The organism is Pseudoalteromonas pernae (assembly GCF_039831865.1).
GTDB classification, from domain to species: Bacteria; Pseudomonadota; Gammaproteobacteria; order Enterobacterales; family Alteromonadaceae; genus Pseudoalteromonas; species Pseudoalteromonas pernae.
Window position 1 is genome coordinate 2,501 of sequence record NZ_JBDODM010000005.1, and the last position, 57,671, is coordinate 60,171.

At 47.1% G+C, this 57,671-nt stretch carries 45 protein-coding genes; 15 read left to right on the plus strand and 30 right to left on the minus strand.

The annotated features are described in order from the left end of the window. Positions 1 to 3: 3 nt before the first annotated feature. Entirely contained in the window at positions 4 to 861 is an 858-nt protein-coding gene (locus V1358_RS12585; RefSeq protein WP_347393756.1) for a tetratricopeptide repeat protein, read from the minus strand. Positions 862 to 937: 76 nt separating this feature from the next. Here V1358_RS12585 and V1358_RS12590 point away from each other — a divergent pair, with 76 nt between their 5' ends. After that, positions 938 to 2,254, plus strand: a complete 1,317-nt coding sequence (locus tag V1358_RS12590; RefSeq protein ID WP_440589893.1) for a M20 metallopeptidase family protein — start codon at positions 938 to 940, stop codon at positions 2,252 to 2,254. Here the strand turns inward: V1358_RS12590 and V1358_RS12595 are convergent. The 3 genes from V1358_RS12595 to pomA form a co-directional block, all read right to left on the minus strand. Next, on the minus strand, positions 2,251 to 4,173 hold the full coding sequence (locus V1358_RS12595; RefSeq protein ID WP_347393757.1) for a DNA topoisomerase III: 1,923 nt from the start codon (positions 4,171 to 4,173) through the stop codon (positions 2,251 to 2,253). The two genes, V1358_RS12590 and V1358_RS12595, sit on opposite strands and share 4 nt — an antisense overlap. A gap of 111 nt (positions 4,174 to 4,284) precedes the next feature. Beyond that, positions 4,285 to 5,211: a flagellar motor protein MotB gene (locus V1358_RS12600; protein ID WP_347390691.1), complete on the minus strand. Its 927-nt coding sequence runs from the start codon at positions 5,209 to 5,211 to the stop codon at positions 4,285 to 4,287. Between the two features lie 2 nt (positions 5,212 to 5,213). Further along, positions 5,214 to 5,975, minus strand: a complete 762-nt coding sequence (pomA, locus tag V1358_RS12605; protein ID WP_347390690.1) for a flagellar motor protein PomA — start codon at positions 5,973 to 5,975, stop codon at positions 5,214 to 5,216. A 293-nt stretch (positions 5,976 to 6,268) separates the two neighbouring features. Between pomA and V1358_RS12610 the strand changes: the two genes are divergently transcribed. The 3 genes from V1358_RS12610 to dxs all read left to right on the plus strand — a co-directional run bounded on the left by V1358_RS12610 (position 6,269) and on the right by dxs (position 9,445). Beyond that, on the plus strand, positions 6,269 to 6,508 hold the full coding sequence (locus V1358_RS12610; RefSeq protein WP_347390689.1) for an exodeoxyribonuclease VII small subunit: 240 nt from the start codon (positions 6,269 to 6,271) through the stop codon (positions 6,506 to 6,508). 8 nt (positions 6,509 to 6,516) lie between these two features. Then, the gene (gene ispA, locus V1358_RS12615) at positions 6,517 to 7,404 is read left to right on the plus strand and encodes a (2E,6E)-farnesyl diphosphate synthase (protein ID WP_347393758.1); all 888 of its coding nucleotides are present in this window, start codon (positions 6,517 to 6,519) and stop codon (positions 7,402 to 7,404) included. A 175-nt stretch (positions 7,405 to 7,579) separates the two neighbouring features. After that, a complete protein-coding gene (gene dxs / locus V1358_RS12620) occupies positions 7,580 to 9,445 on the plus strand; it encodes a 1-deoxy-D-xylulose-5-phosphate synthase (RefSeq protein ID WP_347393759.1) in 1,866 nt (621 codons plus the stop codon). Positions 9,446 to 9,492: 47 nt separating this feature from the next. On the opposite strand, the gene V1358_RS12625 is transcribed toward dxs, so the two are convergent. The 14 genes from V1358_RS12625 to V1358_RS12690 all read right to left on the minus strand — a co-directional run bounded on the left by V1358_RS12625 (position 9,493) and on the right by V1358_RS12690 (position 27,196). After that, positions 9,493 to 11,166, minus strand: coding sequence for a methyl-accepting chemotaxis protein (locus tag V1358_RS12625; RefSeq protein WP_347390686.1), 1,674 nt, complete (start codon positions 11,164 to 11,166; stop codon positions 9,493 to 9,495). Between the two features lie 143 nt (positions 11,167 to 11,309). Continuing rightward, the gene (locus V1358_RS12630) at positions 11,310 to 14,423 is read right to left on the minus strand and encodes a ligand-binding sensor domain-containing diguanylate cyclase (protein ID WP_440589894.1); all 3,114 of its coding nucleotides are present in this window, start codon (positions 14,421 to 14,423) and stop codon (positions 11,310 to 11,312) included. A 9-nt stretch (positions 14,424 to 14,432) separates the two neighbouring features. Next, entirely contained in the window at positions 14,433 to 14,915 is a 483-nt protein-coding gene (locus V1358_RS12635; RefSeq protein ID WP_347393760.1) for a phosphatidylglycerophosphatase A family protein, read from the minus strand. Positions 14,916 to 14,917: 2 nt separating this feature from the next. Beyond that, on the minus strand, positions 14,918 to 15,895 hold the full coding sequence (gene thiL / locus V1358_RS12640; protein WP_347390684.1) for a thiamine-phosphate kinase: 978 nt from the start codon (positions 15,893 to 15,895) through the stop codon (positions 14,918 to 14,920). Positions 15,896 to 15,938: 43 nt separating this feature from the next. Further along, positions 15,939 to 16,349, minus strand: coding sequence for a transcription antitermination factor NusB (gene nusB, locus V1358_RS12645; RefSeq protein ID WP_347390683.1), 411 nt, complete (start codon positions 16,347 to 16,349; stop codon positions 15,939 to 15,941). Positions 16,350 to 16,358: 9 nt separating this feature from the next. Further along, complete coding sequence (gene ribH / locus V1358_RS12650) at positions 16,359 to 16,823, minus strand: 6,7-dimethyl-8-ribityllumazine synthase (protein WP_347390682.1); 465 nt, start codon at positions 16,821 to 16,823, stop codon at positions 16,359 to 16,361. Between the two features lie 132 nt (positions 16,824 to 16,955). After that, positions 16,956 to 18,062 carry a bifunctional 3,4-dihydroxy-2-butanone-4-phosphate synthase/GTP cyclohydrolase II gene (gene ribBA, locus V1358_RS12655; RefSeq protein WP_347390681.1) on the minus strand — a complete coding sequence of 369 codons (1,107 nt, stop codon included), beginning with the start codon at positions 18,060 to 18,062 and terminating at the stop codon, positions 16,956 to 16,958. 17 nt (positions 18,063 to 18,079) lie between these two features. After that, a complete protein-coding gene (locus tag V1358_RS12660) occupies positions 18,080 to 18,736 on the minus strand; it encodes a riboflavin synthase (RefSeq protein ID WP_347393761.1) in 657 nt (218 codons plus the stop codon). 2 nt (positions 18,737 to 18,738) lie between these two features. Next, positions 18,739 to 19,896 carry a bifunctional diaminohydroxyphosphoribosylaminopyrimidine deaminase/5-amino-6-(5-phosphoribosylamino)uracil reductase RibD gene (ribD, locus tag V1358_RS12665; RefSeq protein ID WP_440589899.1) on the minus strand — a complete coding sequence of 386 codons (1,158 nt, stop codon included), beginning with the start codon at positions 19,894 to 19,896 and terminating at the stop codon, positions 18,739 to 18,741. Then, the gene (nrdR, locus tag V1358_RS12670; protein ID WP_347390678.1) at positions 19,886 to 20,335 is read right to left on the minus strand and encodes a transcriptional regulator NrdR; all 450 of its coding nucleotides are present in this window, start codon (positions 20,333 to 20,335) and stop codon (positions 19,886 to 19,888) included. The genes ribD and nrdR overlap by 11 nt, the downstream gene beginning before the upstream one ends. 197 nt (positions 20,336 to 20,532) lie before the next feature. Then, positions 20,533 to 21,789, minus strand: coding sequence for a serine hydroxymethyltransferase (gene glyA, locus V1358_RS12675; RefSeq protein ID WP_347390677.1), 1,257 nt, complete (start codon positions 21,787 to 21,789; stop codon positions 20,533 to 20,535). A 195-nt stretch (positions 21,790 to 21,984) separates the two neighbouring features. Next, positions 21,985 to 25,071, minus strand: a complete 3,087-nt coding sequence (locus V1358_RS12680; RefSeq protein ID WP_347393763.1) for an error-prone DNA polymerase — start codon at positions 25,069 to 25,071, stop codon at positions 21,985 to 21,987. Then, the gene (locus V1358_RS12685; RefSeq protein ID WP_347393764.1) at positions 25,071 to 26,480 is read right to left on the minus strand and encodes a Y-family DNA polymerase; all 1,410 of its coding nucleotides are present in this window, start codon (positions 26,478 to 26,480) and stop codon (positions 25,071 to 25,073) included. The genes V1358_RS12680 and V1358_RS12685 overlap by 1 nt, the downstream gene beginning before the upstream one ends. Next, positions 26,480 to 27,196, minus strand: coding sequence for a hypothetical protein (locus V1358_RS12690; RefSeq protein ID WP_347390674.1), 717 nt, complete (start codon positions 27,194 to 27,196; stop codon positions 26,480 to 26,482). The genes V1358_RS12685 and V1358_RS12690 overlap by 1 nt, the downstream gene beginning before the upstream one ends. Positions 27,197 to 27,423: 227 nt before the next feature. Here V1358_RS12690 and V1358_RS12695 point away from each other — a divergent pair, with 227 nt between their 5' ends. Next, the gene (locus tag V1358_RS12695; protein ID WP_347390673.1) at positions 27,424 to 27,882 is read left to right on the plus strand and encodes a globin family protein; all 459 of its coding nucleotides are present in this window, start codon (positions 27,424 to 27,426) and stop codon (positions 27,880 to 27,882) included. Between the two features lie 75 nt (positions 27,883 to 27,957). Here V1358_RS12695 and V1358_RS12700 read toward each other — a convergent pair whose 3' ends face one another. The 6 genes from V1358_RS12700 to V1358_RS12725 form a co-directional block, all read right to left on the minus strand. Next, the gene (locus V1358_RS12700) at positions 27,958 to 28,413 is read right to left on the minus strand and encodes a DUF2541 family protein (RefSeq protein ID WP_347390672.1); all 456 of its coding nucleotides are present in this window, start codon (positions 28,411 to 28,413) and stop codon (positions 27,958 to 27,960) included. 87 nt (positions 28,414 to 28,500) lie between these two features. Continuing rightward, positions 28,501 to 29,295, minus strand: a complete 795-nt coding sequence (locus tag V1358_RS12705) for a PhzF family phenazine biosynthesis protein (protein ID WP_347393906.1) — start codon at positions 29,293 to 29,295, stop codon at positions 28,501 to 28,503. Between the two features lie 53 nt (positions 29,296 to 29,348). Further along, positions 29,349 to 30,029, minus strand: coding sequence for a hypothetical protein (locus V1358_RS12710; protein ID WP_347393765.1), 681 nt, complete (start codon positions 30,027 to 30,029; stop codon positions 29,349 to 29,351). Between the two features lie 92 nt (positions 30,030 to 30,121). Beyond that, positions 30,122 to 30,952, minus strand: a complete 831-nt coding sequence (locus tag V1358_RS12715) for a cobalamin-binding protein (protein ID WP_347393766.1) — start codon at positions 30,950 to 30,952, stop codon at positions 30,122 to 30,124. Then, positions 30,952 to 31,548, minus strand: a complete 597-nt coding sequence (gene cobO, locus V1358_RS12720; RefSeq protein ID WP_347393767.1) for a cob(I)yrinic acid a,c-diamide adenosyltransferase — start codon at positions 31,546 to 31,548, stop codon at positions 30,952 to 30,954. The genes V1358_RS12715 and cobO overlap by 1 nt, the downstream gene beginning before the upstream one ends. 1 nt (position 31,549) lies before the next feature. Then, positions 31,550 to 33,004, minus strand: a complete 1,455-nt coding sequence (locus tag V1358_RS12725; protein ID WP_347393907.1) for a cobyric acid synthase — start codon at positions 33,002 to 33,004, stop codon at positions 31,550 to 31,552. Positions 33,005 to 33,038: 34 nt separating this feature from the next. Between V1358_RS12725 and V1358_RS12730 the strand changes: the two genes are divergently transcribed. The 7 genes from V1358_RS12730 (at position 33,039) to V1358_RS12760 (ending at position 46,939) form a co-directional block, all read left to right on the plus strand. After that, entirely contained in the window at positions 33,039 to 34,373 is a 1,335-nt protein-coding gene (locus tag V1358_RS12730; protein WP_347393768.1) for an SAM-dependent methyltransferase, read from the plus strand. Continuing rightward, positions 34,366 to 35,334 (plus strand): methionyl-tRNA formyltransferase, encoded by a 969-nt coding sequence (locus V1358_RS12735; protein ID WP_347393769.1) that lies wholly within the window; start codon positions 34,366 to 34,368, stop codon positions 35,332 to 35,334. The genes V1358_RS12730 and V1358_RS12735 overlap by 8 nt, the downstream gene beginning before the upstream one ends. Before the next feature lie 11 nt (positions 35,335 to 35,345). Next, positions 35,346 to 35,927, plus strand: coding sequence for a phage tail protein (locus V1358_RS12740; RefSeq protein WP_347393770.1), 582 nt, complete (start codon positions 35,346 to 35,348; stop codon positions 35,925 to 35,927). Positions 35,928 to 35,997: 70 nt separating this feature from the next. After that, positions 35,998 to 36,843 (plus strand): sulfotransferase, encoded by an 846-nt coding sequence (locus V1358_RS12745; RefSeq protein ID WP_347390665.1) that lies wholly within the window; start codon positions 35,998 to 36,000, stop codon positions 36,841 to 36,843. Next, entirely contained in the window at positions 36,830 to 43,411 is a 6,582-nt protein-coding gene (locus V1358_RS12750) for a DUF4347 domain-containing protein (protein ID WP_347393771.1), read from the plus strand. Before V1358_RS12745 ends, V1358_RS12750 begins: the two co-directional genes overlap by 14 nt. A gap of 56 nt (positions 43,412 to 43,467) precedes the next feature. Further along, positions 43,468 to 46,395: an Ig-like domain-containing protein gene (locus tag V1358_RS12755; RefSeq protein WP_440589901.1), complete on the plus strand. Its 2,928-nt coding sequence runs from the start codon at positions 43,468 to 43,470 to the stop codon at positions 46,393 to 46,395. A 229-nt stretch (positions 46,396 to 46,624) separates the two neighbouring features. Then, positions 46,625 to 46,939, plus strand: coding sequence for a DUF6916 family protein (locus V1358_RS12760; protein WP_347393772.1), 315 nt, complete (start codon positions 46,625 to 46,627; stop codon positions 46,937 to 46,939). Positions 46,940 to 46,956: 17 nt separating this feature from the next. On the opposite strand, the gene V1358_RS12765 is transcribed toward V1358_RS12760, so the two are convergent. Beyond that, positions 46,957 to 47,445, minus strand: a complete 489-nt coding sequence (locus V1358_RS12765) for a GNAT family N-acetyltransferase (RefSeq protein ID WP_347393773.1) — start codon at positions 47,443 to 47,445, stop codon at positions 46,957 to 46,959. A 71-nt stretch (positions 47,446 to 47,516) separates the two neighbouring features. Between V1358_RS12765 and V1358_RS12770 the strand changes: the two genes are divergently transcribed. Genes V1358_RS12770 through V1358_RS12780 form a run of 3 tightly spaced genes read left to right on the plus strand, consistent with a single transcriptional unit; the run spans position 47,517 to position 49,148 of the window. Next, complete coding sequence (locus V1358_RS12770; RefSeq protein WP_347393774.1) at positions 47,517 to 48,047, plus strand: phage tail protein; 531 nt, start codon at positions 47,517 to 47,519, stop codon at positions 48,045 to 48,047. A 16-nt stretch (positions 48,048 to 48,063) separates the two neighbouring features. Next, positions 48,064 to 48,597 (plus strand): phage tail protein, encoded by a 534-nt coding sequence (locus V1358_RS12775; protein ID WP_347393775.1) that lies wholly within the window; start codon positions 48,064 to 48,066, stop codon positions 48,595 to 48,597. Positions 48,598 to 48,608: 11 nt separating this feature from the next. After that, complete coding sequence (locus V1358_RS12780; RefSeq protein ID WP_347393776.1) at positions 48,609 to 49,148, plus strand: phage tail protein; 540 nt, start codon at positions 48,609 to 48,611, stop codon at positions 49,146 to 49,148. 57 nt (positions 49,149 to 49,205) lie between these two features. On the opposite strand, the gene V1358_RS12785 is transcribed toward V1358_RS12780, so the two are convergent. From V1358_RS12785 to V1358_RS12805, 5 genes are all read right to left on the minus strand, one after another. Then, a complete protein-coding gene (locus V1358_RS12785) occupies positions 49,206 to 50,201 on the minus strand; it encodes a FecCD family ABC transporter permease (protein WP_347393777.1) in 996 nt (331 codons plus the stop codon). Beyond that, the gene (locus V1358_RS12790; RefSeq protein WP_347393778.1) at positions 50,201 to 51,007 is read right to left on the minus strand and encodes an ABC transporter ATP-binding protein; all 807 of its coding nucleotides are present in this window, start codon (positions 51,005 to 51,007) and stop codon (positions 50,201 to 50,203) included. The genes V1358_RS12785 and V1358_RS12790 overlap by 1 nt, the downstream gene beginning before the upstream one ends. 93 nt (positions 51,008 to 51,100) lie before the next feature. Further along, complete coding sequence (locus V1358_RS12795; protein WP_347393779.1) at positions 51,101 to 53,878, minus strand: DUF2339 domain-containing protein; 2,778 nt, start codon at positions 53,876 to 53,878, stop codon at positions 51,101 to 51,103. 90 nt (positions 53,879 to 53,968) lie between these two features. Then, entirely contained in the window at positions 53,969 to 56,386 is a 2,418-nt protein-coding gene (gene hrpB, locus V1358_RS12800) for an ATP-dependent helicase HrpB (RefSeq protein WP_347393780.1), read from the minus strand. A 121-nt stretch (positions 56,387 to 56,507) separates the two neighbouring features. After that, the gene (locus V1358_RS12805) at positions 56,508 to 57,539 is read right to left on the minus strand and encodes a GGDEF domain-containing protein (RefSeq protein WP_347393781.1); all 1,032 of its coding nucleotides are present in this window, start codon (positions 57,537 to 57,539) and stop codon (positions 56,508 to 56,510) included. Positions 57,540 to 57,671: the final 132 nt, after the last annotated feature.

Genomic DNA, 57,671 nt, shown 5'->3' on the forward strand with positions numbered 1-57,671 from the left:
CTATTAATAGAGAATGCTGTATAGTTTGCGTCGATAAGTCGCGGCTACTGCATCCCCCTCGGGTAGCGTGGCAATAATGTCTAGATAGAACTTCTTCGCTTCACCAAAGTTAAGATCTTTCGCTAATACAGTAAACAATGTTTCAAGCGCTTCTTCTTTTCTACCCGCTTCATTAAGAGCTACCGATAACTTAACTTTGTTTTCGAGGTTTGTTGGGTCTTGTTCCACGGCTTGTTGCAACGCTCTGATCTCTGGAGAGTCTTGTGCTTGCTCTGCTAGTTCCAATTTTGCTTTGATGTTGTTGAAGTATGCGTCTTGCTCCGCAAGTGCGATAGTTTCAATTAATGCTTTAGCATCTTCTAGGCGATGAATTTGAATACAGATATCCGCAAGTACAAGTTTAATGCGTGAGTTGGTCGCATCAATCTCATAAGCCTGTTTTGCATATTTAAACGCTTCATTGAGGTTTTCGGCCGCTAAGGCTTCTTTTGCCTGTTGTAATAATGCATCTTGTGGTTGTGGCAGGTGCTTTTGCAGTGCTTCTTTAATTTTTTGCTCACTTTGCGGTCCTGGTAGCATATCGACAGGCGCGCCGCCTTTGAGAATGACCAATGTAGGTAATGCTTGCAAACCAATTTGCTGAGCAAGCTGGGCGGCAAGTGCTTGTTGCTGATCGCAATCGAGCATTGCCACCACAAGATTCTGTTGATACTGCTGTGCTAAGCCATCAAGAATACGTGCCTGATCTTGGCACTCAGGGCTCTGTGCAGAGAAAAAGCTTAGGGCAACGATATTCTCTTCTGATGTTTGTCCTAATACCTGCTGGATGTTTTCAGCGGTTACTTGAATTTTGTTCGTCATGGTTAAGTTGCCATCTATTTAGAATTACGCTTTGATATGGAGGCAAAGCTAATTATTACAAGTCTTAAGGATTATTATGGGATTTCTACATAAAATGACAATGGTCGGTACCGCGATTGTGCTGGCTGCTACTGTCCCAGTCCATGCAAATATCGATGTAAAAGAAAGCCTCCCTGAACTCGAGAAAATCTACCTCGACTTACATCAATCTCCTGAGCTTTCTTTCTCTGAGAAAGAAACCGGCAAAAAAATCGCTAAACAGCTTAAAAAGCTTGGTTTTAGCGTAACGGATGAAGTCGGCGGTTACGGTGTTGTTGGTATCATGAAAAACGGCGATGGACCAACTGTGATGATCCGCACCGATACTGATGGCTTACCCATTACTGAAGAAACAGGCGTACCGTATGCGTCGAAAGTAACTGTGACTAATAAAGAAGGTGCACAAGTAGGCGTTATGCACGGCTGTGGTCATGATATTCACATGACCAGCTTTATTGGCACAGCACAACACTTAGTTGCCAACAAAGATAAATGGCAAGGTACATTGATGATGGTTGCCCAACCAGCTGAAGAAGTGGGTGCAGGTGCAAAAGCAATGCTTAAAGAAGGGCTATTCGATAAATTCGCAAAGCCTGATCACATAATCGCTCTGCATGTGAGCGCCAGTGTTCCCGCTGGCAAAGTGGCACTTAAGCCTGAATACACCATGGCGAGCGTTGATTCAGTGGATATCCATGTAAAAGGTAAAGGCGGACATGGCGCATATCCTCACACAACTATTGACCCCGTAGTCATCGCATCACGTATCGTGCTGGCATTGCAAACTATTACTAGCCGTGAGCTATCGCCACTGGAGCCCTCGGTGGTCACAGTGGGCTCTATCCACGGCGGTTCTAAACACAATGTGATTTCAAACGAAGTAAAGCTGCAACTCACATTGCGTAGCTATAACCCTGCGGTACGCGAACAGCAAATCGCTGCCATTAAGCGCATTACTGCCGGTATTGCCGCAAGTGCAGGTTTGGAAGAGTCACTTTACCCAGAGGTGGTCGTTCATGAGGGCGAGTCTATTCCCTCTACCTATAATAATCCTGAACAAACAGCGCGCGTAACCTCTGCAATTAAAGCAGCAATTGGTGAAAGTAATGTTGAGTTGACTGAGCCAGTAATGGCTGGCGAAGACTTTGGTTTGTTCGGGCGCACCGAGGACAACCTGCCTATCACCTTATTTTGGTTAGGTGGCGTTAATCCTGACACTTACAACGATGCAATGGCGAACAATACACAATTGCCTTCATTGCATTCAAGCAAGTTCGCACCTGATTACCAAAAGGCGATCCCAACCGGTGTTAGCGCAATGAGTAATGCCGCTGTCGCTTTGTTTAACGACTAAACTGACGCTTTAGTACTTTTCGGGCGCGGGCTTTTTCTTCTCGCGCCTTTAAACTTTCTCTTCACCTGACTTTTGATATGCGCAAACTGGCGACTGTCGCAGGTTTTTGCTTCTTCAATTAACGAACCTAACTGCCCCAATAATGGCTGCATAAAGTCTTCATACTTCAGCTGCTTTTCTGCTATTTGCGCCAGCGCCATTTCCCAGTGCGCGGTCATATCTGGGGTCGATAGTGTTTCTGGAAGTGCATTAATCAGCGCCACGCCCGCGTCGGTTGCAATTATCGATTTACCATTTCGCGCTAAAAAGCCACGCTTAAATAACAGCTCGATAATACTCGCGCGTGTCGCTTCGGTACCAAGGCCGTCTGTTTCGCGTAGCACTTTACGTATGTCTTTATCTTTCACATAACGACTAATTGCCGTCATTGCTGACAAAATAGTGGCATCGGTAAAATGTGCTGGAGGCGTAGTGTTTTTATCAAGTCGGCGTGCATCTTCACACAATACCTGCTCGCCAACTACCAAGGTTGGCAATGCTTGTACTTCTTTGTCTTCCTTTTTGGGCAGCAATACTTTGTAGCCAAGTTCAATTTCTTCTTTGGCTTTGGTGGTAAATTTTCCACCTGCAATATCGACTTCTACGTCGGTCTGGTTATAACGATAAGCTGGCATAAACTGCATCACATATTGGCGACAAATGAGCTCATAAATCTGACGCTCTGTGCTAGTTAATTGTGCTGAAGTCTTTTTGTTGGTCGGTACAATGGCATGGTGCGCAGCAACCTTAGTATCATTAAAACAGCGTACTTTCTTGGTGGTGTTAACCGTGCTCAGCTGTTCTTGAGTAAACACACCATTAGCAACAACACTATCAATAATGTTTTTCGCTTGGGAAAAATGGTCGTTAGGCAGGTAACGATTATCCGAGCGCGGATAGGTAATTAAGGTATGTTTCTCATACAGGCTTTGACAGGTGTCGAGCACCACTTTCGCGGCAAGCCCAAAACGTTTCGCCGCATCAATTTGCAGAGCAGACAGGTTATAAGGAAGGGCTACCTGTTCTTTTTTCTCAGCTCGCTTAACATCAGTGACCGTTCCTTGTTGACCAGTGATACGTGAAATCACGTTATCAGCAAGAGCTTTAACGAGCACTCGGCCTTGGTCATCTTGATAAGGCTGACACGCTTCACTCGGTTGCCATTTTAATGTAAAGCCTTGTTGATTTTGGGTGCGCATCAAGGCTTCAACTTCATAAAAAGGTTTGCTTACAAACTCATTTATTTCCTTATCACGCGCTACCACTAGGCCTAGCACAGGGGTTTGCACGCGTCCTACCGACAACACACCTTGATATCCCCCTTTTTGCCCCGCAAGGGTGTAAGCCCGGGTCAAATTCATACCAAATAGCCAATCTGCACGGGAGCGAGCCAACGCCGATACACTCAAAGGGATAAAATCAGCATTGGCGCGCAACTGCGATAATGCTTTTTTCACTGCCGGTAAGTTTAAATCACTGATCAGCAGTCTTTGGATACTTTGCTTTTTAGCCGCACTTATATTTGCTTGAGAAATGACTTCATCAACAAGTAGCTGCCCTTCTCTATCTGGATCACCAGCATGCACGAGTTGCGAAGCTTGCTTGATCAACTTTTTAACTAAGGAGAGTTGTTTGCGAGTTTTGCTTTTTGCTTTCAACTGCCACTGCGCAGGAATAATAGGCAGATGCTGCAATTGCCACTTTTTATAAGCTGCATCGTAATCGTCGGGTTCAGCTTGTTCGAGCAAATGGCCGATGCACCAGGTCACGCAATCGCCATTACCAAGTTCAATGTAACCCTCTTTTTTATTGTGGGGTTTTGGCAGGGCCGCGGCAATGGCACGCCCTAAAGAAGGTTTTTCTGCAATATATAGCTTCATAGCACAACAACTGTTTATCCATACAGTAACGACAGTGTAGTGTAATTTCGCGCGTGATGAAAGAAGATTAAAGCTCGGTGTACGCGAGTGCACACCGAGATGAGAACTGTATTACTGAACGACTTCAATAGGTTCAGACTCTTTGGCCTTACCCTGCATGATGGAGATCTCAACGCGACGATTGCGCTTACGATCATCGTCAGTTTCATTGGGGACGAGTGGTCGCGTATCTGCATGCCCTACGACAACCATCCTCGTTTTATCAAACCCATCTACCTTTTGCATTTCACTGGCAACCGCAACAGCACGCTTGGCACTGAGATCCCAGTTATTGGTGTAGAGCTCGTTCGATACTTGGAAATCATCGGTGTGACCGGACACAGTGATCTCACCCGGCACGTCTTTTAATAACACAGCGATTTCTTGCACGATAGGCTTAAATTTCGGCTGTAAAAACGCACTCCCTGAGGGGAAAGAGCCATTTTCGCGAATACGAATAATGATCTGTTGACCAAGTGATTCAAGTTCAATCGCGCCATCAATGATTTGTTGCTCAAGTTGCTGCGCAATTTTCTTCACGAGATCGTTTACGCGCTCTTGGTCAGCGGCGGCAATGGCTTGTTGCTGAGACTGTTCTTCTGCGGTACTGGCAGACTCACCACCACGCTGCTCGCCCCGTTGTTCTTGACGACCACCTGCAGAGTCTTCTTCCCCAGCTTGAAACTCAAGCATTTGCTGAGTCATTTCTACAGTTTGCTGTTGGATTGTTTCAATCGGCGTCGGATCAGGGCGACCCGGTTTGAATTCCATCGCAATAACGCTGGTACCTTTGGGAATGTCTTTTACTTCGAGTTTATTTTGCACACCGAATGCGAACTTCATCGAACCCGCTATTTGCTTAAACTTAAGCACATCCATCTCTGAGAAAGCCAGAAGCAGTACGAAGAAACACATCAGTAGTGACATTAAGTCAGCAAATGTCCCCATCCAAGCCGGTAGCCCGGGGGGAGGACATTTACACTTTTCCTCATCCGACATACCTACTCCTCGGTATCAACCTGGCGCTTAGACTCAGCCAGATAGTTCTTCAAGATACCTTCAATTACTTTCGGGTTTTGACCGTCTTGGATACCTAAAATAGCATCCAGAATAAGACGCTGATTCAGCTCTTCTTCGCCTTTGCGCAGTTCGAGTTTAGATTGAATTGGAATGGCAACAACGTTCGCTAAGAATGCACCATATAATGTAGTAAGAAGCGCAACCGCCATGGCTGGACCAATTGCTTTGGGGTCATCCATGTTCGAGAGCATCGCTACTAGACCGATTAGCGTACCAATCATCCCCATCGCTGGAGCAACATCGCCCAACGCTTTAAACAGGCCTGCGCCTTGTTCATGGCGAGTCGTCGTCAACGCTATGTCTTTTTGCAACGTTGCGCGCACTACGTCTGCATCGTGGCCATCAACCAACATATCGATGCCTTTGCGCATAAATTTGTTCGAGATTTCTGCTTCTTCTAAAGCAAGGAAGCCACCTTTACGAGCAGAGTCAGCCAGTTCAACTGCTTTCTCGATCAATTCATCTGGTGATTCAATTTTAAACATGAAGGCTTTTGCCGCGACTTTACCTATGGCAAAAAACTGGCCCATGGTGAAGTTGGCTAATACAACAAACAGTGAACCGGCGAAAACGATAAGTATGGACTGCGTATCAACGAAGATACTAATGTCTCCACCGAGTACCATAGCCATCACAACGAAGCCGATTGCCCCGAGAATACCTATTATGGTTGCTAAATCCACACGTCCTCCACCCACTGTCACTGCTTTAGTGCACCTCAAGACAAGCGTATGCTTTGGTGCCTAAAATTCTGTCGTTATTATAAATACTCTTAAGCTATCGGCAACTTGCTGAATTACTTGAATCATTTTTTAAAGCTTAATCTAACATTAATAGCGTTAGTAGACTTTAGTTGTTTTAATAAAATTAGCAGTCTTAAGCTGCTTTGCAGTGAAATTATCTCGTGCACTTTGACCAAAATGCACAATACCCCTAAAATTGGCGCTCTTATAAATCAGTAACGAGCGTAAAGGCAATGGCCCAAAAAAAACCAGAAAACCTCAGTTTTGAGGACGCAATCAACGAACTGAGCCAAATCGTCACCGAAATGGAACAAGGTGATATGCCTTTAGAGCACTCACTTAAGCAGTTCGAACGCGGCATATCGCTAGCCAATGTCTCTGCGCAGAAACTAGATTCTGCACAACAAAAAGTCAGCATGCTGATGAGCAATGATCTCAATGCTGAATTAACACCAATGGATGACCAAGAGTAGTGTTACCAGTGGAATTAAAAAATGCGTTAGCGCAAGCACAAGACGATGTTGTCACGACACTGGAACATTATTTTGCGACCCAAAGCGCGGCACAAGCTCGCATCCTAGCTGCAACCCAATACAGTGTTCAAAACGGCGGAAAACGACTACGTCCCTTCCTTGTATATTGCGTTGGCAATATGTTGGGTGCTAACAAAGCGGATCTCGATAAAGCCGCAGCAGCAATTGAATGTATTCACAGTTATTCCTTAGTGCATGATGATTTACCGGCCATGGATGACGACGAGCTTCGCCGGGGTCGCCCTACTTGCCACATCGCCTATGATGAGGCCCATGCAATTTTAGCCGGTGATACATTACAAACCATCGCCTTTGAACTGCTCAGTGGTGCCGAATTTAGCATCGATGCCCGCGCACAATTAAAACTAGTCAACGCATTGAGTAAAGCTTCGGGTTTGCTAGGTATGGTCGGTGGCCAAGCGCTCGACATCGAAGCCACGGGCAAAACCATATCGCTCAATGAGCTTGAACAAATACACAAAGCAAAGACAGGAGCGCTGCTTAGCTGCGCGATTGAACTGGGCTATTTATGCGCGCCGAACGTAGAACAAACAACTAAACAGGCGTTAGATAGTTACGGCAAAGCCATTGGTTTAGCGTTTCAAGTGCAAGACGACATTTTGGATATTGAAGGCGATACGCAAACATTGGGTAAGCCTCAGGGTTCTGATTTGGCGGCGAATAAAGCAACCTATCCAGCTCTGTTGGGGTTAGATGGTGCCAAACAAAAACTACAACAACTGTATGATGACGCCATCAGTGCGCTGGATGCACTGCCTTACGATACCGCCATTTTGCAACAGCTTGCACGGTACGTTATCGCTCGCGATCATTAATATATAACTGATTGCTGTAAGTACATACTCGCTCAACACATGTGAGTGCTAACAGCAAAGCTTCTCATAGCGACACAAATCGCACATGAGTGCACCCTAAGTTCTAAAAATTACTACAGATGGCCGTGCCCGATTTGTTATACTCGTGCCATCGCAGTGAAGGATAAGTAAACGCATGAATTTGGATAGTAGCAAGTATCCCCTCTTAACTCAGGTCGACGAGCCTGCACAACTACGCGATTTGGAGCAGCAAAAGCTCGGCGCGTTCAGCTATGAATTGCGGGATTACCTACTCAACTCCGTATCACAAAGCAGTGGCCACTTCGCCTCAGGTCTTGGTACTGTGGAGCTTACTGTTGCGTTGCACTACGTGTATAACACTCCTTTCGACCGTGTCGTGTGGGATGTGGGCCATCAGGCGTACCCGCACAAATTGATCACCGGTCGCCGTGACAAGATGCACACCATTCGTCAAAAAGACGGACTACACCCTTTCCCGTATCGCGGTGAAAGTGAATACGACACCTTTAGTGTTGGTCACTCAAGCACCTCTATTTCCGCAGCTTTAGGTATGGCAATTGCCGCCGAGAAAGAAGGTAAAGGACGCAAAACCGTTGCCGTTATTGGCGATGGCGCTATTACTGCTGGAATGGCATTTGAGGCAATGAACCACGCAGGTGATGTGAAATCAGACATGCTGGTTATTCTCAATGACAATGAAATGTCGATTTCGGAGAACGTCGGTGCTTTGAACAATCACTTTGCGCGTATTCTTTCTGGTAGTTTTTATACCAATATTCGCGAAGGCTCTAAGAAGTTACTTTCTGGTTTACCGCCAGTAAAAGAACTTGCCAGTCGCATGGAAGAACACCTCAAAGGTATGGTGATCCCGGGTACCTTCTTCGAAGAGCTTGGCTTTAATTACATAGGTCCAATCGACGGTCATGATGTCAACATGCTGGTCGACACATTACGCAATATGCGTAACTTAAAAGGCCCGCAGCTGTTACACATTAAAACGCAAAAAGGTAAAGGCTATAAGCCCGCTGAGGCGGACCCAATTGGCTATCATGCAGTGCCTAAGTTTGACCCAACTGAAAGTAAATTGCCTAAGTCGAAACCTGGCGCGCCAACCTTCTCTAAAGTGTTCGGTGATTGGCTATGTGATATGGCGTCACAAGACGCTGACTTAATGGCCATTACTCCTGCGATGCGAGAAGGTTCGGGCATGGTGCGCTTTTCCAAAGAGTACCCAAGCCAGTATTTTGATGTTGCTATCGCTGAGCAGCATGCGGTGACATTAGCTGCCGGTTTTGCTTGTGAAGGTCTAAACCCTGTAGTGGCAATTTACTCATCATTTTTGCAACGTGCCTATGACCAGCTTATTCATGATGTCGCCCTGCAAGAATTACCTGTGTTGTTCGCCATTGACCGTGCTGGTGTTGTCGGTGCTGACGGTGAAACACACCAAGGTACATATGATTTGAGCTTCTTACGCTGCATTCCTAATATGGTGATTATGGCGCCAGCCAATGCCAATGAATGCCGTAACATGCTCTATACAGGCCATAAACTGGATAAGCCAGCGGCGGTGAGATACCCACGTGGTAGCGCTGGCGAAGGTGCATTAGACGCGCAAATGCAGATGCTTGAAATTGGTAAAGGTCGTGTGCTGCGCCAAGGTAAAGGGACAGCCATTTTATCCTTTGGTACTTTGCTTGAGTACGCAGAACCTGCAGCTGAAGCGTTAGATGCGACCTTGGTTGACATGCGTTTTGTGAAACCTATCGATACCGCTTTGATTGAAGAGCTTATTGCGACGCACGACAACCTCGTCACCCTAGAAGATAACGTGATAGCAGGTGGTGCTGGTTCGGCAGTGACTGAATATTTAAGTCAACAAAAGCGCACAACACCTGTGCTGCATTTAGGCCTGCCAGACGTATTCATTAAACACGGTACACAACAAGAAATGCATGCAGAGCTTGGTTTAGACAGTGCCGGTATTGAACGCCAAGTGAAAGAATGGCTCGCTAAGTAAACGATTCGTTAGTTTAAAAAAAGGAGCCTTAGGCTCCTTTTTTTAATTCATAAATTAAAACGATTTACTTCACTGGTGAGCTTCGCGGCAATGCCATTGAGTTCATCAGATGAGTGCGCGACCTGTGTATTGAGTTCACTCGACTCTTGCGCATCTTGGCGAATGCTCTCTACCCGTTGCGCAATATCCTGCGAAACCTGCTCCTGCTCTTCAGCAGCGGTGGCAATGGACTGATTCATTTCATTGATATTGGTTACCAACGACTCAATTTCATGCAAGGATTCGCTCACCTGTGCAGAGCGCTCCACCGCCATGTTAGTGTCATCACTGCTGGAATTAATATCATCAGAAACTTGGCTGGTAAAGCGTTGTAATACGCTGAGTTTTTGCTGAATTTCTTCGGTAGCTTGCTGTGATCGCTTCGCCAAATTCCGCACCTCATCTGCCACCACAGCAAATCCACGCCCTTGTTCGCCTGCTCGAGCAGCTTCAATCGCCGCGTTGAGCGCAAGCAAGTTAGTTTGCTCAGCGATGCCATCAATTACTGAGAGAATATCAGTTACATCTTTTACGGAATCATGCAGTTGCGTGAGGCTTTGCGTCGCTGTATTAAGCGTGCTGGCGACATTTTGCACCGACTGCACACTAGTGGAAACGATGCTTTGCGCCGAAGCTGTGTTTTCATGGGCACCTTGCGCCGCATTAGCGGCATTCGTACAGTTCTTTGCGACCTCTTGCACGGCAAAAAGGTTTTCATGCACCGATGTCGCAATAACATCAATGGCCTCATTTTGCTTATGGCTCAACGATGAACTTTGCTGCGAAATACCATTTAGCTGCGTTGCTGCATCTGCCGCAGCACGAGATTGCGCTTGAATGTTACGCAGCAAACTCGCAAGTTTCTCTACCATCTCATCAAATGCATTGCCCAGCTGCGCCAACTCATCCTGACTTTGGGTGTTGATCCTCTGGGTTAAATCCCCAGCTGCGATACGCTGGGCTTTGGCAACAAGTTCAATAGTGACATTTATCACCCTCTTTTCGAGCCAGAAATAACACATGACCAATAGCGCTACGATGATAAATACCGCTGCGATACTCAAGACACTTTGACGGGCAACGCTCGATTGCACCTCAAGCAGTTGTTGTGTCGATAGCTCATCCAAACGTTCGATAAAGGTATTCACCGGAGCCATAATTTTCGCGACTTCACGCTCATAAGCATCATCGTGCAACATGTGAATCGCGTTCATCCAGTCTTGTTGCTCTTGTTGGGTCAGGTCTTCTATTTCCTTCCCTGCAAATGGTTTGATCAACGCAAATGCTGCCTCCTCGGTGCCTATCAAAGCGATGGAGTAATCATTGGATTGCTCGAGGTAGCGCAGTAAATCACCCGGCACATTGATCTCTTTAAGGCGGTCAAGATAAGCCATAGAACGACCATCCAACGCAGGAGCTTTTCCCGTAATTTGATCAACAATATGGTTATATTTATCAAGATACTGGCTATCAAGCGTAGCCACATATTGGCGCGCATTGATTGTTAAGTTGGTGGAGTTGGTCGCTGATAGTTTGGCTAAGTGACTTGATTGGTAGCGAAAAGAGGAAGAGTCGAAGCTACTGTCTAAACTCGTTCGTAAGTTTAATACCACCAACAACAATATAACTGCTATCAGCGTGATGATCGCAAACGCTGTTCTTAGTAGCGCTTTTATAGTCATGGCACCCTCTTTATTCTCGCTTTTAACTGAATTATGAGTCGCTTAGTAAAACGACATAGAATTCAGTGTAGTTCAATTTACGTACTGCAAATAAAGAGGATTAATTTTAGTTACTCGGTTGCGCCACAGTCACCGAAGCGAGTTTAGCGCATCCAGATTTTGATATCGGCTAGGCCGTTACTTTGTAAGGTCGCAATTTGCTCATCAAGGTTTTCACTTTGCTCAAACTCAAACGCATCAAGCTGATCGTCAAAGTTAATATGTGCACAACCGTCACCACCACGCTTTTTAACCTGATGCAAGGCGATGTCAGCAAGGTTCACGGAAGTTTCCCAACCTATCACTTGGCCACCGAGCAAAGGCATAGGATAACAAGACCAACCTATAGAAGCGCTGATATTCATCGACTTACCATTTGGTAGCTGGAAAGCCTTCTGGGCAATAGATTTACACAAGTTGCGCGAGAACTGGTTCACTTGGTTTAGTTCAAAGTCACGCAGCAAGAGTAAGAATTCATCACCACTCCAACGTGCCACATAGTCAGAACCTTGCGTACAAGAGTTCAGTAATGTCGCGAGCTGTTGCAAACAGCTGTCACCGCTAAGCGGGCCATAAGCATCATTAATGCGCGAGAAATTGTCGATATTTACAATCACCAACACCAAAGCACGACCTTGCTTTTGCAAAGATTCGGCGTTGCGTTGGTAGTGCTCAATGTCTTTTGGTAGCTGATCAAAGAGGAAACGACGGCTGCGCAGTCCGGTCAATTCATCTGAATGACTCACCAATTTCAATTGCGAGTTCACTTGGTTGAGCTTGTCGTTGGCATCACGTAGTTCAATGGTTCGCTCTTCTACTAAGCTTTCCAGTGCGGCTTGTTTACGGCGTTCTTGTGCTCTAAACACCCACAGCAATAGGTAGAAGGCCAAAAAGATGCACGATACGATGAGTAGACGGAAATACACGGTTTCGTCGAATCGTTTTGGTACTGTGAAAGCATATTGGGTGCTGCTAGCCTCTTCCCAATTACCACTGGTACGCTTGGCTTCCAACTTAAAGGTAAACGGCCCAGGCGGTAAATTGGTGTAAATCGCCTCGCGACGGTTATTAGCATAACGCCAATCGCTGTCTAACCCTGCCAATTGATAACGAAACTCCACTTCAGCAGGCGCGTAGAAATCAATCGCAGTGTAATTAATGGTGACATCGCGTTCGTCTGTTTCTAGTCTCGGGTTGATACCCAAGCCCCCCGTAAACAAGGTACGTCTTGGGGTAGCGATACTCTCAACTTGCGGCGATAAAGCATCTTGACCAAACAACTCAACGCTTTTAGGTATTTCGACAACACCTTGTAGACTTGGATACCAGATAGACGTGCCGTTATCTGCTACCGCATCATGGCCTAAACCTGCACAACATTGGCTAGCTTTACCGTCAAGTTGACGGTCATAGGATGAAATAACCTGTTCGACTTGCAAGTTCCCAATTTGATCGGAAAATTGCTCCACCGGCATTCGATACACGCCTTTCATGGTGCTGACCCAAATGCGCTTTAAATCATCATCGTAATGCAAACTGAAAATAGAGCCATAAGGCAGGCCATTGGATACATCCAACTGGTGCCAACGACCATTCACACTACGATAAAATAGACCATCGTTGAGGGAGCCTACCAAAGTGCCCACACCATCAACTTCGAGAATGCTGGTTACATAGGCGCTTTGCAGCGTGGTATTGTCACCAATGCGTTCAATACCTTTATCAGAGAAAATATAACCACCTTGGCTGGTACCAATCAGGCCATAATTGCCTTTATCCAACACGAAGGTGATAAATTTAGAGTCCATTACCGCATTGTAGTTAAACGGCGTTAGGCCGTTATAACCCATGCGATACATACCGCGACCTGTACCGAACCACAAGCCACCAGACTTAGCTTCACTGATCGCAAACACTGGGTTGAGTCGCAGCTCACGAGCGTCGATATTAAAGAGTTCTTCATTTTCAAAATACAGCACCCCGCGGTCAGTGGCGATGTATAAGCGATCGCCCACAAAGTGCAAGTCATGCACCGCACTGCGGCGTAACTTGGTGCGCGGAATACGATTAATGAAATTATTGTCTTGGTCGAAATAACCAATACCCGAGCGATTGGCAACCCACAGCTGACCGTTAGGAGATAAGGTAATGGCCATGACCGCTTCAGTCATGCTCGACAGCGCATTATGACGCTCTACTCGACCTGCGTGCGCAAGCCACAAGCCTTCACTGAAGCTCGCCAGCCAGATGTTGTTTTGGTCATCACGGTAGATATCTGAAAACCAGATACTTTGGTCCAGTGCTGATGGCTCTACCCACTGCCACTCTTGTGAGTTATCGCGATACAACAGACGACCATAGGTTGAAATCCACAGGGCACCGTCTGAGTCACTCATAAACTTGTATACAGCAGCATTACTCGCATTCGGCAACGCAAACGGACGCAGTTCATCATCAATATCGAGGAAATAAGCACCTAATTCAGAGGCAAGATAAAGCGTGCCTTCAAGCCATGCGAGGTCGTGGATAATTGTCTGAGCTAAGCGCTCTGGTAACGTCACCCGTGCAGTGATTTTTAATCGCAAACGCGATGACGACGAAGACATGTTAGACAAGCGCAGTAAGTAGTTCTCACTGACTAACCACACCCCTTGTGGCGACAAGGCCATTTTGCTTACTGAAATCTGGTTGATAGCCGTCAATCGGCTTTGAATACGACCACTACGGCGGCGTTGATCTTCATCGAGGTGAAATGCGATTTGATTACGCTCAATGTAGAAAAGCTCATTGGCAGCAACCCAAATGTTACCCTTATCGTCTTGGAGAATATCGCGTACCGGATCACTAATGCCAAATTGGAAGTAGTTCATGGAATCAGGGTCGAGGACAGAAACCCCTTTTTTAGTGCCGATCCACAGCAAGCCTTCTTTATCAATTAGGAGTTTATTGATGGCATTACTGCTAAGAAAGTTGCTATTTTGTTCGTTGAAATTGGTGAAGTGTTCGCCGTCAAAACGGCTAAGGCCAAACTGGGTGCCTACCCAGATATAACCTTTATTGTCTTGCGTGACGCTTTTGAGAGATTGCGACGGCAAGCCATTACGGGTGTTCCATTGTTTAACAACATAGTCAGTGATTGATGCAGACGCACCAAAGGTTACCAAGGTTGCACACATCAGTAAGAGTGACTGAATAAACCGCTGCAATGTCACACCCATGTTCAAATCTTATATTCCAGGCAAATAACCTACTTTAATTAACGCTTGTAGGCAAATAAGAGAGCACACACCCGCTAAAATATCATCAGCCATGATCCCCAAACCACCATGCAAGCGCTTATCGAGCATGCGAATTGGTCCTGGCTTGGCAATATCAAAAAAGCGAAATAAGATAAATCCCACCACCAAGGTTTGCCAACTAATCGCCGCGCCTATCATGGTGATGTAAAAACCTGCTACTTCATCCCAAACAATAGCTGGGTGATCGTGCACGCCCAAATCTTCCGCGGTTTTACCACATGCCCATACGCCAACAAAGCATAGCAGCAATGCGAAAACCAATTGCATCCAAATCGGTGCACCCATACTCATAAAAATAAATGGCAGTGCTGCAAACGTACCAACAGTTCCCGGAGCTTTTGGGCTTAAGCCTAAGCCAAAACCAAGACCAAGTAACTGATGAGGACGACGTAAGTTAAATGTTTCAGCCATTACTAACACGTTTCATCCCCAACAAAGTGTTCGAAACCAAGGCCTGGGGCTTCAAGCTTTTTATCCCCTTCGAACAACTCAATTTTGCCATCACCACCACGAATTTGGCCAATACACACAGCATCGATACCGTATTGGCTAAGCTTGTTATCTAGCATTGCCTTGTGGTTTTCTGGCACAGTATAAAGCAGCTCATAATCATCGCCGTAGGCAAGTACGTAAGGCCACTTTGCCTCACCTTCAATGCTTTGGCGAAACGCTTCCGTTGTCGGAATTTTATCTGCGTACACTGTGGCACTGACTTGTGACATTTCCAAGATATGCTTCAAATCAGCCAGTAAGCCGTCGGAAATATCAATTGCTGAGCTGGCATAACCACGCAACACTTGACCCGCAGCAACACGCGGCGTCGGATATTCAAGTTTATGAGTTAGCTTCTTTAACCACTCAGGAGCAATATCTAAGCCTTGCTTACGTGCTTCCACAGCCAGACCAGCATCACCCAGTGGGCCTGTGACGTAAATCCAGTCACCCGGTTTCGCGCCACCTCGAGTGATCGCTTTGCCTTTTGGTACTGTGCCTTTGGCACATACGGTAACCGTCAAAGGACCTTGAGTGGTATCGCCACCAATAATTTGTACATTGAAGTACTCTGCGATTTCGTGCATTCCCGCGGTAAACTCTTCCAGCCACTGCATATCTGCATGTGGCAACGTTAATGCCACTGACACCCACGCAGGCTCAGCACCCATCGCTGCCAAATCACTTAGGTTTACTGCAATCGCGCGATGCCCTAGAGCTCGCGGAGAAATATCTTCAAAGAAGTGAACGCCACAGACCATAGTGTCTGTTGTGACTGCCAGTTGGCTATTCTCAGGAATAGTCACCAGTGCACAGTCATCCCCAATACCGAGATTCACATCGCGACGAGTAATGCCGCGGCCTTTGAAATATCTATTTATCAATTCAAATTCTTGCATACACAAAAAAGCCGGCCTTGGCCGGCTCTCCTTGTTTTAGAGCTTAGCTTCGTAGTTCCTTTACGGCCTTATCAAGAACGCCGTTAACGAACTTGTGGCTGTCGTCAGCACCGAATGTTTTTGCTAATTCGATGCCTTCGTTGATTGCTACCTTATAAGGCACATCTTCGCGGAACTTAAGCTCATACGCGCTCAGACGCAAAATAGCCTTCTCAACCATATCGATGTCTTCGTATGGGCGAGTAAGGTGCGGAGCGAGCACCGTATCTAACTGTTTAAAGTTAACGGCAACGCCTCGAGCCAGATCTTTGAAATACTCAACGTCTACTTTAGATACGTCGTTTTCGATCAACATGTTTTGCTCGATATCGGCAATTGGATTACCGCTCATTTGCCATGAGTAAACGGCTTGTAGTGCCAATACGCGTGCTTTGCGTCTTGCTGCTGGTTTCACTGTGAACCCTTAAATTTTGTCTAAAACATTAACCATTTCTAGGGCACTTAGAGCAGCTTCGCCACCTTTGTTACCCATTTTTGTACCTGCACGCTCAATCGCTTGCTCGATGCTTTCAGTGGTAAGAACACCAAATGCAACCGGTACATCATACTCTAGCGATACTTGTGCAAGACCTTTGTTTGATTCGCCTGCAACAAGATCAAAGTGTGGTGTTCCACCACGGATGATCACGCCAAGAGCGATAATCGCATCAAACTCGCCTTTCGCTGCAATGCGCTTAGCGACAAGGGGTAACTCGACTGCGCCAGGAACGTAAACAACAGTGATGTCATCATCATTTACATTACCAGTGCGCTTCAATTCATCCACCGCACCATCAAGTAAGCTGCTGCCAATGAAGTCATTAAAACGCGAAATCACGATGGCAAATTTTTTGCCCGGTGCAAACTTGTTACCTTCAATAATTTTCATCTATAAACCTTAATTGATATTGCCAACGCGTGATGCGGGGCGAAATACGAATATCGCAAAATTGCCGCGCATCATAGCATAACTTTAAAAAAATAGCTGTATCACAATTGCATTTACCTACTGCAATTGGTTTTACTCAGGCTGTACGTAATCCACTACTTCTAGGTGGAAGCCTGATAACGCATGATACTTCTTCGGCATGCTCATCAGGCGCATTTTAGTAATACCTAAATCAGCCAAAATTTGTGAGCCAATACCTACGGTACGCGAAGTACCTTGAATCTTTCTATGGTTTGCTGGTTTACCTTCATCTTCCAAGGCAAACGCTTTGACCATCGCTTCGATATCTTCGCTGCATTCTTGTTTGCCAAGGATAACCAACACACCGTCATTTTTCGCAATATAGGCCATTGCATTTGACAGCGTCCAGCTGCGGTCAGCACCGCGGTCTGATAATAGAATATCGTTGAAGGTGCTTTGCAAATGTACACGCACAAGCGTTGGGTCAGTAATATCACCTTTGACTAGGGCGTAGTGTAATTGGCCGTCGATAGTGTCTTTGTAGGTCACCAAGTCAAACTCACCATGCTCGGTTGGCAATTTACATTGCGCTACTTTTTCAATCGTGGTTTCGTTAAGGTTGCGGTACTCAATTAGATCCGCGATGGTGCCCATTTTTAGGCCATGCTCTTTGGCGAACACTTCCAATTCAGGACGACGCGCCATGGTGCCATCTGGGTTTAAGATTTCAACAATCACAGATGAAGGCTCAAGCCCTGCTAGACGCGCTAAATCACAACCTGCTTCGGTGTGTCCTGCACGAGTTAGAATACCACCTGGCTGTGCCATAATTGGGAAGATGTGACCCGGCTGCACGATATCTTCTGGCACTGCACCTTTTGCTACAGCGGCTTGTACTGTGCGCGCCCGGTCAGCTGCAGAGATACCGGTAGTCACGCCCTTTGCAGCTTCAATCGACATAGTGAAGTTAGTAGAGAACTGCGCACCGTTATTTTTAACCATCAGTGGAAGCGCTAACTGTTCACAACGCTCCTGAGTAAGGGTTAAACAAATGAGGCCGCGGCCATAGGTGGCCATAAAGTTAATCGCGTCGGCACTGATGTGCTCAGCAGCAATAATTAAATCACCTTCGTTTTCACGATCTTCATCGTCCATCAAGATGACCATTTTGCCATTTTTAATGTCTTCGATGATCTCAGCTGCAGTATTCAAACTCATATCTTGCCCATTATGTGTTATTTGATGAATCCGGCTTGTACCAACAAGCTCTCGGATACAGATGATTCTTGCTTCGGAGCTTGAGCTCCTTGAATAAGGCGTTCTAAATAACGCGCTATTTGGTCAACTTCTAAATTAACCTTAGTGCCAACTTGAAATTCGGCAATGGTGGTTTGCGCCAAGGTGTGCGGCACAATCGTCAATTTAAACTGGTTAGCGTTAATGTCGTTCACGGTTAGACTTGCACCATCAATGCACACCGAGCCTTTATACGGAATGTATTTCATTAACGATTCAGGCGCTTCGAGCCAATATTCAATCGCCCGTGCATTTGGGGTCACTTTCACCACTTCAGCGATGCCATCAACATGACCGGAAACAAGGTGACCACCCAAGCGCGAAATTGGCTGTTGCGCTTTTTCTAAGTTCACGCGCTGACCACGTTGATAGTGAGCAAAGCGCGTTAACGATAAGGTCTCTTTTGAGACATCGGCGCTGTAACCATCAGCGAACTTTTCAGTCACGGTCAGGCACACGCCATTGGTAGCAATACTGTCGCCTAGCGCTACATCACTCATATCGAGATTGTCGCTGTGTACGCGCACTTTTAAATCGCCATCAACTAAGGTCAAGGAACTGAGCGTTCCTGTTGCTTCAATAATACCGGTGAACATGGCTACTCTACTCTTGGTTGTTCTAGGGTAAGGCGAATATCTTCACCAATGGGTGTAATATCGCTAAATTGCATGGTGGGCACATCCTTCATCGCAGTAAATGGCCCAATATTTATCAGCCCCGTGGCAGTAGTGCCCATTAACTTTGGCGCAATATAAACGACATACCGATCAATTAGGTTTTGCTGAGCCATGGCACCCGCTAATGTTGCCCCCGCCTCTAGCCATACGGAATTGATTTCTCGCTCAGCCAGTAATACTAAAAGCGCAGCTAAATTAACGCGGCCATCATCCATGCCATCACAGCTTAATTCGGTTACATTGTTGGGCCACTGCGGTTGTTTATCAAGCTCTTTCACACAAACATTCGCTGTGCGTGAACGCACGATAATAATCTCACCGGGCTCTTGGAATAATGCTAGATCAGGAGTGAGCCGATATTGACTGTCGATTATTACCCGCACAGGTTGGCGCACCTCAGGGAGTACGTACTGTGCACGCGCTTTTTCATCTAAACGCACATTCAGCTTTGCGTTATCAACTAACACCGTGTCTGCGCCACTTAATATTGCGCAGTGCTCAGCTCGCCATTGCTGCACATCGGCGCGGGCAATAGGGCCTGTGATCCATTTACTTTCGCCATTGCCTAACGCAGTTTTACCGTCAATACTGGCAGCCAATTTACAGGTCACAAATGGCTTGTTACTGCGCATGCGCTTTAAAAACCCGCGGTTTAGTTTTTCAGCTTCAGTTGCCAATAAACCTGAGGCCACTTCAATACCAGCATCAGCCAGCATTTTCATGCCTCTGCCACTGACTTGTGGGTTGGGGTCTTGCATAGCGCAAATGACTTTAGCGACGTTAGCTTTGATGAGCGCGCCCGCACACGGACCTGTGCGTCCAGTGTGACTACACGGCTCCAAAGTGACATACGCAGTTGCGCCTTGGGCGTTATCACCGGCGGCTGCTAATGCGTGGACTTCGGCATGTGGTGTTCCGGCTTGCAGATGAAAGCCTTCGCCTATGATTTGGCCATCTTTAACCAGTACACAGCCCACATTAGGATTTGGGGTCGTGGTAAAACGGCCTTGATATGCGAGCTCAATGGCTCTTTGCATATAGCGCGTATCATCAGCGCTGAAGGTCATATTAGTCTCCAAGGCGGGCGATTTCTTCACCAAACTCGCGAATATCTTCGAACGAACGGTACACCGATGCGAAACGCACGTAAGCCACTTTGTCTAAACCTTTAAGGGCTTCCATGATGCACTCACCGATTAGTTGTGAGCTGACTTCTCGCTCACCGGTGGCGCGAATTTGGGATTTGATTTGGTGCACGACTTCATCGACTTGTTCTGTTTTTACTGGTCGACGTTCCAATGCTCGGTGTAGGCCATTTTGTAATTTGTCTTCATTGAAAGGTTCGCGTGAACCATCACGCTTGATCACCCGTGGCATCACCAATTCTGCACCTTCAAATGTGGTAAAGCGCTCATGGCAATCAATGCATTCGCGACGACGACGAACTTGATGCCCACCACCAACTAAACGTGAGTCGATAACCTTGGTATCTTTTGCGCTGCAAAAAGGACAATGCATAGTGAACGGGTTTCCTTTAATAACAAAGTAGCTTCAATTGCAGCCCGGAGTCGTCAAGCGCCGCGATATGGGCGCCTGTTGTTATTTCTCGATGCAGAGATTGAGGCAAAAGCCACTCAACCTAAAATGCAAAAAAGGCCGCAAAAATTGCGGCCTTTATAATACACAAACATTTGTGTAATAGCTATTTTGTGCCCTTATGCGTAAACAGGGAACTTAGCACAAATTGCTTTTACTTTTTCTTTCACTTGCGCCTGAACTTCAGTGCTTTCGATGTTATCTAGCACGTCACAGATCCAGCCAGCTAGCTCTTTTGCTTCAGCTTCTTTGAAACCACGGCGAGTGATTGCTGGAGAACCAATACGTAGACCTGAAGTTACAAACGGCGAACGCGGGTCGTTTGGTACTGAGTTCTTGTTAACTGTGATGTTTGCGTTACCAAGCGCTGCATCCGCATCTTTACCTGTGATGTCTTTGTCGATTAGGTCAAGAAGGAATAAGTGGTTGTCAGTTTTACCTGATACTACTTTGTAGCCACGCTCTTGCAGTACCGCTACCATCGCTTGCGCGTTAGCAACTACTTGCTGCTGGTACGCTTTGAATTCTGGTTGAAGTGCTTCTTTGAAAGCAACCGCTTTAGCAGCGATTACATGACATAGAGGGCCACCTTGACCACCAGGGAATACAGCGCTGTTTAGCTTTTTGTAGATCTCTTCATCGCCACAGTTAGACACGATTAGACCACCACGAGGGCCCGCAAGCGTTTTGTGTGTCGTTGTTGTGATTACGTGTGCATAAGGAACTGGGCTTGGGTATACGCCAGCTGCGATAAGACCCGCAACGTGTGCCATATCAACGAATAGGTATGCGCCTACTTTGTCAGCGATTTCACGGAAACGTGCCCAATCTACGATACCTGAGTACGCAGAGAAACCACCGATAATCATTTTTGGCTTGTGCTCAAGCGCTAGCGCTTCAACTTGATCGTAATCGATTTCGCCAGTTTGCTCGTTTAGGCCGTACTGAATTGCGTTGTACGTTTTACCAGAGAAGTTTACGTGTGCACCGTGAGTAAGGTGACCACCGTGCGCTAGGCTCATACCTAGAACAGTGTCGTGTGGCTGAAGTAGCGCTTGGAAAACAGCAGCGTTAGCTTGTGAACCTGCGTGCGGTTGTACGTTTGCGTACTCAGTGCCGAATAGCTCGTTTGCACGATCAATTGCAAGTTGCTCAACTACGTCAACATGCTCACAACCACCGTAGTAACGCTTACCTGGGTAGCCTTCTGCATATTTGTTGGTTAGCTGTGAACCCTGCGCTTCTAGTACGCGTGGGCTACAGTAGTTTTCAGACGCGATAAGTTCAATGTGCTCTTCTTGGCGAGCCACTTCTGCGTTCATCGCATTCGCTAATTCTGGGTCAAAATCTGCAATGTTCATGTTACGTTCTAACATGCTGTCTCCTAGGTGCAACGTAATTGTCGGATATGAAAGGCCGTTATTGTACGCGTAAACGGCGCGTTTGCCTATTGGCTATACGTGAGCTTATTTAAACAGGGATTGAATTTTTTTCACACCCTTAAAAGAATGATATTTTTTAATCGAATACATTTATTATCAAAATCAATTTTAACTTTAATATTTCTATATTTAATGAAAAAAGCGACTTTTGAGAATCAAGGCGGGTAACTTATCGCTGTGATCAATGAGTCGTCCAGCAATTACATGCACCACCCCTTTGTGATGTTCAACCACGCCTTTGACTTCCAGTAATCGTGCCGTCAAAAACGCTTTTTGCTGCGCCTTAGCCGTTGCCAGCCACACCACCACATTGATATTGCCAGTTTCGTCTTCAAGGGTTAAAAAAGTTACTCCCGCAGCGCTGCCCGGTGATTGCCGCCCAGTGACTAAACCTGCAATGGTCACGCTAGCGCCATTGCGACATGAAATAAGCTCATTGGCTTTCTTAGCGTGATTAAATAACCCATGTTGGCGCAAATGCACTAGGGGATGCGCGCCCATATTCACTCCCATGCTGGCATAGTCTTCGAGGGTATCTTGAATTTCATTGGGAGCAACCAGCATAAGATCTGCCTGTGATTCGTCATCATCCGTTGCAAACAAAGGCAAACGCTGCTGCTTATCCATTATTTGCCAGCGACTGTTGAAACGGTCTTTGGCAATAGCGGCTAAGGCATTACTGCTGGCGAGGGTTTCGAGTTCAGCCTCACTTAAACCACGATGATAGAGCTCAGTGATACTGCGATAGCCTTGTTCAGGTCGATGGGTAATAAGTTTTTCTGCACTGTGGGCACTGAGACCTTTGACACAACAAAACCCTAAGCGCACGGCAAAACCCTCACCGTGGCGTATTACTTGATGCTCCCACGCGGAGTGATTTACATCTACAGGCAGTATGTTTACTCCGTGGCGACGGGCGTCTTGCACCAGCTGGTCAAGAGAATAAAAGCCCATAGGCAAACTGTTTGCCAAGGCACACAAAAACACCTCTGGATAGTAGTACTTTAGATAGGCAGAAACATACGCCAACACTGCAAAACTGGCGGAGTGCGATTCAGGAAAGCCATATTCACCAAAGCCACAAATTTGCTGATAAATACGCTCGGCAAATTGGTACTCGTAACCGCGTTTAAGCATGCCATCAATGAGTTTTTGCTTAAATTGCGTGAGTTCCCCATCGCGTTTCCACTTTGCCATTGCGCGGCGTAATTGGTCGGCTTCACCGCCACTAAAACCCGCAGCAACCATTGCTACCTTTATTACCTGCTCTTGGAAAATAGGCACCCCAAGTGTGCGCTTTAATACTTGCTCTACTTGCTTTGATGGGTATTCAACCGCTTCTTCGCCATCACGACGGCGTAAATAAGGGTGCACCATATCCCCTTGAATTGGCCCTGGGCGAACAATGGCTATTTGAATGACTAAATCATAATAACAACGAGGCTTAAGACGCGGTAACATGCTCATTTGTGCCCGCGATTCGATTTGGAAAACCCCCACAGTGTCTGCCCGTTGCAGCATTGAATATACCTGCGGGTCATCACCCAAGCGGGTGATGTCAGCAATGTTAATGCGGTGCTGATAATGCTGCTCTAGCAATTTAAAACTACGTTGAATGGCACTGAGCATACCTAATGCCAACACATCTACTTTTAACAGCTTTAAGCTTTCTAAATCATCTTTATCCCATTGAATCACCGTGCGCTCAGCCATGGCCGCATTTTCCACGGGCACCAACTCGTGCAAAGGGCCTTGGGAAATAACAAAGCCTCCCACATGCTGAGATAAATGTCGTGGAAAGCCTTTTATTTCATCAACCAAATGAAAAAAATGCTGATTGATTTTAGCTTCTGGATCGAGCCCTAATTGCACCAACTGTGCTTGCCACTGACCACCACCGTGGCGGCGATTAAGCTGCTTAATGTAGTAATCCAGTTGAGTTTCAGTGAAGCCCAGCGCTTTACCCACATCGCGTATGGCACTTTTTAAACGATAGGTGATCACCGTTGCTGCTAGTGCAGCACGTTGACGGCCGTATTTTTGATAAATGTACTGGAACACTTCCTCGCGACGTTGATGTTCAAAATCCACGTCGATATCAGGGGGCTCATTACGCTCTTTGGAAATAAAGCGCTCAAACAGTACATCGATTTGCCGTGGGTCGACCGCCGTAATTTCAAGGCAATAACAGACCACGGAATTAGCTGCTGAGCCACGGCCTTGGTAAAGAATATCGCGTTCCTTGGCGAACTGCACAATATCCGCGATAGTGAGAAAGAAAGGCTCATAGCCTTGCTCGGCTATCAGGGTTAATTCTTTGTTTATGGTGGCTTGCACATGCGCTGGCGTGTTGCCGTTAAAACGTTTTTTCGCCCCTTGCTCCACCAGATTCTTTAAATGTTCACTAGCACTGAGCCCTTTTGGCACTAATTCGTGTGGATATTGGTAACTGAGTTCATCAAGATTAAACGTGCAACGCGCTGCAATGCTCTGTGTTTGTGCTAAGTGCGCCGCATCAAACAGCTTTGCAAGCTTAGCTGGCTCACGTAATGAGCGCTCGGCATTAGCCAATAAATTTTGCCCCAGCGATGCCACCGTTTGCCCGTGCTTAATAGCGCTAAGCACATGCTGCAAAGGTAAGCGATCAGGGCTGTGCATCAACACCGCACCAACAGCCACTTGAGGTATTTGTAACTGTTCGCTAAGGGTATGTGTGTAGGCTAGCTGCTCAGGTTCAAAACTGCTTAATTCACGGCGCACACCAATATAAAGCTGCTCGCCATAATGGCGTTTAAGCCAAGGGCCCCAGTGCTTATCTGCCATTTTAGCTTCATCGTTTTGCCCGTGTACCAACCAAATCAAAATACACCCTTTGAGTGTTTTTAAATCCCATTCGCTCAGCTGGTATTGGCCTTTTTCACAGCGCCTGCGCGCATTGGTGATCACCCGGCATAACTGGCTGTACGCGCACAACACTACCAGCTCAAGTTGCTCATAACACAGGTAACTACCGACAATAAGCTTGATAGGAAGTTGCTGCTCTTTGATATAACTGTGCGCCCTCACCACTCCAGCAACGGAGCATTCATCACACATAGCCAGCGCGCCATAACCCAGCTCGGCCGCTTTGGCGACTAGCTCCTCCGGATGAGAGGCGCCGGTTAAAAAGCTGAAATTACTTTGGCTAAATAGCTCACTGTAAGTAGGCATAGTCATTACGCGAAGTAACCTTGCACAAACCACTGTTGTTGTTTGTCTTTGAATACCCAGCACAACTGCCCTTGGTTGTTTTCACCCACATAATAATCACGCTCAACTTGTTCTTGCTGCCACCAGTGGCTTTGAATGCGCTCAGGACCGCGCAAAATACATAAGGGCTCAGTCAATGCTGTGGGCGTAATTAAAAAATTGGGCCGTAAGTATGGAGCTGCTTTTTGCTCAATAGCCGTGTTAACTGCATGCAAAGTGCTCTCTTGCACTTGTGCATATTCGGGAATATGTGCACGCCCTTGTAACAGCCGATAACAACGCTCTTCACCTAAGCGCGTATGTAACACACTCAGTAATTGCTGCCTTGCAAGGCCTTGTTGACGCTTTTCAAACAAATTACGACTACTGCCATCCACCGTGACAAATTCATCGCACTGCAAACGCACAGCGATTACCGGTGCTGTTAGTTTCAAAGCGTCGAGCTTAATCGTTAGCAGCCGTAACCAAGGAGCCAGTTGGGATTGTGGTTCCACACTTTGCAAAATAAGGTTGAGCTGTGGTTGCTCGCGAAACAACAAGGTAAAAGTGAGTTGTTGGGTATGCCATTGATGCTGGCGTAAGTACACGCAAATCCGCTCACACAGTTGCGTTAAAGGAGTAAGTAAACGGGCGCTATCTTCTATCTCGAAGTTAAGCTCTTGAGTTTCGCTAAAATATTGCGCGGGTTGGTAAAAGCGATAATAGCGCGACTTTTTGGGCAAGCTGGCGCGCTGCAATTGCCCACGCAAACGCGTGAGGTAATCCACCAGCTCGTAATGAAAGCGCTGACGTAATTGCGCTAAAGGCAGTGCGAGCAATTGCTGAGTTGTATTTATTCCCAAACGGGCGAGTTGCTGTTTGTGCTCATCACTGAGCAGCAACGCTTGCACCGGCACTTGAGCCAAACGCTGTGCACACACTTGTTCGTCATCACTAATAAAGTTAGCTTTGTAACGCGCCAAAACTTCCGCCGCTTCCATGCTGCTGGCACAGGCATAGTAAAACTGCGGTACAAAAGCCCGAATGGTCGGCGCTAAGGCATGAAAAAGCGCCTCATTACTTGGGTAGAGCACACGCATACTGGCAGCTGCAAAAATAAGACAATCACTGGCGCATAAAATAATGTCTCCTGTGAGTTGATAGCACTGTGCCGCCAATTCTTGCAGTTGTTGCTGCTCGACATTTTGCTCATAAGGATACACATGCAATGCACCACACAAAGCGGCGGCACTGGCCAGCCCCATGCCTTGTTTTACACCCTGTTTATGTGCCGTTTCATTTACCTGAACAATGCGCTCTTTAGCCACCAAAACAGCGGGCTCTGTTAATTCTCTGCGCTGCAGTTGCAAATGCTCACAGTACACCGCCAAATACATTAACCCACCTCATAATGCGTAGGCTCAGCGATTGCATTAAGGGTGTGTAGAGCGCCCTGCTGAACACGTTGCGAGTAAAGTAAAAACGGCCATAACTGGGTTCTATCTAGGGTAATTTCACCGCGGGCAAAGCGCCCTTGCTGACGCAACAGAGTCACCTTCAACTGTTGTGACTGTTGGCATAGCTGCATACTCATGTGCACGGGCAAAGCCGACGTTTGGCTGTGATAATTCACCAGTACCAGAAGCGCTGCCGATTGTTGGCAAGCAAGATTAAAACGTCGTGCTTGTGCGAAGGATAAGCCTTGATGCCACAACCACACCAAGGCACAACTGCTACTGCGCGCGCACTGCTCTGCAGCCCATAATGCATGGGCGTCATTTTCAGGACGTAAGATCACCACACGGTCTAAACTAACATGCTGCGCCAACAACCACTCAATGCAAGGTTCTGCCGGTGGGTTTATCAACACTACCATACCCTCTTGCTGCGCTTTGGCGAACATGCCTTGCAACAGCGTAAATTCACCAATGGCTGGCTCTGATTGTAAGTTAATCACGCCACTTGTTGGCCAGCCGCCACCGAGCAGTTGATCAAGCTGAGTAAACCCCGTACTCAATAAGGCGCATTGCTCATGATTGGCTTCTTGCAAAGACCCTTGATTGGCACTGAAGATCAGTCCTTGATGGTGCATCGCTGCTAAAGTTGTGTTCATCCACACCACCTCTTAAAAACACTGTATATAAATACAGTATATATTATTTTTAGCGATGCACAAACGCTCAAAGACTCCTTTGTATCAATGACGATTTTTCCCGCATAAAGCCTTATTTAGGAACCATAACAGAAACAAAATCCGATATTTATCATCTACCTACGCGATTTCTAATTATTCATCTATAGTCAGATTAGTTATGCCGATTCAACCACCTAGGAAAACCTATGAGTCTGAGTGCACGTGATAAGCAATTGATTCAAAGTAGTTTCGCTAAAGTTCTGCCTATTGCAGATAAAGCCGCAGAAATATTTTATAAAACGCTGTTTAGTTATGACCCGAGTTTGAAGCACCTTTTTAAAGGCGACATGAGGAAGCAAGGGCAAATGTTGATGTCGACACTCAAAGTGGCAGTAGATGGGTTGGATGATCTCGAGGCAGTGGCTGGAGTCTTGCAAAAGCTTGCTATTCGCCACGTGGATTATGGTGTAAAAATGGAAGATTACACCCCTGTTGGCAACGCCTTGTTGTTTACCTTAAAGCAAGGACTTGGCAAAGATTTTACACCACAAACACGCCAAGCTTGGAAGAATGTATATCAACTCATTGCCGATGTAATGCGCTCCTGTGCGTATCCGAACTTTGATAAAAAGACGTTTAAAAATAACAAAGTGTATTATCGCTGAGCCAATCAATATGCTTGCTATGTAATAAAAAAAGGAGATGCTTATCACCTCCTTTTTTAACCTGCTAACGCGGTATTAGTCTTTACCCTTGTCTTTGTCTTTTTCAGCTTTTTTGCCGAGAATTTCCACTTCTGCTTTTTCCGTAACACCAGCAATACGCGTTGCGGTCGAGCCGACAGATTCATATTTCAGCTTAATTTTATCGAGCTTTGCACCGTCTTTATTGGGAATATTAAGGCTGCGAGAAGACATTCCCTTATTGAGTATGCCTAGGTTATCGAATTCTTTCTGTTCACCGTCAGACATATACACAGTGATCTTCTTGAGATTCACAGTACCATTCGTGCACTTAATTTTGATGTGGCTAAAGTGCGTGTCGGCAAAAGGCGACATAGGATTAACGGTATCGGTTTCTGACTTAAAGCTGACTTTCTTTTCGGCTATTTTTTCCCATTCATCATCGCCTGCATGGGCGCTAAAGCCAGAAAAAGCCAATACAGTACCCAATAAAATAGTGCTTACAAACTTCATACGAGTGTTTCCCTTTTCGTTACGAATTTAGACATTTAAGGTATAGCACATGAAGGCGACAAACTGTAGCGACCTCACTGATTCTGTTTAGGAAATAAAAAGACGGCCTTTTAGATACAGCTGCCCATAGCCAGAAACTAAAACCCGCTCCGCACACAACTGACAATATAGCTCACCACCGCGCTCTGATAATTGCCGAGCACGCAAATTAACCTGCCCAAGTTCATTAGCCCAATAAGGTGTTAAACCCGAATGAATTGACCCCGTCACGGGATCTTCATCGCCGCCATTAACGGGCCAGAAGTAGCGCGATACAAAATCAGCGGTCTCCCCCTTGGCGGTAACTACCACATCATAGGGGGCCAGTTGCTTGAGCAACCCACTGTTGTAACGAACGTGCTTTACTTCTTCTTCACTGGCTAGCACCGCGAAATAAGCTTGGCGGTTACGTAACACTTGCTTTGGTGCGATAGACAACCCCTCTCGCAACGCGTTGGGCACTTCGCTAAGTGGCTCTGGGCACTGGTTTGGGAAACTCATTTCAATACGACCATCATTAAGCTGGTCAACAAATAAGGTGCCTACTTCCTGAGTGATAAACTCAATGCTGCCTTGGTAACCTAATTCATTAAAAATGACATAGGCAGAGGCTAAAGTCGCATGGCCACAAAAGTCGATTTCAGTCACAGGAGAAAACCAACGAATTTCATACTGGCCATGTTGACGTCGTTTAATAAATGCCGTTTCCGATAAGTTATTTTGTGCCGCAATTTTCTGCATGACAGCAGGCTCAAGCCAGTGTGTGAGTGGCACTACAGCTGCTGAGTTACCGCCAAATTGCTGTTGTGTGAAGGCATCAACAACGTAGATATCGAGTTCCATGTTATTCATGATTGTGAGTTCCTTGTAATTCATGTCACCGCATTAACAGCAGCTTATTCCACTTTAGGTAACTCTACATTACTCACTTCTGTGTATGGTGATAATTGAATTAATTTTGAGTAAGCTTTACCGTCATGCTGATAAATCACCATCATGCGGTTATCACTGACTAAATCGCGGGAAATAATGCGGTCATATGCGCTGAGCACACGCTGATAATTATCGCCATTGGGCTCACTGATATACAGCGATGCTGCGTCTTCTTTGCTCAATTTGTTGTCATTATTGGTGTCTTTGGCAATCACTTTATAGAAAATCGCTTTGGTGGGACCTTCATAGTCATAGCCAGCAGGGAATAAAGTGATATCCAAAATAAGGCGGTCGACTCCTTTAAACAGCCAAAACGCACTGTTGTCTTGGGTATTTAAAAACAATACATTTTTTGATGCATCGCCATAATAGCCTCCTCCAAACATGTCATAAGACTTGGATGCAAAAACTTCGACATCGACATTTTCCACTTCTTTGTTTTCAGACACCAAAGGCAACAGGATAAAATCGCCTTTATTCAGGTGCATGGGTCGGCCAATCACCCACTTCTCTTTACCCTGAGGATCGTCAGCTAGGTTTTCAACCGGGGGCGCGGCCTGTATATAGTTAGTACGTAGCATTTGCGAAATAGCTTGATAACCAACAGCTAGCAAAATCAATAATACGGTACCAAGGATTAACACCCCATTGATTCACCACACCAGTTTAAAGAATTTATTATTTTCCATAACGCCCTTTCCTTTTTGTGTCTTTCGTTGAGATAACAGTCGCTTACTTAATGCGGGTTGATGGCCTCACATAAACTCTCAACGCCATCGAGTATACGTGTGCTATAACGATGCAATAAGTTAGCATCAATAGCGCGAATAGCGTTATTTTTCACCGCGGGAATGCTCTGCCACTGCTGCCAATCCACCGCTTTTTCCTGCGCGGCTTGTTCTGATGTCACCACAATCACATCCGGTTTAGCAAGCACCACGTGCTCTAGACTGATTTGAGGGTAGTCGGTGATGTTATCTGCAAAGGTGTTATCACCACCACAGAACTCAATTGCTTTGCCAATCAAGGTGTTGTTGTTCACCGTCATCATTGGCGTAGGCCACAACTGATAAAATACCCGTGGGCGGGAAGATGAGCTATTGGCATACTCTTTTTGCAACACATCTAAGCGTGTTTCATAGGCAGACGCCAGTTGCTGCGCTTGATGTTGACGTTTCGTCAGCTCACCAAGTTTGCGAATTTCCACAGCGATATCGGCGAGGCTTTTAATTTCACTCACATACAAAGGCACACCTAATCGTTGTAGCGCTTCGATATCAGCAGCTTTGTTGCCCCCTTTCCACACCACTACCAAGGTGGGGTTCAATGCCAGCACCTTTTCCAGTTGAATACCTTGGTGGCCACCGATGCGCATAATGTTATTAGCGGCCTCAGGGTAATCGGCATAGTCCACCGTAGCCACCACATCATCACCTGCACCAATAGCATAAAGGTTTTCAACAATATGCGGAGCCAAGGCAATGATGCGCTGTGCTTTATCTTGCGCTTGAGCCGTCGCTACAGATAAAGCTGAGACGACGAGCAATACGTAACAATAAACACGCATTAGAAATCAAACCCCGCACGCGCTTTCACGCCGCTGTCAAACGCATGTTTAACGTTACGCACTTCACTGACTGTATCCGCCAATTCAGTCAAGCGACGATGCGCGCCACGGCCAGTAATAATCACCGATTGCATTGTGGGGCGATTCGCAAGGGCTTCAAGCACCTCATCTAAGTCGATATAGTCGTAGCTAACCATGTAAGTCAGCTCGTCGAGCAACACCAGATCGATGTTGTCATCAGCGAGAAATTGTTTCGCCTGTTGCCATGTGGCCTGGGCAGCTTGAGTGTCGGCTTCACGGTTTTGCGTTTCCCAGGTGAAACCTGTTTCCATCACTGCAAAGGGCACACCGACTTGCTCAAGTAAATTACGTTCACCACATTCCCATAGTCCTTTGATGAACTGCACCACCGCCGCTTGCTGACCATGGCCAACACAGCGAGCCACAGTCCCAAAACCTGAAGTTGATTTACCTTTGCCGTTGCCGGTAATGACTTGCAGCACGCCTTTTTCGATTTGCGCCTGCTCAATGCGCTGGTCGACCTGCTCTTTTACTTTTTGTTGGCGTTTTTTATGCTGTTCATTCTTATCCGTCATGCTACGACTCCATGATCGCTATAATTTTATTGATATCAAGATGTTGCTCACACACGTCTGCTAAACGCACAAGCTGCTGCTCGCGCTGCGCATTTAAATCGAAGGCTTGCCACGAGCGCGTATTATCAAGCCAAGATAGTACCCAATCACATCCTTGGGGGCTATCAAATAAGCCATGCACATAGGTGCCCGCAATTAAGTTATCCACAGAGATAAAGCCATCGTGCCATTGCCTGTCATCGTGTGATAATTGGAACAAAGGCATATCAAATGCGGCGCCAACGCTACGACCACAATGAATTTCATAACCGCAAAGTTGTGCATCTTCACATATCGCGGTCACTTGGCGGATGATTTTATCGCGCTGTAAAGTCGTGACGAAATCAGCTAAACCAAGGCCAAAAACTGCCCCTATTGTCGATTCAACCTGTTCAGGGTCATCGATGCGTTGCCCTAACATTTGCATGCCACCACAAATACCCAGTACTTTGCCACCGTATCTGAGATGGCGCTGAAGATCATCATGCCAGTGTTGCTGACGTAAAAACGTTAAATCGAATAGCACGTTTTTGCTGCCGGGAATGATGACTAAATCACACGCCGGTATACGTTGCCCCATGCGCACATACTGCACGCGACACTGAGGGTGATGTCGCAAGGCATCAAAATCGGTGTGGTTACTGGTGTGGGGAAGCAATAAAATGGCGATATTCGCCGCTGCCTCATCATTGCTATTGTGCTCATCAATGGCATCTTCGGCATCAAGCGCTAAATCATGAATATAAGGAAGTACGCCCAACACCGGCTTTTGCGTATATTCTTCGAGCCACGCTAAGCCACTTTCCAACAACCCTAAATCACCACGAAAACCATTAATAATAAATCCTTTAACACGATTTTGTTCTGACTCACTTAATAGCGCCAAGGTGCCCACAAGATGCGCAAATACACCGCCTTTATCTATGTTGGCCACCAGCACAACTGGGCAATCCACTTCCTCGGCAAAGCCCATGTTGGCCACATCACCCTCACGAAGGTTAATCTCCGCCGGGCTACCTGCACCTTCAACTAGCACACAATCAAATTGTTGTACTAAACGAGTATGCGACGCCAATACAGCCTGCATCGCCACTTTTTTGTAATCCTGGTATTGCGCCGCTTCCATATTGCTAATGGGATGCCCATGTAAAATCACTTGTGCGCCGGTGTCGGAATTAGGTTTGAGCAAAATAGGATTGAAATCGACCTGCGGCGGTACTTTTGCAGCATAGGCTTGCAATGCTTGGGCACGGCCTATCTCTTCACCTTGGGCTGTAACGGCACTGTTAAGCGCCATGTTTTGCGGCTTAAAAGGCGCCACCCGTTTGCCACGATTCACCAATACGCGACAAAGCCCTGCTACCACAGTGCTTTTACCTGCATCGGAGACTGTTCCTTGAATCATCAACGTATTAATAACTAAACCCTTTTTATTAGGAGAAATATTTCATGTGATTACAGATCGTGGTAATCCCGCTGAGCGAGTATACGCTACTGACAGGGCAAAAAAACTGGAACCCGCCATGCAGGCTTTAAATAACCAAGCAACACCGCGCTATATCAACAAGGAAGATCAAGTCGCCAACTCAGTTGCTGGGATTTTTGCGCAGCAACGCAGCGTACTTAAACAACAACTAGCTAAACACAGTAAAACTGTCTTTCGAGGCGATCAATTAAGTGCATTAAGTGCTGCTACTGCGGCACATATTTTGGCCTCATCGCCAGATGACGTTTCAAGCATTGAGCCAAAGTTGCAGCAATTGTTTGCGGCCTACAAGGAGGTATACGACAGTGCCAACATTTCCAAAGCCGAACGAACCCAGCAATTTATAAGCAAGCATGGGCTAGTCATGTCACCCGATTATTGCATTCATACAATTAAAGATACACGCCGAGTGAGTGGCTTTATTCGCGCAATTGATAAAGCCATCTCCACGCTTCTACGCTGCGGCCAAGACAAGGTATTTATTGCCTACCCTGCGTGTGGACCTTTTGCTCCTTTACTGCTGCCACTTTTGAGCTACTACCGCCAGCAAGGCATTACTGGCAAGCAGCTACACATTACCTTTATCGATTTGCAACCCGGTGCGATTAAATCACTGCATAAACTCATGACTGAGATGCAACTGCAACAATTTGTGCAGCAAATGTATTGCGGTGACGCCTGTGATTACAATGCACCTATGCTGTTCGACATGGTTATTTGTGAAGCGATGCAACATGGTTTCAGTCGTGAAGGGCACCTCGCTATTGCCCAGCATTTTGCCAATCAACTCAGCATGACTGGCTACTTTATTCCCCAACAAATCGATGTGCACGCGATGCTCACCGTGGCACAAAAAGAATACGTAGAACAATGGCACAGTGAAGGGCTGGATGAATTAGCAATCAAACAAAAGCGTGCTCACATAGAAGACTTACGCACTGAATTAGGCATTGTTCTGTCACTTAGCGCGAGCACCTTAACGTGCATTGATAACAGGCAAGTTGCGCAGCAGTCCTTAATTACGGCAGGCAAATTGAAACTCCCTGAACTGCATGAACAACCACAAAAGCAGATCCTCTGTTTATACACCCATATCACACTGTTTGCAGATGAGAAGCTGAGTATGTATGACTCTGGCATCACCCACCCGCTTCCTGATCTCAGCGTCTGTGTTAATTTTATTCCCAAAGACCCAAAACCTGATGACACACTCGCTCAATCCGGCGACACCCTGAGTTTCTTTTACAGCATGAGTGGTTTGCCTGGGTTCATCGTCACGAAGAGTTGTCACAATGAGTAATCGACCTCGCGTTGTTATCTATGCAAGCAGCCTTTTTGCTTGGCCATGCATTCAAGCCTTGCATGAGGCAGGTTACCTCATTGGCGTGATAACCCCCGACCCACAGCAGCAAACAGGGCATCAAGCGCCTTTATTATTGCTACTGCATACACTCAAAATGCATCAAGTGCCCTTTGAGGCGGTATGCAAGGACAACCTCACGTTGATCCCAATCCACCTCGCTCACTTTGATGCAGACATCGCCTTGTGTATGACGTTCAGCCACCTATTACCCAAAGAAGTGTTACAACACTATCCTCTGGGGATTTATAACTGCCACGCCTCATCACTACCCGCCTACATTGGTCGTGACCCCATTTATTGGCAACTGCGAAATCAAGAGACGCACAGCGCTTTAACCTGGCATGCCATGAGCGAATACTTTGACCAAGGTGCGATAGTCAGCAAACTCGAATTGATCATCAACAGCGAAGACACCTATGCAAGTCTCACTCAGCGCTTTGCCTATTTGGCCCTAGAAAATCTCATGCCCCTGCTAGACCACGTCTGCAAAAACCCAGTTACTCACACGAGTTCGCTGCATGAAGTACGACCTATGGAAGCCCCAGCGCACATCGTTGCTTTGGATTTCAATTCCTTAGATGGATATGAAATCGATGCACTCACGCGCGCAAGTAACGGTCATTTTGGCCGTGTGATGCTGGAGATAAAAGGGATTGATGTTGAACTAATTCAAGCCACTGTGGTTGACTACCCCAGTTATGGCACCCCTGCAGGAACGGTAGTGATGGTGTCACAAACCCAAGGCTTAATCGTCAATACCAAACAAGGCTGTATCCGCTTAGATATCGTCGCCTGTGAGTTAGGCGTGCTCAGCGGCGACCGTTTAGCCCAATTAATAAACTTAGACGCGGGCGAGCAGTTACTGCGCTCGACCCACTGCTCTTTACAACATGCTTAAGGAGTAACCTGATGGAACCCTTCATTGCACAAATACAGGCATTTGGGTTCAACTTCGCCCCTCGAGGTTGGAATGAATGCAATGGCGCACTGCTGGCAATTAGTTCAAACCCAGCACTTTTTTCACTGTTAGGCACAACGTATGGCGGCGATGGGCGCGCGACATTCGCGGTGCCTGATTTACGCGGTCGAAATATAGTGGGACAAGGTCATGGCCCAGCATTAAGCCCCAGAAAAGCCGGAGAGAAATTCGGCAGCGAAACTCATCAATTAAACCACTGTGAACTGCCAACCAACGCAATATTAGCAGACTTAAGCGGTGTCACAGGTGTACTGAGCGCCGCTGCAAATGATGCAATAGTTGAAAGTTACCTACCCGAATCACAGCTTGCCTTAAGTCAACACCACAAAACAAAGAATAATGCTTTTTCGCCAGTCTCACGCCAAGGCGAAAACTATCGGGAAAAGGTTAAACAAACTGCACGCCCTGATAATTATTGCACTGGTGACGGAGCCGCTTTCAACATCATGCCACCTTGCCAAGTGACTAATTATTCTATTGCTCTATTGGGTATTTTCCCAACGAGGAACTAGACTCCATTAACAAACTAATAACGTTTGTTTTTCAGGGCAATTACAAAAGACAACCACTCAGAGGGACACAATGGCGCACTATCATTTTATATCAGGACTCCCTCGTTCAGGCTCAACGCTACTGGCCGGCTTACTGAGACAAAATCCGCTTTTTCATGCTGCGATGAGCAGTCCTGTTGCGCCTTTAATCTCAGGTTGTTTAGAGCAAATAGGTGCGGGATCTGAGTTTGCGCCATTTTTCAACCAAGCCAAACGCAAAGATTTATGCCAGAGCATCGTAAGCAGTTATTACAAAGACCAAAGCGATAAAGAAGTCATCTTCGATACCAACCGGGTGTGGACCGCACGCATGCACCAATTGGTGGAATTATTTGATGACTTTAAAATCATTTGTTGTGTGCGCAATCCGGCCTGGGTGATGGATAGCTTTGAATGCATTTACCGTAAAAACCCGTTTGATTACAGCCGCATGTACTCACCGGCAAGTCGCCAAACCGTTTACACACGATGCGAGTCAATGGCTCATCATCAAGGTGTATTTGGCAGTGCGTGGACGGCACTCAAAGAAGCCTACTACGGCGAGTATTCTGAACGCTTATTGTTGCTAGATTATGATTTGCTCACACAGCATCCCGAGCAATCAATCGCACTAGTATATCAATTTTTAGACCTACCCTACTTCAACCACAATTTTAACCATGTGGAATACGAAGAAGGTGAGTTCGATAGCAATATCGGAGTGAAAGGCCTACATACCGTTAAAAAAGAAGTGAAATTTACCCCTCGGCGAAGCATTTTACCGCCTGAGCTTTTTAGCAAATACAGCGAAATGGCATTTTGGCAAGACACCACAGGCACTAACGCCAGTTTAGTGTGCGCCAAGCAAAGCCAAGGAGGTGACCATGGTTCCCTTTAGATTAAATAAATCCGCAGCGCTATTGATGCCTCTGAGCCTCGGCGCACTTCCCGCCCTAGCCAGCGGTTATGCCGGATATCTGCGAACCCAACCTGCGCGACAATCCTCCTCTTCAATTCACACGCACGGCAAAGTGCCTCCTTCTCCAAGCCTCATTGCCAAACAACGCGATGCGACAACGGTGGTAACTATTGAGAGGGGTCAAAGCCACCGCCTTAATGAAGCGCTGTCATTGAAAAACAAACTCACGCTAAGCCGAGGTACAGCTGCGGTTGAAGTCATGATCATTGATGCTTCACTCGAAGATAAGTCATTGTTTTACAAAGCACTTAAACCCGGCATCGATGTCATTGAAATTGATGACTCGCAACCCATATTTTCGCAGCTCAATGACAAACTAACGCATTACTCGCAAATCGAAGCAATTCATTGGGTAAGTCACGGACAGCAAGGTCAGCTGCACATTGGGCAGCAACATATCGACACCAATCAGCTGGAAAATTACCTCAACGATCTTAAGTTCCTCGGCGAAAAGTTAACTGCGAATGCGGATATTCAATTTTATAACTGTAACCTTGGCCAAGGTGAGCAAGGTGAAAAGTTCGTAGAATTGATAGCCGCCGCCACTGGCGCTGATGTGGCCGCATCAAATGACTTCACAGGAAATGCGAATCAAGACGCTGACTGGGAGTTGGAAGTCGTAAGAGGGGATATCAACACAGACCGCCCCTTTAGTATTTCGGCGCTGAAAGATTTTTCTACTGTGCTGGGCATTCCCGGCACAATTACATTTACGGTAGACGTCAACTCAGGAGCTTATGGTGGCAGTAACACCATCAATGCAAGCTATACCAATGGCGGACACACTCTTATTGGTGACGGCGCAGCCATAAGCACCTATATCCCTGCCCTCTACGATGCAATGTCATCGGGTGCACCACCACAAGCAAATTATGAATCTCAGCTAACACTGTACTTCAGTGCTGGGGAAATATTTGATGTAACTTCTCTGCGTATTTACAACATCACAGCTGCTGGCGCGCGAACATTTACTATCACCTCCGATGTGGGAGGTGATTTAGCCACTTCACCATCCATAGCCACTGGCGGTAGCCAAACCATTCCGCTCACTGGGTTTGAAGGCATCACCAAGCTTTATATTACTCCAGACCTTACTGCGCAATGGGATGTAGACGACATTGTGATGTCATTTACTAACACCGATCCCGCCATCAGCATTGACAACACGGTTCTGGGCTTTACCGAAGGTGATGGCGTCACCCAAATTGATAGCGCCGCAACACTCAGCGACAGTGATGGCGATGCAGATTGGAACGGCGGCACGCTGGTGGCGCAAATTACTGCCAATAACGAAGCCGCGGATCAACTTTCTATTCCAGATAATGTCGTAGGCACCATCAACACCTCCGGCACCAGTTTACTAAATGGCGGCACGACTATAGGAACCTTAAGTGCCAGTGAAGGCACGGTCACTAATGGCACGTCATTAACTATTACCTTTAACGCCAATGCGACCAATGCCTTGGTACAACAAACGCTCAGAGCACTTCACTACAACAATACCTCAAACACACCAGGCACAAGTAATCGCACAGTAACTGTTACAGCCACAGACAAAAATGCGGCAAGTGCCATCGATACCCGCACTATTTCTGTCACGGACACCCCAGACAGTGATGGTGATGTGATAGCCGGTTCGACAGTTATTGAACCGATCGGCCTCGATACCACAGCTGATACTGTTGGAGAAGCGGTTGATCTCTTTGATTTTACTATCGTTGATGGTGGCACAAGTGACGGCCTGCCAATGACCGTGTCAGAAATAATCTTACGAGTTGCTGGCACCACCACAGACACAGACAGGAGCAATATAACCTGGCGCCTCAATGGCAATGATGTTGCGAATGTCACCGGTACCTACGATACAGTACTAGATCGGATTACTTTCAGCGGTTTAAGTATTTCCATTGCTGATGGCACGAGTGAAACCTATACGGTCAACGGTTACTACAACGACAACACCAATGTAACCGAGGACAGTACCTTTATTCTCATTGTTGAGGGAGACGTTAACCTAACCATTGGTGGAAGCGGCACACAAATGGGAAGCACATCTGCACTTACCAACAGCACGGGTGGCACGCTAGACGTTACCGCCACGTCACTCGTTTTCTCAACACAACCAGCAGGATCCATATCTGGTAGTGCCCTTTCCACACAACCCGTTATTACAGCTCAGGATGCCTTTGGCAATACTGATATAGATTTCACAGAAACAGTGACGCTCACCGAAGCCTCAGCAGGTGTATTGACGAACAATACAGCAGTTGCCAGTAACGGCGTTGCCACGTTTAGCACGGTGACTTATACCGCCACAGCAGATCAACAAAGTTTCACTCTAACCGCGAACGACCAAGATGGTGTTGGCTCTGACATCCCAAGCACAGACGCTAACAGTGTTACCTCGGATGTGGTGGCCACCAAACTGATCTATGCTGTTGAACCTGCACCAACAACTATTGCGTCGGGCCAACTCACTAGTTTCACAACAGTGCCCGTAGTGCATGCAGTTGATGCTGTCGGTGTAATCGATAGCGGATATGCAACTAATATCACAATTAGTGAAGTCAATGGCCCCGCAACAGCAAATCTCAGCGGCACAGGAGACAAGGATGCGAATGCCAGCAGTGTCACAATCACCCCAAGTGCTGGTATTGCAACCTTTACTGACTTAGCCATTGAATATTCGCTAACTGGCGCACTCGATGAAAACTTCAACCTCAGAGCAATATCTGGCGGGTTAAACAGTGCTGACAGTACACAAATCACCGCGACTGACACAGCACCACCCAGCGTGACAAGTATTAGCCTAGTTGGCACCCCCGCTGCAAATGCAAGCTCTATCACTTATACGGTCAACTTCTCCAAATCTGCATTGAATATCTCCACAGACGACTTTAACCTCACTACGGTTTCCGGCACAGCGACAGGCACTGTGGCTTCTGTATCTGCAAGTTCTGGCAATAGCGTAAATGTGGTGGTTAACACGCTCTCTGGGGATGGAACCGTGCGACTCGATCTTAATGCCAATACTAATATTACCGATAGTTCCGGCAATGGTAATGGCAACAATGGTTACACGCCTGTATTTACATCTGGTGACATACACACTACAGACCTTGTAGGTCCCGTTATTACTAACGTCAGTATTGCCAATAGCGCCCACAAAGTGGGTGATACGGTTTCGGTGTCAATCAGCGCGGATGAAGCTGGAGCCACACTAAATAGTGGCACAGTGAATGGTTACACCTTGACTAATTTCACCGATTTGAGTGGTGGTAATTATTCCGCGCAATTTACGGTTGCTGACGGAGGAACTGATGTCGATGCTGCGAGTGATGTTGCGGTGAATATCACCCTCGAAGATGCTTTATCGAACCAAAGCAATTACACAACCGCGATAAGCCAAAGCAGCGATGCAATTTATGCCAATTTACCCACTGTTACCTTAACGGTGGATAGCAACACGGTGGCTGAGAATGGGGGATCTGTGCAACTGAGCGCGAATCTCAACTCAAGCCTCAACAATGAATGGCCTGAAACCATCACTGTAGGGCTTAGTTTCTCTGGCACAGCAACCATCACCACTGATTACTCAACTCAGGCTAGCATCGATATTACTGCTAATTCATCGACTCAAGCGATAACAGTTACTTCAATAGCTGATGATCTCTATGATGCACTGAGCAATGAAACTATCATTGTCGACATTGATACAGTTAGCGTGGGGACAGAACAAGGAACACAGCAGCAAACTATCACGATTACTGATGAGCAATCAGCGCCAAGTGTCTCACTTTCGAGCGCGGCGGCCAGTATTAATGAAAATGGCGGCAGCACATCGCTCACGGCAACTATTTCAAATAAAACATTTGAGAACGTAATCGTATCACTTGGGCTCAGCGGCACAGCTACAAGTGGTACCGACTATAGTGCTCCAAGCGCAATTATTACCATCCCTGCTGGTAGCATCAGTGCTAACGCAGCTCAAGGGATTATAGCCATTGACGACAGTATTGAAGATGTAAATGAACAAGTCATCGTGGATATCAGTGCGGTCAGTGGGGGTGGCGCGTCAGAGTCAGGTGTGCAGCAAGTTACGATTGTGATTAATGACGATGACGACACCACGGCTCCGGTAATAAATAGCGTACAAGTACCAGCCTCGGGCACTTACACTGGCGCGCAAACACTTACTTTCATCGTGAATACCGATGAAGTGGTCAGTGTAACTGGCTCACCGAGTTTGAATATCAGCATCGCAGGACAAACCAAACAAGCCACTTTCGTTGGTGGCAACAATACACAGGCCCTACAATTTAGTTATACAGTCGAAAGTGGCCTAGAAGATGATGCCATCAGCGTAGTTGTGCTAGCACTTAACGGCGGCGCCATCACAGATGCAAATAGTAATGACTTAAATCTAACTCTCAATAATATTGGTTCACTGACTGGTGTTGTTGTGGACTCTCTAGCCCCAAGTGTTATCAGTGTGACCTCTACGACAGCAGATGGGAGCTACAGTGTCGGTGAGAGCATAAATGTCACTGTGGCATTCAGTGAAGCGGTGGATATTGTAGGCGGCTCACCTATCCTCACACTAGAGACAGGAACCACAGACAGAACAGCCATTTACACATCGGGCTCCGCCAGCACAAGCCTAAGCTTTAGTTATCAAGTGCAAGCAGGTGATATCAGCTCTGATTTGGCTTACCTCAGTACCACTGCATTGGCTAGCAATGGCTCAACCATTAAGGACGCAGCAGGTAATGATGCCACTCTCACATTACCTGCCATCGGTAGTGGCGCGAGTCTCAGTGGCAGCAAAAATATTGTTATCGATACACAAGCGCCCACAACACCTGTGGTGAGCACCCCAAGCAGCGAGCAAACAGTGACGACCTCTACAGCTGTAATTGCAGGTAGCCATAGTGAAAATAACGTCAATATAGCGCTGTTTGCCGATGCCAATAATGATGGTGTTGCCGATAACAACACCGCCTTGGTAAGTACCTCAGTAAGCGCAGGACAGTGGTCATTGAGTGCATCACTGGTGCTGGGAGGCAATGATTTCGTGGTTGCGGCCACGGATAATGCGGGCAACCGTTCATCGGATGTATCTGTGCCCACTATCACCCGAGAGGAACCTAATCAAGCGCCCAGTATTTCCGGTACTCCTGCCACCGAGGCAACCACAGGGCAAAGTTACAGTTTCGTGCCTACTTCATCTGATCCCGATGGTGACACATTGACCTTCAGTGTCATGAACAGACCTCCTTGGGCGAGCTTTGATACCAGCACTGGCGCTCTCTCTGGCACCCCGGCCGATGCGGATATCGGCAGCTTTGCTAATATTCAAATCAGCGTCAGCGATGGCGTTCTAACGGCGCAATTACCTGCCTTTAGCATTACCGTCAATGCCGCGAATCAAGCGCCCGTTATCTCCGGCACGCCTGCTTCTGATGTGGTTGCAGGTCAAGCGTATAGCTTTGTGCCAACAGCGTCAGACCCAGAAGACGATGCCCTGACATTTAGTATCGTGAACATGCCTTCATGGGCGACCTTTAACACCAGCACAGGTGCTCTCTCTGGCACCCCGGCCGATGCGGATGTCGGCAGCTTTGCTAATATTCAAATCAGCGTCAGTGATGGCGATCTAACGGCGCAATTACCTGCCTTTAGCATTACCGTCAATGCCGCGAATCAAGCGCCCGTTATCTCTGGTACACCGCCTAGCGAGGTGATTGCCGGTCAAGCGTATAGCTTTGTGCCAACAGCGTCAGACCCCGAAGACGATGCCCTGACATTCAGTATCGTGAACATGCCTTCATGGGCGGCCTTTAACACCAGCACCGGTGCTCTCTCTGGCACCCCAGCCGATGTGGATGTCGGCAGCTTTGCTAACATTCAAATCAGCGTCAGCGATGGCGATTTAACGGCGCAATTACCTGCCTTTAGCATCACCGTCAATGCAGCAAACCAAGCGCCTGTCATTTCCGGCACGCCTGCTTCTGATGTGATTGCCGGTCAAGCGTATAGCTTTGTGCCAACAGCGTCAGACCCCGAAGACGATGCCCTGACATTCAGTATCGTGAACATGCCTTCATGGGCGGCCTTTAACACCAGCACTGGCGCTCTCTCTGGCACCCCGGGCGATGCGGATGTCGGCAGCTTTGCTAACATTCAAATCAGCGTCAGTGATGGCGATCTAACGGCGCAATTACCTGCCTTTAGCATTACCGTCAATGCAGCAAACCAAGCGCCCGTTATCTCTGGTACACCGCCTAGCGAGGTGATTGCCGGTCAAGCGTATAGCTTTGTGCCAACAGCGTCAGACCCCGAAGACGATGCCCTGACATTCAGTATCGTGAACATGCCTTCATGGGCGGCCTTTAACACCAGCACCGGTGCTCTCTCTGGCACCCCGGCCGATGCGGATGTCGGCAGCTTTGTAACATTCAAATCAGCGTCAGTGATGGCGATCTAACGGCGCAATTACCTGCCTTTAGCATCACCGTCAATGTAGCAAACCAAGCGCCCGTTATCTCTGGTACACCGCCTAGCGAGGTGATTGCCGGTCAAGCATACAGCTTTGTGCCAACAGCGTCAGACCCAGAAGACGATACCCTGACATTCAGTATCGTGAACATGCCTTCATGGGCGGCCTTTAACACCAGCACTGGTGCTCTCTCTGGCACCCCGGCCGATGCGGATGTCGGCAGCTTTGCTAACATTCAAATCAGCGTCAGTGATGGCGATCTAACGGCGCAATTACCTGCCTTTAGCATCACTGTAAAAGCTGCCAATAAAGCGCCTGTGATAAACAGTCGTTCGTTAACTGGCGAAGAAGACACCACCGCCACCTTGCTTCTCGATATAACCGATGAAACGCCAGAGTCCGTCACTGTAAACATGCAGACGCCGCCGATGAATGGCAGCGCTGAAATCATTGGCTTGCAGCTCAATTACACCCCTAATGAAAACTTCCAAGGGGAGGACTCACTCGTACTGGTGGCCTCTGATGGCGAATTACAAAGTGAGCCCACCACTATACTGATCACCATCAGTGCGCAAAATGACGCTCCGGTGGCTATTGATGACACCTTTACACCATCGATGGCAGCTGACCATAGATATGTGCTCGATGTGCTCGCCAATGACTATGATGTTGACCAAGACGATGAGTTGACTCTGACTTCGGCCAATGCCGACATCGGTGAGGTCAGCATCACCGACAATATGCTGGTGTACACAGCTCCCGCAGGGTTAACCGACGCCATTAGTTTACGCTATCGCATTGCTGATAAATCAGGGGCTGATGCTTATGCGGATGTACGTTTTGCAGCCAGTGGTGATTTACCTGAAGGTTCGCCCGTAATCACGGTGCCTGCGGATATCAACGTCAACGCCACTGGGCTCTATACGAAAGTGAACTTTGGTACCGCCACCGCGGTTGATGCCCAAGGTGAAGCAATTGCTGTACGTTTACTCGACAACCCTGTGTATTTCACGTCGGGTCTACATACCTTGTATTGGCAAGCAACCGACAGTGAAAATCGCAGTACACTGGTATCACAGCGAATCACCGTTAATCCGCTCATTAGCTTTGCTGCCAATACCCTCGCCACCGAGGGCGGCGAACATCGTATCAACGCCTATCTCAGTGGTGATGCACCTGTGTATCCATTGGTTGTGCCTTACACAGTTGCGGGTACCAGTGACAATGCAGACCATGCGTTAATGGCTGGCGAACTGGTGTTTAATTCCAAACAAACAGCGCTAGTGTTCGATGTCTATGCCGATGGCCAAGATGAAGACGATGAAACCATTATTGTCTCGCTCTCAGAGCAAGTGAACCGTGCACCCAAGTGGCAACACACTGCTACCATCACCGAGCGTAATCTTGCACCAAGAGTACAGATTACGGCCACGCAAAACGCACAACCTATGACGCTATTCACCCTAGGTAGCAACATTGAATTACATGCCTCTGTGAATGACCCGAACCATACAGATACACACACTTATCAATGGCGTATTGAACCCGATGCGCCATTAGATACCGCTCAAAGTGCCACCACCATCTTGGACACCGCTGCACTGACCGTTGGTGTGTACGAAGTTGAAGTAACCGTGACTGATGATAACTCCATGCCACTGAGCACCTCGGTGACTGCCCAGCTGGATATTCGAGAGCAACTGCCCGAGCTAGGCTCCGGCGACAGTGATGGCGACTTGATCCCAGATGATGAAGAAGGCTTCACCGACAGCGACGGAGATGGAGTACCAGATTACCTCGATGCGACTGGCGTATGCAGTGTGCTCGCGGCTTCCCCCACACAAGATGAAGGCTTCTTTGTTGAAAGTGAGTTTGGTACCTGCGCCCAAGCGAGCAGCTTTGCTGATGGTGCCTTTGGCGGTGCGCAACTACTGCCGAGTGCTGTAGATGTGGATGCACAAACGCGCCATGTAGGCACGCTGTACGCATTGATCATCACTGATATGTCTATCCCTGGGGATGATGTCAGCTTTGTCCTCCCGCAGCGCCAACCTATTCCTGCGAATGCTATGTACCGCAAGTTCATAGAGGGTACTTGGCGCGACCTCGTTATTGATGAGCACAACATGATAGCGTCAACATTGGGCAGCCGAGGATTTTGCCCATCGCCCGATAGCGACGTGTGGCAACCTGGCCTCACCCAAGGTCATTGGTGTGTACAACTGACCTTGCAAGAAGGCGGTGCCAACGATGCTGATGCCATCGTCAACGGCAACCTCATAGACCCCGGTGTTATAGCTGTCGCACTGGACGCTAACAATATTCCAGTAGCGCAGGATGATACCTATGAAGTGGTGCAAAACAGTAGTGCTACATTTGACGTGCTCAACAACGATAGCGACGAAGATGGTGACCCACTTACTATCGACAGCGTTGAAAGTGAGTTTGGTGCCGCCACGATTGTCGATAATCAAATCCATTATGAGGCACCGATGTTGTACCTCGGCGACGACTTGCTGCTGTACACCATAGTCGATAGCCATGGTAATACTCACAGCGCCTTTGTGTACCTGAGTGTGGTGGCAAATCAAGCGCCTGTTGCCAATGATGATGTCAGTGAGACTTGGTACCGCACCCGTGTATTTATTGATGTGCTTGCCAACGACACCGATCCAGAGGGACAACAATTGAGTCTAGTCTCTGCCGAGACCGAGTTTGGGGAAGTAACCATCAATGCAGATAACACCCTAAAATTTATCCCTATGGATGAATTCAGTGGGGAGGCTTTGGTGACTTACACCATCGCCGATGAACTTGGCGCAACGGACAGTGCTCAAGTCAATGTCACCGTAGCTCCGAAACAGCCACCTGTTGAGCCGCCGAAGAACAAACTTAGTAGTGGTGTGATTTTCTATCTGCTGTGGCTGTTAGGGCTTGCGTCATTACTAAGGGTGAGAGTACGAATAATCTAGGTTACTGAAGTGCCCCAAGTGTAAGGGGCACTTCAAGGCGTTTTTTGAGACGCTGAATACATATTGCAAACGTTAAGAGCTGAAAATAAAAGCAACTGTGCTTGATAAAGGAACCAAAGCAAACTAACTTTAAGTGGTTAATTATATGTTTAATAAATGTTAATAAAAATATAATTAACCTCCATTATTTATCTGCATCACACATGTGCAAACATGTTAAGGATATCCAGTGATAGACAATTACAATTTCAGTAATCTCAGCACGATTCTGGGTGAAACCGTGCTTTTAAAAGATCAGGCAGGAAATCAAGTTAACCTTGTTGTTTCAGAGGTAATAAAAGGACCTATCGACGGTGAACAATGGGAAGCCTTTTCGGTTATTTATAAAGGCACACATGACTTTTCCGTTCCGCAAGGCATCTACAAAATAAGCCACGATACCTTTGGCGAAAAAGAGCTGTTTTTGTCGCCAAATTCGCAAACCGAATACGAGACTGTGGTTGCACGAAAACGAGATTCTATACCTGATATTGCAGCATTGTAGAGCGACTACACAGCATGTTAGGGGCACCACTGCATCAACAGGTAGATATCATTTGTCTGCGTTTTAAGTCTGAAACCAAGACGCTCGTAGAGCCTCTTTGCAGGATTAGTGTGCTCCACATGAATAGTAATCGGCTGACTCAGCTCGCGTGCCTTATCAAACAGCCATTCAAAATAATAAGTGCCTATCCCAGAGCTGCGATATTGCGGCATCAGCGCAATATCCACAATTCGAATCTCGTTTTCCCAATAGTCTACAAAAAGACGGCCAATAGGCTCGTCATTAAGTTCAATAATATTAAACGAATCAGTGCTGTAGTACTGCGTGTAATGCGCCAGTTGCGCGGTAAATTGCTGCGAAATGAAGCGCTCTTTTTCTTCAACGCTGAAGTTGGTCATCGCCAATTCGCTTTCACGTGTTGAAGCATACAGCTGCTGCATAAAAGGTATGTCGCTGTGTGAGTATTTGCGTAACGAAATCTCATTTTTCCAGTTATTAGTAGTCATGTATGTAAGTAGTTATTTTTTAATAATTTAATAGTGGGTCGACTCACTTAATTTGTAAAGAGGAAACTGTTATGGCAGAGCCTTTCATCAGCGAAATTCGAATGTTCGGATTTGATTTCGCTCCGCGTGGATGGAGTCAATGTGATGGACAACTATTGGCTATCAACCAAAATCAATCGCTGTTTTCCTTAATTGGCAGTATGTATGGCGGCGATGGTCGCACAACTTTTGGGTTACCTGATTTTCGAGGCCGTGCACCAATACACAGCTCAGGTACACAACCGGGCAATAAAAGTGGTAGCGAGACTGTGGTGTTGAATGAGACGCAAGTCCCCTCTCACAACCACACAGTGCTTGGCACTATCGCCAATGCCAATGTCAGTGACTTCTCGTCGAGAATACTCGCGGCGGGTTATCAATTTACAGGAAGAGCACCGCAACACGGATCACGAAGCATGTATGCAGCACCAAGTAATTTGAATGCGCTGAACATAAAAAGCGTTTCCGCAATGGGTGGCAACCAAGCGCATAACAACATGCAACCGAGCTTAGTAGTTAACTTTTGTATCGCTATGCAAGGTGTTTTTCCATCTAGGAACTAATATTCGGAGAGTAACAATGAGCGAACCATATGTAGGCGAAATTCGCATGTTTGCAGGTAATTTTGCGCCGCGGGGCTGGGCCTTCTGCGACGGCCAGTTGCTTGCCGTAACACAAAATGATGCTTTATTTTCTTTGCTGGGCACACTATACGGCGGCGACGGTCGCACCAATTTTGGGCTGCCCGATATGCGTGGACGACTGCCTATCCATAAAGGACAAGGTGGTGGCCTCAGCAACCACAACATTGGCCAAAAATTTGGCTCAGAAAATGAAACATTAACTATTAACCAACTGCCAAGTCACACCCATTCATTGATGGCCAGTATCGATGAAGCGAACGCCAGTGACCCCAGCAACCACGTATTGGCGACACAAACAGATGGTGACAAACCCTATGCGGATGCCACATCTGACCCAAGCAAATTCCAACAACTTGCCCAGCAAAGTATTGCCAATAATGGTGGCAGTCAACCCCATAGTAATTTAATGCCATCACTGTGCGTCAATTTCATTATTAGCCTGTTTGGTATCTACCCACCTCGTCACTAAGGAGCTACACAATGTCTGAACCATTTATTGCAGAAATTCGTATGTGGGCGTGTAACTTCGCGCCACGTTCTTGGGCCTTATGTGATGGGCAACTACTCCCTGTGGCAGAAAATACGGCTTTATTCTCCCTCGTAGGTACCACCTATGGTGGTGATGGCAGAACAACATTTGCCCTTCCGGACTTAAGGAATCGCGCGCCAATGCACCCAGGTCGTGGCCCAGGGTTAAGTTCACGACGCTTGGGAGAGAAGCTCGGTGCTAATGAAGTCACTATCACAGAAGCACAAATGCCTATGCATAATCACATCCTAAATGGCGTTGCCGAAGCGGGCATATCTGCCGAACCTGGTGCGAATTATTTTATGGGCCAAGATGTGGAGTCAGCAGCCGAAGTCGTTTCCTACACTTCGTCAGAAAGCACCACCAATGCGCAGCTGGCGGCGCAAGCACTTGCCAATTCGGGCGGCAATCAACCACATGAAAATAGACAGCCCAACCTGGGAGTCAATTTCTGTATTGCCCTCCAAGGGTTATATCCATCTCGTAGTTGATAGAAATATTCAAACTGCACGCGAACACAGGTTCAGCAATAATAACCTGTGTTTGCGTTACCCCTCCTGAGCGCGTTGACGCGCATACAGCAGAGTAAAGAAAAAGACACTGCCGATGGATGCCGTGATCACACCAATTGGCAGCTCTTGATTGGGCAAGGTAATACGCGCAACAACATCAACCCACATCATAAAGAGCCCACCCAATATAAAACTAATTGGGTAGAGCTGTGTAGAGTTAAAATAACCACTTAAGCGAACCAAATGCGGAATCATTAAACCTACAAAACCTATGCCGCCGCAAATACTCACTAACACGGCTGTTATCAACGCACTGAGAATGAGCACAAATAGTCGCAGTGCTTTAACGTTGACACCGAGCGTATGAGCACTTTCATCTCCCAATAACAAGGCGCTGAGGTGCCTGCGTAATACGAAGACGATAGCCAATGCTACCAGCATCAACAACGCCAGTGGCAACAGCATATTCAATTGCGCTCTGGCAAAACTGCCCATGGACCAAAAGACCAAGGCACTGATCGCTTGCGGGTCGCTAAAGTACAACAGCAAGCTCGTTAGTGCGCTAAAGCCAAAAGACAGCGCCACACCACATAGCACCATGATGGCACTTTGCATGTAGCGCAAACTCACGGTCACCCCAAGTAACAATGCCGTTGCTAACATAGCGCCAGCAAAGGCGCTGCCACTGAGTGCAAGCCCTGAAGTAACGCCAAATAGAGTGATGGCTGCAACTACACCCAAAGCAGCGCCTGAGGAGATACCGAATAAGTATGGGTCTGCCAAGGGGTTTCGTGTCACCGTTTGCAACATCGCCCCAGAAAGCGCCAGCCCAGCGCCCGCCATAAATGCCACAGCAACGCGAGGCAAACGTAGCTCCCAAATGATCTGTTGCCACAACGCGTCTGCACTTGCACCCGATAATGCCAAGAATAGCTGTGACCATGAAATGGTCACAGCCCCAACTTTGAGAGCAAATAGTGCGCTCAAGGCAGTCGCCACTAACAGCGCAATAATAACTGCAAGTTTTTGCACTAGCGGGCGTCCTCCTTGTGATAGCCGTAGTAGTAATGCACCAATGGCCATTTCTCAGGATTTTGCGGATGCGGCACGACATCAGCACACACCCCAAAGACATCACTAAGCAGTGACTGAGTCACCACTTCTTTGGGCTCACCAAATGCTGCACAGCGCCCCTTATTGAGCACAATTAAGCGATCGCATTGGGTGGCAGCCAAGTTAATATCGTGAAACGAAGCCAATACAGTGAGTTGCAACGAACGAACTAATTCCATAATTTCAATTTGGTACTTGATATCAAGATGACTCGTCGGCTCGTCCATGATTAATAGCTTCGGCTGTTGCAGCAACGCTCTGGCAATGTGCACTCGCTGTTGCTCACCACCGGAAAGGTGCCCTAAAGGTTTATGGGAATGAGCCGCTAAGCCAACCTGCTCTAGCGCATGATGGACTTGCTCATGTTGCTCAGCAGTAATGCTTTGCCACATACTTGAACCAGGAAGCAGCCCCAATGCTACAACTTCCTTTGCACTTAGAGACATATCGTTAGCAGGCTGTTGCAGCACCACCGCCACCTCTTTGGCTAACTGATGTTGCGGCACACTTTGAATGCACTTCCCCGAAAACGTAATGGCCTGCTGGCAAGCACTGTAATAACGGTAAATACAACGTAACAAGGTTGATTTGCCCGCCCCATTTGGCCCGAGTAAGCCAATAAATTCGCCTTGATTAAGTTTAAAGTGAATGTCATGCAAGATAGCTTGTCCTTTAATGGCATAGGACAAGTTTTCAACGGATAGAAGAACGGGGTTTTGAGACACAGCACTCGCAATCATTAACTGGCAAAGGGCTATTATGAGTCCTTGGCCAGTTAAAGTAAATTTTGTCTATCCAGACGTCTGTTCAACCAAAGATCAACACGCCCTAGGATGTTGGTTCTGCAGCCACTTAAACAAAGCACCTAATGCCACCAGCGCAAGACCTAAGCCTATGAAGGATAACGCTCTTAACAACCCAGTTAAATTAGCCATATCCACTAAGAAGACTTTAGCGATGACCAAAGCGAGCAAGGCAACTCCAACGCGCTGAATAAGGAGTTTTGCTTTGGTTAACCCTAGCGACACCAAGGCCGCGCCAATCAACAACCACACTACAGAGTAGCTGTATAATTCAGCGTCCTCGGCACCCTGCGCAAGCACGATGTATTGACCTTGCCAATATTGGCGCAACAAAGAATTGATAAAAATAAATGCGTAGGCGCCAGCGCTGGCAAAAAGCACACGACTTAAGTCAGCCTTCTGCGGACGCAGTTGATACGCAAGCCAAGATAGCACCGCAACAGGGCCGCAATAATAAAGCCACGCATAACTAGTGATAAGTGAATCACCGATGGCAATACGATTAAGCCAAGGGTTGTACTCAGTTAATAGTTCTGCTTGGAAGATGGCCGCGATTGCCAACAGGATACCCCCAGCAACCGTGTAGAATTGCTCCATACTCTTCGCTGCTTTGGCACGATACACGTACACACAACCCAACAGTCCCCAATTCAGACTCAAAACGAGTTTTTCAAGCAATGATAAATTGTGCAACTCGATGGTATGACCCACGATCAAATAGCTTGTCAGCACACTGACCCACAGGGCTAACACATGCAACACTGCGCCAAGGAGCCAAGGCTTGAGTGATGCATTAGCAAAGAGGCGATAAGCAAGCACGAACAAACCAGCGACCAGAGGATACAGCCAGAGTTGCGGCTCACCGATTGCATCTAAATCTAATCCTTCGAAGGGGGGCTCTATCCATAACAAGGTGAGTCGCGCCACCACCAGCGTCACAAGCGTTTTGAGTAACCACGCTGGAATTGCCTGAGCAAAGCGATTTGATAGGTAACACATCAACACCACTTGAATAGCCAAGGCTAGGGTCAACGCGTGCGTGCCCAACACCAAGGTTGCAGAGAATGCTAAATGCGCATTAATAGCGCACCAATAAATTGCTTGTTGTAAGGTATTGCTTGTTCGCTTGGCCAAAAACACCAAAAATGCCGCCCCTAATAAGAGCTCAAGCACCCAGAACCATTTTACATCGCCAAGCCATGCATCGGGTAAAACCAAATAAGATAGTACTAACGGCAGTAACACGGCAGAACCCGTTATTAAGCTAAAGCCGATATGTTGCGCCGAGCGGTTGGCAAACACAGTGCCAAATACTAAGAATGCCACCATGGCAATTTGCGCCTGCCCGAGCGAGCCATAAAACATCAGCAAGCCATCGTGATTTAAATCCGCATTGACGGGATAAGGCTGGTCCAATAATAACCCTAACAATACAACACTAAGCGCGGGCCATAACTGCCAACGGCTGTTAAGCAACGTTGCCAATGCAAATACTGCGCTCAGTAACCAAAATTGAATGCCCAATATATCTGCGCCTTGTTGGCTGGAAAACAACAAAACTGCAATGAAGATGACCCCTAGCAGGATGTGATCTGGCTTTTGCAGTACCAAGTTTTTAAAAGACCAAACTCGGTGCTCTACCTGTGAAAATGAGAAGCCCAAGCGCGGGATCATGATGAGTAACATAACGGACACGGGCACAAAGATAATCATCGCCATAGCTTGTGATGGAGGAATATTCACCGAGATCAGCAACAGCCAACATAGATGCAAGGTCCATATGCTATACCATAGCCACATGCGCCGTACTTTGCGCACAACATAGGTAAGATTCAGCGTTAATACGCTCAAATAGGTGACCAGAGCCAAGTAGTTTGAAGAACCAGTGGATACCCACATCGGCACACTATAGGCGCCGAGCATACCTATCACTGCCAACAAAGGACCATAACGAAGTGCATTCCAACTTGCGGCTACAGACACAAATGCGAGCATCACAAACGCCGTCATCGGTGAGATTAGTTGATAACTAACAAACGCCAGCGCAGTCAGTGCGAACAAACTGATATAACCACCCGCAGCAAGTGCGGCGGGCACATAGGCAATCATGGCATGTTGCTGTTCACTACTTTGATAGAATTTTCGATGTGCATATTCAGCGCCCACCAGCAAGCTCACTCCAAAAGCACCGCCCAGGGCTAAACGAGCAGTGACTGATAGCAGCCCAGCCTCAAGTGAATAAGAAACAAAGAAAATACCGCCAAACGCCAACGCAAGGGCACCAATCCACACCATCCAATGCTCTTTAAATTGTGCGCTGATGCGTGACCATAGGCCTTGTGTTTCATCATCGCAAGCTTGCGGTGTCGGCGGCGCTGTGACTTCAGCCGCAGGCTGAGCTTTACTCATCGCAGAGGTTTGTGTAGGCGGTGTAGCAACAGGTGCAGGAGTGCTTGGCGCTGAGGATGGCGTGGCTGTTGCTATGTTGTTAGTCACTGCTTCATCACTCAGTGGCACAGAGGTGGTACTTGAGTGTGTATCGGGCTTTGCTAATTCGCGCGATTGGCGCTGACTGTGAACAGGTGCTTGGGAGCTTTCGTCACCGCCTTGTTGTACTGCGCTACCCGACTCAAGTGCCTTTTTGAAGGCGCTTTGCAATCCCTGCAGCTGAGCTTGTAATTTACTCACTTGGTCATTGAGCTTGCTGATTTGCATCATCGCCACAATGCCACAAATGCCACCTATCGCAACTACCAGTAGTAGTAACATCAGCAAAACAAAAAGTGCTTCCATAACCATCCTTTACGTTCTTGGCTCGCTTTACTATAACCCCAAAACAGGAAAAAGTAAGCCCAAGCACAAAGCGGCTAGTGAATGCTGAAATTACATTTTACTCTTTACCTTATTGGTAGCCTGAGCTGTGGCGGGATCGTCGGGCCAAAAGTGCTTGGGATATCGCCCTTTCATCTCTTTTTGTACTTCCCGGTAACTCCCTTGCCAAAACTGCGCTAGGTCCTGTGTTAATTGCAATGGTCGATGTGCTGGTGACAATAACTCCATCAACAAAGGTAACTTACCATGCGCCAATTGCGGGCTTTGCATCAAACCATAAACCTCTTGCATGCGCACACTCAGTTTCGCAGGCCCATCTAGCTGATAAATTAACTTGTGGGTAGAGCCTGAGGGTACGGTCAATTTACTGGGTAACAACTCCTCGAGTTGCTGTTGCGCACCGTAATCAATAAGCGACAGTAAAGCAGGTCGATAGTCGAAGCTTTCGAGCTCCGATAAAGACTTCACATCTGTTAAGTAAGGGGTTAACCATGTCTTTGCATCATTCAATAAGGCTTGTTCACAGCTTATTGAAAACACACCGCCAAGCAATTGGCCAGCGAGTATTAGGCGAATGCGTAGTTGCTCAGATTGTGCATGCTTGAACACCCCCCATCCTCTTTTGGCCAATACGCCTAACCAAGCTTGGCACTTCATATCTGCATCAATCGGTTCAGATGAAGGCTGAGTGTGTAAAGTGATAGCACCTAGTTTTTGCCTAACCTCGTTAGTGAACTTGCCTGATTTGTCATTGAATTCACACACCACCTGTTCGCTAAATAGATGCGGCAAGTAAGATTTAAGTTGTTCGCTATCAGCAGCGGTCGCGCTGAATATACGTTGGCCTTGCTTTCCACCAACCTCTGCAATCGCCAGTAATTGCTCATCAAGCCAATGCTCCTCGCTCGCAAGCACGCCCGCGCCATTACTCATGAGCATGCCTGTACCTCGGCGTTTAGCAATACGGTCAGGAAAGGCCAAGGCAACCACAATCGGCAGCATAGACATTGGCAACTCATTGATCACAGCTACAGATAAACGCTTACGCCAATACCCCAACTGTTGCTTAAAGGCCGGATGAGGCCGCTGCAATTGCATATTCAGTGCAGTGCTCAACTCAGGCACAGTCGCTACGCGCGCTTCCATTAATGCCACAAAGGCAGCTGCCAAATACAAAAAGCCGGGATGACTGAGTTCAATTTCTTTTGCCTTATAAAGCAGATGGCCGAAACGCAGATCCGTACCCATACCATGGATAATTTTTGCTTGTGAGGTTAACTTCCCAGAGCTATCAACAATTTCCAGCATTTCTAATAAAGCTAGAGCCTGTTGCTGCTGTGCGCTCGATGGCATATCCAGCAACTGCAATTCGTCGATACTCGCACCCCAGATTTTTGCCTCTAACATCAAGGCGCTGATATCACTGGTCAAGATTTCTGGGGCATCATGGGAGGCCCGACGCTCGAGCTGCTCTTTACTACCAAGACGATACACCACCCCCGCTTCCAATCGCCCCGCTCGGCCCGCTCTTTGCGTTGCGGAGGAGCGAGAAATATTCACGGTTCTTAATTCAGTAACACCGGTATTCAAATTGAATTGCGCTGCACGGCGTTTGCCGCTATCGACCACCACACGAATACCTTCAATGGTTAAGCTTGTTTCCGCCACATTGGTTGTGAGTACGACCTTGCGTTTGCCCTGTGGTGCAGGCGCTATCGCCTGTTGTTGTGCATTCTTATCAAGCTCGCCGTAGAGCATGTGCACCTCGATTTCCTGATTATCGAGGTGAAGATTTTGCGCAAGGTAATTGATTTCACGCTGTCCCGGTAAAAACACCAACACGGAACCTACTTGCTCGCTTAAAGCACGTTCTACCAACGCAGGCATAGCTTGGAGCCACTTATCTTGTGCTGCCAAAGGCTGATAGATTTCATCAATCGGGTAACTGCGCCCTTCACTTTGCACTATGGGACAATCAAAAAATGACTGATATCGCTGCGAATCTAACGTCGCTGACATAACTAAAATGCTCAGGTCATCACGCAGCAGTTGGCTCTCTAAAGCAAATGCCATCGCAGTATCTGCAGCCATGGAGCGCTCATGGAATTCATCAAAAATCGCCAAATCGACCCCAGATAACTCAGGGTCGCTTTGCAACATTCGCGTGAGCACTCCCTCTGTGACAATTTCTAAGCGCGTTTGCGCACTGACCTTAGTCTCTTGGCGCAGCCGTAACCCGACACTTTGGCCGACTTCTTCGTTTTGTTGTGCAGCAAGGTAATTGGCAATATTACGTGCGGCTAAGCGACGGGGCTCCAGCATAACAATACGCTTAAAATGACCTTCTCTTAGTAGTTGCAAAGGCAACCACGTAGATTTACCCGCACCGGGCGGCGCTTGCAGTAGGCAAAGAGGGTGGGTTTTTAATTGTGTTAACAGCTCACAGTAGCTTTGTTCGATGGGCAGCACGGCAATTCAAATTGGCTATTATTAGTCGCTATTGTATGGGATAGCTCGCGTTATACCAACGCCTTAAGCTACCCCTGCATTTTACTATTAGGCTAATTCATTCACTATGTGGGCGGTCATTCTAAGCAAATTCAACTTCATCGTCCGATACAGTACGGTTTTTACCGCTCGTTTTAGCCTTATACAAGCGCTTATCTGCGATGTTCAAGCAATGATCGATACTCTCTCCCGCTTGGCGCTGATGTACGCCAATACTGAGAGTGACATTAAATTGATGGATGTCGCGCTTGAAGGGTGATGCCCTGAGAGATTCATGGATGCTCTTCGCTATCGTATGTGCTTTATGCGCATGCTGACTTTGCACCACAATCAGGAATTCCTCTCCTCCCCAACGTGACACAATACCATCTCCTGCACACACTTTTCGTAATGTATCGGCAATGTACATGAGCACTTCATCACCAATAACGTGACCGTAGTTATCATTAATCTGCTTGAAGTTATCAACGTCCATTAAAATAAAAACAGCGTCTTCGCCGTAATGGCGCCCCTCCAAACATTCAAGGGTATAGCGGCGATTATACAGCTCAGTCATGGAGTCCGTGCTGGCCATTTTGCGATTAATCTCTACTTGTTGCATAAGCTGCAAACTGTATTTGTTACGGTAGTATTCATAAAAACCACCGAGCACACACAAAATGGAGAAACACAACATAACTCGCGATGGGAAGTAAAACGACTGGTAGTCATACAAGCCTATTTCTGGAGTATAAATAAACAATACCGAGATAGTGCCCGCAAGCAGGACTAGGTCAAATGCGCCGCGTTTGAGACCGCGAATAAAGAACGTCACAGGGGAAACGATAAACAACCACAAAGGTCCAGTACCATGACTGCCGCCGGAAATAACCAGATAGCCCATCAAAAAGTATAGGGTATAAAGCATAACCACGGCAATAACAGCGTCTTTGCCTTTAACAACAAAAGGAGAAACAAAAACAATCACTGAAGCTGCGAGCAAAATGCTCAACAAAATGTAGCCGTCGCCATAGCTGCTGATCGACATTAGAAATGATGTGACTGCACCAATAAAGGCAAATACCCGTAAAAAACGAGCCTTGTCTTTATCGCTTGCGTTTATGGTATCCCTCACAACTCAGTCCCACTTATCATTTTTGTCCCTCAATAACTGTATCACAAAATTATAACTTCAATGCTGGCAATAAGTTAAATTTTGAACAGGGGTTTAGCTAGAAAACCATTACCCAACCAATATAGTTACGGA

Excerpts from the sequence above, each read along its gene's own strand:
- V1358_RS12585 (WP_347393756.1), bottom strand. The coding sequence starts at position 861 with ATGACGAACAAAATTCAAGTAACCGCTGAAAACATCCAGCAGGTATTA.
- V1358_RS12590 (WP_440589893.1), top strand. The coding sequence starts at position 938 with ATGGGATTTCTACATAAAATGACAATGGTCGGTACCGCGATTGTGCTG.
- V1358_RS12595 (WP_347393757.1), bottom strand. The coding sequence starts at position 4,173 with ATGAAGCTATATATTGCAGAAAAACCTTCTTTAGGGCGTGCCATTGCC.
- V1358_RS12600 (WP_347390691.1), bottom strand. The coding sequence starts at position 5,211 with ATGTCGGATGAGGAAAAGTGTAAATGTCCTCCCCCCGGGCTACCGGCT.
- V1358_RS12610 (WP_347390689.1), top strand. The coding sequence starts at position 6,269 with ATGGCCCAAAAAAAACCAGAAAACCTCAGTTTTGAGGACGCAATCAAC.
- dxs (WP_347393759.1), top strand. The coding sequence starts at position 7,580 with ATGAATTTGGATAGTAGCAAGTATCCCCTCTTAACTCAGGTCGACGAG.
- V1358_RS12625 (WP_347390686.1), bottom strand. The coding sequence starts at position 11,166 with ATGACTATAAAAGCGCTACTAAGAACAGCGTTTGCGATCATCACGCTG.
- V1358_RS12630 (WP_440589894.1), bottom strand. The coding sequence starts at position 14,423 with ATGGGTGTGACATTGCAGCGGTTTATTCAGTCACTCTTACTGATGTGT.
- V1358_RS12635 (WP_347393760.1), bottom strand. The coding sequence starts at position 14,915 with ATGGCTGAAACATTTAACTTACGTCGTCCTCATCAGTTACTTGGTCTT.
- thiL (WP_347390684.1), bottom strand. The coding sequence starts at position 15,895 with ATGCAAGAATTTGAATTGATAAATAGATATTTCAAAGGCCGCGGCATT.
- ribH (WP_347390682.1), bottom strand. The coding sequence starts at position 16,823 with ATGAAAATTATTGAAGGTAACAAGTTTGCACCGGGCAAAAAATTTGCC.
- ribBA (WP_347390681.1), bottom strand. The coding sequence starts at position 18,062 with ATGAGTTTGAATACTGCAGCTGAGATCATCGAAGACATTAAAAATGGC.
- V1358_RS12660 (WP_347393761.1), bottom strand. The coding sequence starts at position 18,736 with ATGTTCACCGGTATTATTGAAGCAACAGGAACGCTCAGTTCCTTGACC.
- nrdR (WP_347390678.1), bottom strand. The coding sequence starts at position 20,335 with ATGCATTGTCCTTTTTGCAGCGCAAAAGATACCAAGGTTATCGACTCA.
- glyA (WP_347390677.1), bottom strand. The coding sequence starts at position 21,789 with ATGTTAGAACGTAACATGAACATTGCAGATTTTGACCCAGAATTAGCG.
- V1358_RS12680 (WP_347393763.1), bottom strand. The coding sequence starts at position 25,071 with ATGACTATGCCTACTTACAGTGAGCTATTTAGCCAAAGTAATTTCAGC.
- V1358_RS12685 (WP_347393764.1), bottom strand. The coding sequence starts at position 26,480 with ATGTATTTGGCGGTGTACTGTGAGCATTTGCAACTGCAGCGCAGAGAA.
- V1358_RS12690 (WP_347390674.1), bottom strand. The coding sequence starts at position 27,196 with ATGAACACAACTTTAGCAGCGATGCACCATCAAGGACTGATCTTCAGT.
- V1358_RS12695 (WP_347390673.1), top strand. The coding sequence starts at position 27,424 with ATGAGTCTGAGTGCACGTGATAAGCAATTGATTCAAAGTAGTTTCGCT.
- V1358_RS12700 (WP_347390672.1), bottom strand. The coding sequence starts at position 28,413 with ATGAAGTTTGTAAGCACTATTTTATTGGGTACTGTATTGGCTTTTTCT.
- V1358_RS12705 (WP_347393906.1), bottom strand. The coding sequence starts at position 29,295 with ATGGAACTCGATATCTACGTTGTTGATGCCTTCACACAACAGCAATTT.
- V1358_RS12715 (WP_347393766.1), bottom strand. The coding sequence starts at position 30,952 with ATGCGTGTTTATTGTTACGTATTGCTCGTCGTCTCAGCTTTATCTGTA.
- cobO (WP_347393767.1), bottom strand. The coding sequence starts at position 31,548 with ATGACGGATAAGAATGAACAGCATAAAAAACGCCAACAAAAAGTAAAA.
- V1358_RS12735 (WP_347393769.1), top strand. The coding sequence starts at position 34,366 with ATGAGTAATCGACCTCGCGTTGTTATCTATGCAAGCAGCCTTTTTGCT.
- V1358_RS12740 (WP_347393770.1), top strand. The coding sequence starts at position 35,346 with ATGGAACCCTTCATTGCACAAATACAGGCATTTGGGTTCAACTTCGCC.
- V1358_RS12745 (WP_347390665.1), top strand. The coding sequence starts at position 35,998 with ATGGCGCACTATCATTTTATATCAGGACTCCCTCGTTCAGGCTCAACG.
- V1358_RS12750 (WP_347393771.1), top strand. The coding sequence starts at position 36,830 with ATGGTTCCCTTTAGATTAAATAAATCCGCAGCGCTATTGATGCCTCTG.
- V1358_RS12765 (WP_347393773.1), bottom strand. The coding sequence starts at position 47,445 with ATGACTACTAATAACTGGAAAAATGAGATTTCGTTACGCAAATACTCA.
- V1358_RS12770 (WP_347393774.1), top strand. The coding sequence starts at position 47,517 with ATGGCAGAGCCTTTCATCAGCGAAATTCGAATGTTCGGATTTGATTTC.
- V1358_RS12775 (WP_347393775.1), top strand. The coding sequence starts at position 48,064 with ATGAGCGAACCATATGTAGGCGAAATTCGCATGTTTGCAGGTAATTTT.
- V1358_RS12780 (WP_347393776.1), top strand. The coding sequence starts at position 48,609 with ATGTCTGAACCATTTATTGCAGAAATTCGTATGTGGGCGTGTAACTTC.
- V1358_RS12795 (WP_347393779.1), bottom strand. The coding sequence starts at position 53,878 with ATGGAAGCACTTTTTGTTTTGCTGATGTTACTACTACTGGTAGTTGCG.